The 55,824-nt window shown below is 60.5% G+C and carries 59 protein-coding genes and 1 riboswitch (2 of these 60 only partly in view); of the genes, 26 read left to right on the forward strand and 33 right to left on the reverse strand.

The genetic code is table 11. From position 1 onward, the window contains the following. From DBQ51_RS04130 to DBQ51_RS04150, 5 genes are all read right to left on the reverse strand, one after another. A protein-coding gene (locus DBQ51_RS04130; RefSeq protein ID WP_054326855.1) for a bifunctional 3,4-dihydroxy-2-butanone-4-phosphate synthase/GTP cyclohydrolase II crosses the window boundary here: on the reverse strand, window positions 1–1,177 show its 5' portion. It extends 32 nt beyond the left edge of the window; 1,177 of the gene's 1,209 nt are visible here — the first part of the coding sequence; it begins with the start codon at window positions 1,175–1,177; the stop codon falls past the left edge of the window. 21 nt (window positions 1,178–1,198) lie between these two features. Continuing rightward, the gene (locus DBQ51_RS04135) at window positions 1,199–1,840 is read right to left on the reverse strand and encodes a riboflavin synthase (RefSeq protein ID WP_107630851.1); all 642 of its coding nucleotides are present in this window, start codon (window positions 1,838–1,840) and stop codon (window positions 1,199–1,201) included. Continuing rightward, on the reverse strand, window positions 1,822–2,919 hold the full coding sequence (gene ribD, locus DBQ51_RS04140) for a bifunctional diaminohydroxyphosphoribosylaminopyrimidine deaminase/5-amino-6-(5-phosphoribosylamino)uracil reductase RibD (RefSeq protein WP_407923219.1): 1,098 nt from the start codon (window positions 2,917–2,919) through the stop codon (window positions 1,822–1,824). Before ribD ends, DBQ51_RS04135 begins: the two co-directional genes overlap by 19 nt. A gap of 154 nt (window positions 2,920–3,073) precedes the next feature. Next, a riboswitch (FMN riboswitch) is annotated at window positions 3,074–3,201 on the reverse strand. A 154-nt stretch (window positions 3,202–3,355) separates the two neighbouring features. Then, entirely contained in the window at window positions 3,356–5,095 is a 1,740-nt protein-coding gene (locus DBQ51_RS04145; RefSeq protein ID WP_107630853.1) for an ammonium transporter, read from the reverse strand. A gap of 211 nt (window positions 5,096–5,306) precedes the next feature. Further along, complete coding sequence (locus DBQ51_RS04150) at window positions 5,307–7,394, reverse strand: glutamine synthetase III family protein (protein ID WP_107630854.1); 2,088 nt, start codon at window positions 7,392–7,394, stop codon at window positions 5,307–5,309. 391 nt (window positions 7,395–7,785) lie between these two features. Between DBQ51_RS04150 and DBQ51_RS04155 the strand changes: the two genes are divergently transcribed. From DBQ51_RS04155 to purF, 8 genes are read left to right on the forward strand one after another with little or no spacing between them, the layout of a single operon-like run. Then, window positions 7,786–8,883, forward strand: coding sequence for a class II glutamine amidotransferase (locus DBQ51_RS04155; RefSeq protein WP_107630855.1), 1,098 nt, complete (start codon window positions 7,786–7,788; stop codon window positions 8,881–8,883). Next, window positions 8,883–10,388 (forward strand): glutamate synthase-related protein, encoded by a 1,506-nt coding sequence (locus DBQ51_RS04160; RefSeq protein WP_107630856.1) that lies wholly within the window; start codon window positions 8,883–8,885, stop codon window positions 10,386–10,388. The genes DBQ51_RS04155 and DBQ51_RS04160 overlap by 1 nt, the downstream gene beginning before the upstream one ends. A gap of 13 nt (window positions 10,389–10,401) precedes the next feature. Beyond that, complete coding sequence (locus tag DBQ51_RS04165; RefSeq protein ID WP_107630857.1) at window positions 10,402–10,830, forward strand: 4Fe-4S dicluster domain-containing protein; 429 nt, start codon at window positions 10,402–10,404, stop codon at window positions 10,828–10,830. 5 nt (window positions 10,831–10,835) lie between these two features. Continuing rightward, the gene (locus tag DBQ51_RS04170; RefSeq protein ID WP_107630858.1) at window positions 10,836–12,077 is read left to right on the forward strand and encodes an NAD(P)/FAD-dependent oxidoreductase; all 1,242 of its coding nucleotides are present in this window, start codon (window positions 10,836–10,838) and stop codon (window positions 12,075–12,077) included. Further along, window positions 12,074–12,802: a GltB/FmdC/FwdC-like GXGXG domain-containing protein gene (locus DBQ51_RS04175; RefSeq protein WP_054326849.1), complete on the forward strand. Its 729-nt coding sequence runs from the start codon at window positions 12,074–12,076 to the stop codon at window positions 12,800–12,802. The genes DBQ51_RS04170 and DBQ51_RS04175 overlap by 4 nt, the downstream gene beginning before the upstream one ends. A 46-nt stretch (window positions 12,803–12,848) precedes the next feature. Further along, the gene (locus tag DBQ51_RS04180; RefSeq protein WP_107632126.1) at window positions 12,849–14,168 is read left to right on the forward strand and encodes a glutamine synthetase family protein; all 1,320 of its coding nucleotides are present in this window, start codon (window positions 12,849–12,851) and stop codon (window positions 14,166–14,168) included. Window positions 14,169–14,219: 51 nt separating this feature from the next. Beyond that, a complete protein-coding gene (locus tag DBQ51_RS04185) occupies window positions 14,220–14,792 on the forward strand; it encodes an ANTAR domain-containing response regulator (RefSeq protein WP_054326848.1) in 573 nt (190 codons plus the stop codon). 53 nt (window positions 14,793–14,845) lie between these two features. Beyond that, window positions 14,846–16,210 carry an amidophosphoribosyltransferase gene (gene purF / locus DBQ51_RS04190; protein WP_107630859.1) on the forward strand — a complete coding sequence of 455 codons (1,365 nt, stop codon included), beginning with the start codon at window positions 14,846–14,848 and terminating at the stop codon, window positions 16,208–16,210. A 38-nt stretch (window positions 16,211–16,248) separates the two neighbouring features. Here purF and DBQ51_RS04195 read toward each other — a convergent pair whose 3' ends face one another. The 14 genes from DBQ51_RS04195 to DBQ51_RS04255 form a co-directional block, all read right to left on the reverse strand. Then, on the reverse strand, window positions 16,249–16,641 hold the full coding sequence (locus DBQ51_RS04195) for a VOC family protein (RefSeq protein ID WP_107630860.1): 393 nt from the start codon (window positions 16,639–16,641) through the stop codon (window positions 16,249–16,251). 159 nt (window positions 16,642–16,800) lie between these two features. Next, complete coding sequence (locus DBQ51_RS04200) at window positions 16,801–18,753, reverse strand: LTA synthase family protein (protein WP_159068065.1); 1,953 nt, start codon at window positions 18,751–18,753, stop codon at window positions 16,801–16,803. Between the two features lie 78 nt (window positions 18,754–18,831). Then, a complete protein-coding gene (gene aspS / locus DBQ51_RS04205; protein ID WP_107630862.1) occupies window positions 18,832–20,643 on the reverse strand; it encodes an aspartate--tRNA ligase in 1,812 nt (603 codons plus the stop codon). 23 nt (window positions 20,644–20,666) lie between these two features. Next, window positions 20,667–20,894: a hypothetical protein gene (locus tag DBQ51_RS04210; protein ID WP_107630863.1), complete on the reverse strand. Its 228-nt coding sequence runs from the start codon at window positions 20,892–20,894 to the stop codon at window positions 20,667–20,669. Beyond that, window positions 20,891–21,064 carry a hypothetical protein gene (locus DBQ51_RS16470; RefSeq protein ID WP_153802379.1) on the reverse strand — a complete coding sequence of 58 codons (174 nt, stop codon included), beginning with the start codon at window positions 21,062–21,064 and terminating at the stop codon, window positions 20,891–20,893. The genes DBQ51_RS04210 and DBQ51_RS16470 overlap by 4 nt, the downstream gene beginning before the upstream one ends. 3 nt (window positions 21,065–21,067) lie before the next feature. After that, complete coding sequence (hisS, locus tag DBQ51_RS04215) at window positions 21,068–22,429, reverse strand: histidine--tRNA ligase (RefSeq protein ID WP_107630864.1); 1,362 nt, start codon at window positions 22,427–22,429, stop codon at window positions 21,068–21,070. A gap of 76 nt (window positions 22,430–22,505) precedes the next feature. After that, entirely contained in the window at window positions 22,506–22,922 is a 417-nt protein-coding gene (locus DBQ51_RS04220) for a methylglyoxal synthase (protein ID WP_054326841.1), read from the reverse strand. A 45-nt stretch (window positions 22,923–22,967) separates the two neighbouring features. Continuing rightward, window positions 22,968–23,708, reverse strand: a complete 741-nt coding sequence (locus tag DBQ51_RS04225) for a nucleotide-binding protein (protein ID WP_107630865.1) — start codon at window positions 23,706–23,708, stop codon at window positions 22,968–22,970. A gap of 114 nt (window positions 23,709–23,822) precedes the next feature. Then, window positions 23,823–26,105 carry a penicillin-binding transpeptidase domain-containing protein gene (locus DBQ51_RS04230; protein WP_107630866.1) on the reverse strand — a complete coding sequence of 761 codons (2,283 nt, stop codon included), beginning with the start codon at window positions 26,103–26,105 and terminating at the stop codon, window positions 23,823–23,825. 24 nt (window positions 26,106–26,129) lie between these two features. Beyond that, a complete protein-coding gene (gene mreD / locus DBQ51_RS04235; protein WP_107630867.1) occupies window positions 26,130–26,639 on the reverse strand; it encodes a rod shape-determining protein MreD in 510 nt (169 codons plus the stop codon). Between the two features lie 4 nt (window positions 26,640–26,643). Next, complete coding sequence (mreC, locus tag DBQ51_RS04240; RefSeq protein WP_107630868.1) at window positions 26,644–27,489, reverse strand: rod shape-determining protein MreC; 846 nt, start codon at window positions 27,487–27,489, stop codon at window positions 26,644–26,646. Window positions 27,490–27,624: 135 nt separating this feature from the next. Further along, a complete protein-coding gene (locus DBQ51_RS04245) occupies window positions 27,625–28,197 on the reverse strand; it encodes a Maf family protein (protein WP_107630869.1) in 573 nt (190 codons plus the stop codon). After that, on the reverse strand, window positions 28,197–30,227 hold the full coding sequence (locus tag DBQ51_RS04250) for a U32 family peptidase (RefSeq protein ID WP_107630870.1): 2,031 nt from the start codon (window positions 30,225–30,227) through the stop codon (window positions 28,197–28,199). The genes DBQ51_RS04245 and DBQ51_RS04250 overlap by 1 nt, the downstream gene beginning before the upstream one ends. After that, entirely contained in the window at window positions 30,224–30,535 is a 312-nt protein-coding gene (locus DBQ51_RS04255; RefSeq protein WP_054326835.1) for a cell division protein ZapA, read from the reverse strand. The genes DBQ51_RS04250 and DBQ51_RS04255 overlap by 4 nt, the downstream gene beginning before the upstream one ends. A 268-nt stretch (window positions 30,536–30,803) precedes the next feature. Here DBQ51_RS04255 and proB point away from each other — a divergent pair, with 268 nt between their 5' ends. From proB to DBQ51_RS04295, 8 genes are all read left to right on the forward strand, one after another. After that, on the forward strand, window positions 30,804–31,613 hold the full coding sequence (gene proB, locus DBQ51_RS04260) for a glutamate 5-kinase (RefSeq protein WP_054326834.1): 810 nt from the start codon (window positions 30,804–30,806) through the stop codon (window positions 31,611–31,613). A gap of 169 nt (window positions 31,614–31,782) precedes the next feature. Then, window positions 31,783–31,968, forward strand: a complete 186-nt coding sequence (locus tag DBQ51_RS04265; protein ID WP_054326833.1) for a hypothetical protein — start codon at window positions 31,783–31,785, stop codon at window positions 31,966–31,968. 23 nt (window positions 31,969–31,991) lie between these two features. Further along, entirely contained in the window at window positions 31,992–33,239 is a 1,248-nt protein-coding gene (locus DBQ51_RS04270; protein WP_054326832.1) for a glutamate-5-semialdehyde dehydrogenase, read from the forward strand. After that, on the forward strand, window positions 33,239–33,832 hold the full coding sequence (locus tag DBQ51_RS04275) for a CYTH domain-containing protein (RefSeq protein WP_054326831.1): 594 nt from the start codon (window positions 33,239–33,241) through the stop codon (window positions 33,830–33,832). Before DBQ51_RS04270 ends, DBQ51_RS04275 begins: the two co-directional genes overlap by 1 nt. Window positions 33,833–33,995: 163 nt before the next feature. After that, on the forward strand, window positions 33,996–35,492 hold the full coding sequence (gene putP, locus DBQ51_RS04280; RefSeq protein WP_107630872.1) for a sodium/proline symporter PutP: 1,497 nt from the start codon (window positions 33,996–33,998) through the stop codon (window positions 35,490–35,492). Continuing rightward, window positions 35,492–36,364, forward strand: a complete 873-nt coding sequence (locus DBQ51_RS04285) for a ComEC/Rec2 family competence protein (protein WP_107630873.1) — start codon at window positions 35,492–35,494, stop codon at window positions 36,362–36,364. Before putP ends, DBQ51_RS04285 begins: the two co-directional genes overlap by 1 nt. Beyond that, window positions 36,361–36,594: a DUF3006 domain-containing protein gene (locus tag DBQ51_RS04290; RefSeq protein WP_054326829.1), complete on the forward strand. Its 234-nt coding sequence runs from the start codon at window positions 36,361–36,363 to the stop codon at window positions 36,592–36,594. The genes DBQ51_RS04285 and DBQ51_RS04290 overlap by 4 nt, the downstream gene beginning before the upstream one ends. Window positions 36,595–36,623: 29 nt before the next feature. Beyond that, window positions 36,624–37,889 (forward strand): diaminopimelate decarboxylase, encoded by a 1,266-nt coding sequence (locus DBQ51_RS04295; RefSeq protein ID WP_107630874.1) that lies wholly within the window; start codon window positions 36,624–36,626, stop codon window positions 37,887–37,889. A gap of 42 nt (window positions 37,890–37,931) precedes the next feature. Here DBQ51_RS04295 and DBQ51_RS04300 read toward each other — a convergent pair whose 3' ends face one another. The 4 genes from DBQ51_RS04300 to DBQ51_RS04315 form a co-directional block, all read right to left on the reverse strand. Next, window positions 37,932–38,177 carry a hypothetical protein gene (locus tag DBQ51_RS04300; protein ID WP_054326827.1) on the reverse strand — a complete coding sequence of 82 codons (246 nt, stop codon included), beginning with the start codon at window positions 38,175–38,177 and terminating at the stop codon, window positions 37,932–37,934. A 14-nt stretch (window positions 38,178–38,191) separates the two neighbouring features. Next, window positions 38,192–38,728, reverse strand: coding sequence for a putative signal transducing protein (locus DBQ51_RS04305; RefSeq protein ID WP_054326826.1), 537 nt, complete (start codon window positions 38,726–38,728; stop codon window positions 38,192–38,194). Window positions 38,729–38,767: 39 nt separating this feature from the next. After that, window positions 38,768–39,316, reverse strand: coding sequence for a class I SAM-dependent methyltransferase (locus DBQ51_RS04310; protein ID WP_107630875.1), 549 nt, complete (start codon window positions 39,314–39,316; stop codon window positions 38,768–38,770). Between the two features lie 75 nt (window positions 39,317–39,391). Next, window positions 39,392–40,099, reverse strand: a complete 708-nt coding sequence (locus DBQ51_RS04315) for a 4Fe-4S binding protein (RefSeq protein ID WP_107630876.1) — start codon at window positions 40,097–40,099, stop codon at window positions 39,392–39,394. Between the two features lie 128 nt (window positions 40,100–40,227). Here DBQ51_RS04315 and DBQ51_RS04320 point away from each other — a divergent pair, with 128 nt between their 5' ends. Beyond that, window positions 40,228–40,887, forward strand: a complete 660-nt coding sequence (locus DBQ51_RS04320) for a Crp/Fnr family transcriptional regulator (RefSeq protein WP_107630877.1) — start codon at window positions 40,228–40,230, stop codon at window positions 40,885–40,887. 50 nt (window positions 40,888–40,937) lie between these two features. On the opposite strand, the gene DBQ51_RS04325 is transcribed toward DBQ51_RS04320, so the two are convergent. Further along, complete coding sequence (locus DBQ51_RS04325; protein ID WP_054326822.1) at window positions 40,938–42,101, reverse strand: DUF819 family protein; 1,164 nt, start codon at window positions 42,099–42,101, stop codon at window positions 40,938–40,940. Window positions 42,102–42,318: 217 nt separating this feature from the next. Between DBQ51_RS04325 and pepV the strand changes: the two genes are divergently transcribed. Together pepV and DBQ51_RS04335 are read left to right on the forward strand one after the other, a co-directional pair. Further along, window positions 42,319–43,683 carry a dipeptidase PepV gene (gene pepV, locus DBQ51_RS04330; RefSeq protein ID WP_107630878.1) on the forward strand — a complete coding sequence of 455 codons (1,365 nt, stop codon included), beginning with the start codon at window positions 42,319–42,321 and terminating at the stop codon, window positions 43,681–43,683. A gap of 40 nt (window positions 43,684–43,723) precedes the next feature. Next, on the forward strand, window positions 43,724–44,815 hold the full coding sequence (locus tag DBQ51_RS04335; protein ID WP_107630879.1) for a dipeptide epimerase: 1,092 nt from the start codon (window positions 43,724–43,726) through the stop codon (window positions 44,813–44,815). 42 nt (window positions 44,816–44,857) lie between these two features. On the opposite strand, the gene DBQ51_RS04340 is transcribed toward DBQ51_RS04335, so the two are convergent. Next, window positions 44,858–45,124 carry a helix-turn-helix domain-containing protein gene (locus DBQ51_RS04340; protein ID WP_307718887.1) on the reverse strand — a complete coding sequence of 89 codons (267 nt, stop codon included), beginning with the start codon at window positions 45,122–45,124 and terminating at the stop codon, window positions 44,858–44,860. An 83-nt stretch (window positions 45,125–45,207) separates the two neighbouring features. Here DBQ51_RS04340 and DBQ51_RS04345 point away from each other — a divergent pair, with 83 nt between their 5' ends. Beyond that, complete coding sequence (locus DBQ51_RS04345; RefSeq protein ID WP_107630880.1) at window positions 45,208–45,462, forward strand: hypothetical protein; 255 nt, start codon at window positions 45,208–45,210, stop codon at window positions 45,460–45,462. 43 nt (window positions 45,463–45,505) lie between these two features. On the opposite strand, the gene DBQ51_RS04350 is transcribed toward DBQ51_RS04345, so the two are convergent. Beyond that, a complete protein-coding gene (locus DBQ51_RS04350; protein WP_107630881.1) occupies window positions 45,506–46,225 on the reverse strand; it encodes a peptidoglycan recognition protein family protein in 720 nt (239 codons plus the stop codon). Between the two features lie 135 nt (window positions 46,226–46,360). Between DBQ51_RS04350 and cysK the strand changes: the two genes are divergently transcribed. Further along, on the forward strand, window positions 46,361–47,293 hold the full coding sequence (gene cysK, locus DBQ51_RS04355) for a cysteine synthase A (RefSeq protein ID WP_107630882.1): 933 nt from the start codon (window positions 46,361–46,363) through the stop codon (window positions 47,291–47,293). 81 nt (window positions 47,294–47,374) lie between these two features. Here cysK and rbr read toward each other — a convergent pair whose 3' ends face one another. The 5 genes from rbr to DBQ51_RS04380 form a co-directional block, all read right to left on the reverse strand. Beyond that, window positions 47,375–47,914, reverse strand: coding sequence for a rubrerythrin (gene rbr / locus DBQ51_RS04360; RefSeq protein ID WP_107630883.1), 540 nt, complete (start codon window positions 47,912–47,914; stop codon window positions 47,375–47,377). Window positions 47,915–47,988: 74 nt separating this feature from the next. Further along, on the reverse strand, window positions 47,989–48,375 hold the full coding sequence (locus DBQ51_RS04365; RefSeq protein WP_054326816.1) for a Fur family transcriptional regulator: 387 nt from the start codon (window positions 48,373–48,375) through the stop codon (window positions 47,989–47,991). A gap of 135 nt (window positions 48,376–48,510) precedes the next feature. Then, entirely contained in the window at window positions 48,511–49,092 is a 582-nt protein-coding gene (locus tag DBQ51_RS04370) for a hypothetical protein (protein WP_054326815.1), read from the reverse strand. Between the two features lie 254 nt (window positions 49,093–49,346). Next, window positions 49,347–50,000 carry a PAQR family membrane homeostasis protein TrhA gene (gene trhA / locus DBQ51_RS04375; protein ID WP_054326814.1) on the reverse strand — a complete coding sequence of 218 codons (654 nt, stop codon included), beginning with the start codon at window positions 49,998–50,000 and terminating at the stop codon, window positions 49,347–49,349. Between the two features lie 153 nt (window positions 50,001–50,153). Further along, window positions 50,154–51,386, reverse strand: a complete 1,233-nt coding sequence (locus DBQ51_RS04380) for a polysaccharide deacetylase family protein (protein WP_159068066.1) — start codon at window positions 51,384–51,386, stop codon at window positions 50,154–50,156. 187 nt (window positions 51,387–51,573) lie between these two features. Between DBQ51_RS04380 and DBQ51_RS04385 the strand changes: the two genes are divergently transcribed. The 5 genes from DBQ51_RS04385 (at window position 51,574) to thiE (ending at window position 54,814) form a co-directional block, all read left to right on the forward strand. After that, entirely contained in the window at window positions 51,574–52,362 is a 789-nt protein-coding gene (locus tag DBQ51_RS04385) for a class I SAM-dependent methyltransferase (RefSeq protein WP_054326812.1), read from the forward strand. Window positions 52,363–52,441: 79 nt separating this feature from the next. Further along, a complete protein-coding gene (locus tag DBQ51_RS04390; protein ID WP_107630885.1) occupies window positions 52,442–52,975 on the forward strand; it encodes a DUF1836 domain-containing protein in 534 nt (177 codons plus the stop codon). Next, window positions 52,975–53,451, forward strand: coding sequence for a YbaK/EbsC family protein (locus DBQ51_RS04395; protein ID WP_054326810.1), 477 nt, complete (start codon window positions 52,975–52,977; stop codon window positions 53,449–53,451). Before DBQ51_RS04390 ends, DBQ51_RS04395 begins: the two co-directional genes overlap by 1 nt. Continuing rightward, on the forward strand, window positions 53,415–54,164 hold the full coding sequence (locus DBQ51_RS04400; protein ID WP_107630886.1) for a nitrilase-related carbon-nitrogen hydrolase: 750 nt from the start codon (window positions 53,415–53,417) through the stop codon (window positions 54,162–54,164). The genes DBQ51_RS04395 and DBQ51_RS04400 overlap by 37 nt, the downstream gene beginning before the upstream one ends. 14 nt (window positions 54,165–54,178) lie before the next feature. Further along, on the forward strand, window positions 54,179–54,814 hold the full coding sequence (gene thiE, locus DBQ51_RS04405; protein WP_107630887.1) for a thiamine phosphate synthase: 636 nt from the start codon (window positions 54,179–54,181) through the stop codon (window positions 54,812–54,814). A 77-nt stretch (window positions 54,815–54,891) separates the two neighbouring features. Here thiE and DBQ51_RS04410 read toward each other — a convergent pair whose 3' ends face one another. Both DBQ51_RS04410 and DBQ51_RS04415 read right to left on the reverse strand, forming a co-directional pair. Further along, on the reverse strand, window positions 54,892–55,779 hold the full coding sequence (locus DBQ51_RS04410; RefSeq protein WP_107630888.1) for an AraC family transcriptional regulator: 888 nt from the start codon (window positions 55,777–55,779) through the stop codon (window positions 54,892–54,894). Between the two features lie 2 nt (window positions 55,780–55,781). After that, a protein-coding gene (locus DBQ51_RS04415) for a glycerol dehydrogenase (protein ID WP_054326805.1) crosses the window boundary here: on the reverse strand, window positions 55,782–55,824 show its 3' portion. It continues 1,070 nt past the right edge of the window; only the last 43 of its 1,113 coding nucleotides appear in the window; the start codon falls outside the window, past its right edge; it ends in the stop codon at window positions 55,782–55,784.

Raw genomic sequence — 55,824 nt, forward strand, 5'->3', positions numbered from 1 at the left:
TGATCTTTTTGGTGTGCAGGTAAAACGCGTCGTCCTCCTGCGGCGCGATCTCAATCGGCACGCGCTCAACGATCTCCACGCCGAACCCGTCCAGTCCGTAGATCTTTTCCGGATTGTTGGTCAGCAGGCGCAGCTCCCGCGCGCCGAGATCTTGCAGGATCTGTGCGCCGATCCAGTATTCGCGGAGGTCGGGCGCAAAGCCGAGCTTAACGTTGGCCTCTACCGTATCCCAGCCCACCTCCTGCAGCTCATAGGCCTTGAGCTTGTTAATCAGGCCGATGCCGCGGCCCTCCTGCCGCATATAGAGCAGCACGCCACGGCCCTCCTTTTCGATCTGCTGCATGGCGGCCGCGAGCTGCTGCCCGCAGTCGCACCGCCGCGAACCGAACACGTCGCCGGTCAGGCATTCCGAATGGACACGGCAGAGCAGGTTCTTCCCGTCCCCGATCTTCCCTTTGACGAGCGCGACATGGTGCTCGCCGGTCAGGTCGTTGACATAGCCGTAGATCTGGAATTCCCCAAAGCGTGTCGGCAGCTTGGCGCTGGCCTCGCGAACCACATGCTTGTCATGCCTGCGGCAGTAATCCTGCAGGTCGCGGATGGCAATGACCGCAACACCCCACTCGCGCGCCTTTTCGAGCAGTTCGGTCGTGCGCATCATGGTGCCGTCGTCGCGCATGATTTCACAGCACAGGCCGCACTCCTGCAGCCCCGCTATGCGGCACAGGTCGACCGTTGCCTCGGTGTGTCCGTTGCGGGTCAGCACGCCGCCCCGGCGCGCGGTCAGCGGGAACACATGGCCCGGCCTCCGGAAGTCCGCCGGCCCTGCGGCCGTATCCGCACACGCGCGGCAGGTCAGTCCGCGCTCCTCGGCGGAGATGCCGGTTGACGTATCCACATGATCGACCGAAACGGTAAACGCGGTATGGTGATTGTCTGTATTGACCTTGACCATCTGCTCAAAGCCGAGCCGAGCCGCGATTTCCGCGCTCATCGGCGTGCAGATCAGCCCTTTGGCATGGGTCGCCATAAAGTTAACGTTCTCCGTGGTCGCAAATTCCGCCGCGCAGATCAGGTCGCCCTCGTTCTCGCGGTCCGGATCGTCGATCGCCATGATCAGCCGGCCGGCGCGCAGCTCGTCAAGCGCCTGTTCGATGGTTGCAAAGTTTTGCTGCATGATTCCGCCTCCCTCTTTCTGTTAAAAGCCGTGTTGGCTGAGAAATTCTATAGTGACGTCCGTCTGCCGGGCGGTATGCGGGGCAAGCAGCTTTTCCACATACTTGCCGATCACATCGCATTCCAGATTCACCCGTTCGCCCTGCCGCTTGCCGAGCAGGGTGGTCTGTGCGCCGGTATGCGGTATGATGGACACGGCAAAGCCCTGTCCGTCCACCTGCGCGACCGTCAGGCTGACGCCGTCGATCGCAATCGAGCCCTTTTCCACAATGTACCGCAGCAGAGCCGTGGGCGTCTTGACCGACAGCCAGACCGCGTTATCCTCGCGGAGGAGCGACGCGACCGTCCCCGTGCCGTCGATATGTCCGGACACGATGTGTCCGCCTAACCGCCCGTCCGCGGGCATCGCGCGCTCCAGGTTGACCGGCGCGCCCGCGCGCAGCTCCCCCAAGTCAGAGCGGCGCAGGGTTTCTGCCATCACGTCCGCGGTAAACGTCCGCCCATCCAGCTCCGCAGCCGTCAGGCATACGCCGTTTACCGCTATACTGTCGCCGCACCGTGTCCCCGCGAGCACGGCATCGGCCGCAATCGTCAGCCGCGCGCCCCGCGCGCCGTGCGCGATGCGTTCGACGCGCCCGACCTCCTCTACAAGTCCTGTGAACATGGCAGGTATCCCTCCAACAAAAAGTCCTCTCCAACCGGCTCGGCGGTCAGACCGGTCAGACGCCACGCATCTGCCATCCGAGCAAGCCCCTGCCCGCCGGCCGGCGTCCTAGCCGTGCTGCCGCCGAGCAGCTTGGGCGCGATATACGCCTGCACCTTGCGGACGATGCCGGCTTCCAGCGCGGCGAACGCCAGCGTCGTGCCGCCCTCCAGCAGGATACTGTCCACGCCGCGCGCGCCGAGCTGCCGCATCAGCTCGCGCAGATCGACCCGTCCATCCCGCTCCCCGCAGAGCAGGATCTGCGCGCCCGCCTTTTTGAGCGCGGCAGCCCGCTCATTCCAGCCGGCTGCCGCGATTATGGTCGGTATCTCGCCCGCGCTTTGGATCAGGCGGCTGTCCAGCGGTGTGCGCGCCCGACTGTCGCATACAATGCGCAGCGGATCACGCCCGCCAGGTATGCGGCAGGTGAGCAGCGGATCGTCCGCCAGCACCGTGTCCACGCCCACCATGATTGCGGAAAGCTGCCCGCGCACCTCATGCACTCTGCACCGTGCGGCCTCCCCGCTCACCCAACGGCTGTCGCCCGAAGCGGACGCAGTCTTGCCGTCCAGCGTCATCGCGTATTTATACACGACAAACGGCGTCCGGTGCTGGATAAAGTGGAAAAACACTTCATTCAGCCGCCAGCACTCCTGTTCCAGCACGCCGGTCTCGACCTCCACGCCCGCCTCGCGCAGCAGGCGCACCCCTTTCCCGTCGACGAGCGGATTAGGGTCCGTGCATCCGACCACCACGCGGGCGATACCCCGCTCCAAAATCGCGTCCGTGCAGGGCGGCGTGCGGCCCCAGTGGCAGCAAGGCTCCAGCGTGACATACAGCGTCGCACCCGCGGGGTCCTCCGTGCAGGCAGCCAGCGCATTTCGCTCCGCATGCGGCCCGCCGCACGTCTCATGCCATCCCTCGCCGATCACGCGCCCGCCGCGGGCGATCACACAGCCCACCATCGGATTCGGGCTGACCCGTCCCGCGCCGCGCCGCGCCAGTTCGAGCGCCCTGCGCATCAGAAGCTCCTCTTGCAAACGGCATCATCTCCCAATAAAAAATGTCCCGAAAGCCGCAGACTTCCGGGACATATATGGCGCGCCGCCAAACAAAAAATCCTGAAACGCTGCGCGGCGTTTCAGGACGGTAAACAAGCGAATCAAACAAAGGGGCATCCCCCTTTTGCTTTCACACTTTCTTCTTTCATCCAGACTATACTGTCGGCCTCGGAGTTCCACCAAGTCATGCTTCCGCCGGAAAGGCGTCCGCTCGCGGGCTGTACCGCCGGTAGGGAATTGCACCCTGCCCTGAAGAAATCTGTTTATTCGGTTTTCCTGCAGAAAGCTTTCTGCTCTTTCAGTATACACCCTTCCCCACAAAATGCAAGCATAAATTTTCATCTGGCCTCCGGTTTCTGCAGAAAGTGAGACAGAGCAGCCGCCCTGTCCCACTGTTCCGGCTTGTTCCCCTCGATCAGTCGTCGTACTGCAGCGCGTCGTAGCCCTCCGCGCCCGTGCGCACCTTGACCGCGTTTTCCACATCGTACACAAATATCTTTCCGTCGCCGATGTGGCCGGTGTACAGCACCTTTTTGGCCGTTTCGATCACAGTCTCGACCGGCACCTTGGACACCACGATCTCCATCTTGATCTTGGGTAGCAGCGTCACGTCCACCTCCGCGCCGCGGTAGTACTCGGGCGCGCCTTTCTGCGTGCCGCAACCGACCACATTGGTCACGGTCATGCCCGCAATGCCGATCTCGTTCATCGCGTTTTTCAGCACCTCGAATTTGGACTGCTTGGCAAGGATGACCACCTTGCTCAGCTTGTGTCCGCCGCTGGACGCTTCGGATGTAATCTTAGTGACCGGCACCGCCTGAGCGGGCGCGGGCGCGGCCGCAGCCGCTTCCCCTGTGTCGTCCTGCGCCGCCTTGGTACCCAGCACGGACGGAACCACCGGCATAAAGTCCGCATAGGCGGAGGGCAGGCCGTGCTCGGGCTTGTCAAGGCCCATGATCTCTTCGGCCTCGCTGACGCGCAGGCCGACCGTATGCCTGATGATCTGGAACACCACGGTCATCGTGACCGCGACCCACGCGATCACCACGGCCATGCCGAGCGCCTGGATGGCCAGCGCGTGCCAGCCGCCGCCGTAGAACAGGCCGACCGGCGCCACGTCGTTCGTGCCGTAGGCGTAGTAGCCGAACAGGCCGACCATCAGCGTGCCGGTCGCGCCGCACAGGCCGTGTACACCGACCGCGCCAACCGGATCGTCCACCTTGAGCTTCTGGTCGATGAATTCAATGCCGAACACCACCACAAAGCCCGCAATGATGCCGATGATGGCTGCGCCGAAGGGTGTTACCGTGTCGCAGCCCGCCGTGATGGCTACCAGGCCGGCCAGCGAGCCGTTGAGCGTCATGGAAACGTCCGGCTTCTTGTAGCGCACCCAGGTCACGCACATAACCGTGACCGTCGCGACCGCCGCCGCCATGTTGGTGGTGACGAACACGCGCGCCGCGGTTTCGGCCGCGCCGTTCGACAGCGCGACTGTCGAGCCGCCGTTGAAGCCGAACCAGCAGAACCACAGAATAAACACGCCCAGCGCGCCCAGAGTCAGCGAGTGGCCGGGGATCGCGCGCGCCTTGCCGTCCTTGGTGTACTTGCCGATACGCGGGCCGAGGATGGCCGCGCCCACGAACGCCGCTACGCCGCCGACCATGTGTACCGCAGTCGAACCGGCGAAGTCATGGAAGCCAAGCTCGGCGAGCCAGCCACCGCCCCAGATCCAGTGGCCGGAGATCGGGTAGATCACCGCCGATATGACCATGGAATAGATGCAGTAGGCCGAGAACTTGGTGCGTTCGGCCATGGAGCCGGACACGATGGTCGCGGCGGTGGCACAGAATACGGTCTGGAAGATCAGCGTCGTCCAGTCGTAGCCTTCGCCGACCACACCGTCCGCCAGAAGGTCAAAGCCGCCGAACACGCCGTTCATCGAACCGAACATGATGCCAAATCCGACCAGCCAGAAGATCGGCGTGCCGAGTGAAAAGTCCATCAGGTTTTTCATGATGATGTTGCCCGCGTTCTTAGCCCGGGTAAAGCCGGTTTCCACCATCGCGAAGCCCGCCTGCATGAAGAACACCAGTGCGGCTCCGACCAGCGTCCACCCAGTATCCATCGAGGCGGCAAGGTTTACAAGGTCTTGCATGAGAAAATCCCTCCTAAAAAAATTTGGCGTGTATCTCCGGTCCCAAGGCCGGAAATACACGCCGTTGTGTATGATAATTTTTTACACACGAAAATTGCTTTGCCGCGCCCTTTGCCCCAAGGCTGTCGGGCCGCGTCATTCGAGTATCGAAACCAGACTTCTCCGGAACCTGGTTTCGTATACAGGGAGACTTTTCAGGTCCCCTGTCCGTTCAGGTATAAAACAGGATATCCGCGTAGGTCGGGAACGGCCAGTACTCCTTGCCCACCATCCGTTCCAGCGCGTCGGACGGCTTGCGTACGGCGTCCATGCACGGGAGTACCTCATCGTGGTAATAATGCGCGAGCGTTTCCGCGTCCGCTTTCGGCACAGCCTCCACGGCTTCCTCCAGCGTGGATACCGCGCACTCCAGCGCATCGTTCAGGGCGGATACCTGCGTCAGCAGGCGGGTTTCCGCGCCGCCCGCAAGGCCGAGCTGCTTCTTGGCCAGCGCGCCGTCCGCCACCGCGCGCTCGAACGACAGGCAGGCGGGCAGGATCTCGCGGCGCGCCATGTCGCGCATGGTGAGCGCCTCGATGTGCAGGGTCTTGTAATACTCCTCAATCACGGCCTCCTCGCGGGACTCCATTTCCAGCTTGGTATACACGCCGTGCGTCTCAAACAGACGGATGTTCTTTTCATCCGTGTAGTGCGGCAGCGCCGCGTCCGTGGACTTGAGGTTGAGCAGGCCGCGCTTTTCCGCTTCCGCGACCCAGCTTTCGTCGTAGCCGTTGCCGTTGAAAATGATGCGCTTGTGCGCCTTGATCTCGCGCCGCAGCAGCGCGGTGAGCGCCGCCTGGAAGTCCGTCGCGCCGTCCAGCTCATCCGCGAACTGGCGCAACTCCTCCGCGACCGCAGTGTTGAGCATGATGTTCGGGCAGGCGATGTTGAGCGAGGAGCCCAGCATGCGGAACTCGAACTTGTTTCCGGTAAAAGCAAAAGGCGAGGTGCGGTTGCGATCGGTGGTGTCTTTCTGGATGTCCGGCAGCGCGGACACGCCGAGATCCATCTTGGTCTTGGCCACATCCGTGTAATCCCGCCCTGCCTCGACTGCATCCAGGATTGCCTGCAGTTCGTCGCCGATAAACATGGAGATGATCGCCGGCGGGGCCTCGTTCGCACCCAGGCGGTGATCGTTGCCCGCGGAGGCGACCGAGATGCGCAGCAGGTCCTGATATTCGTCCACGGCCTTGATAACCGCAGTCAGGAAGAGCAAAAACTGCAGGTTGCCGCTCGGCGCCTTGCCAGGCTCGAGCAGATTCTCGCCCGTGTCGGTCGAGATCGACCAGTTATTGTGCTTGCCCGACCCGTTGACGCCCTCGAACGGCTTTTCATTGAGCAGGCAGACGAAGCCGTGCCTTTCCGCCACACGCCGCATGACCTCCATGGTGAGCTGGTTGTGGTCGGTGGCGATGTTGGTCGTGGTGAACACCGGCGCCATCTCATGCTGGCAGGGGGCGACCTCGTTGTGCTTAGTCTTGGCAAAAATACCGAGCTTCCACAGCTCCTCGTCCAGCTCCTGCATAAACGCCGCCACACGCGGACGGATGGAACCGAAGTAGTGATCCTCCATCTCCTGCCCCTTGGGCGGCATGGCGCCGAACAGCGTGCGGCCGGTGAAGATCAGGTCCTTGCGCTTGGCATAGTCCGCCTTGTCGATCAGGAAGTATTCCTGTTCCGGCCCGACCGTGGTCGTCACGCGCTTGACGTCCTTGCCGAACAGCTTGAGCACGCGGCACGCCTGCGTGCTGAGCGCGTCCATCGAGCGCAGCAGCGGGGTCTTTTTGTCCAGAATTTCGCCCGTATAGGAGCAGAACGCGGTGGGGATGTACAGGGTGCCGTCCTTAACGAAAGCGTAGCTGGTCGGGTCCCAGGCCGTGTAGCCACGCGCCTCGAAGGTCGCGCGCAAGCCGCCGGAGGGGAACGAAGACGCGTCCGGCTCGCCGCGGATCAGCTCCTTGCCGGAAAACTCCATCACGACCCCACCGTCGTCCGTCGGGGAAATGAACGAGTCGTGCTTCTCAGCCGTGATGCCGGTCAACGGCTGGAACCAGTGCGTATAATGCGTTGCGCCCTTTGAGAGTGCCCAGTCCTTCATCGCGGTCGCCACGACCGGCGCGACCTCGGCGTCGATCGCCGTACCCTCGCGCATGGTCTGCTTCAGCTTTTTGTATACGTCCTTGGGAAGACGCTCCCGCATCACAGTCTCGTTAAAGACCATGCTGCCGAACAGCTCCGGTACATTTTTCGCCGTATTCATATCGATTCGCTCCTTACCGTCTGTCAAATGGCAACAAAAAAGCGCCGTGGGTGTCATTCCCACAGCGCCTTTGCTGCTTACAAGCGCAGTATACGCGCCCCGCCGCAGTTTGTCAACCCCCTTTGGCCGGATTTTTTACTCGCTCACCTTTTTTGTTGCAATCTGCCGGTTTAATCCCGTCCCATCCCCTCCCGTTCTGGGCAAAGCGCAAAAAATCCGCATTTTCTTTTAAACCCGCTTGACGTTTGTGCGCGCCTGTTCTACAATAAAAGAACGGACAACGGCGTCCGCTGCAAAGGAGCATTCTGCTCGTTTGCGGCGGGCGCTTTTCTTTTTATCCTTTTCTGGAAAGCGAACCCGGCACGCCGGGCAACATAAGGAGGAAACACCAATGCTGCAAAAAGAAGGTCAGGTCCGCATCCCGGCCGGCTGCGCGATCTCCGGTATCTTCCACAAGGACGGGACACGGGAAACCGGGGAGCGCATCATCGCCTCCATCCGCCCCATGCATGACCGCTCGAACGGGCTGGGCGGCGGCTTCGCGGGCTACGGCATTTACCCGGAGTACGCCGACTACTATGCGTTCCATGTATTTTATGACACGCCGGAGGCCAAGGCCGCCTGCGAAAAGGAAATCGAACACCATTTCGACATCGTCGACCTGTCCAAAATCCCCACGCGCCGCCACCCGCGCATCACGGACGAACCCATGATCTGGCGCTACTTCGTCACCCCGCTGCACACCAAGCTCACCTCCAGCCAGCTTGATGAACGCGAATTCACCTCCCGCTTCGTCATCCGCATCAATCACACACTGGACGGCGCGTATATTTTCTCCTCGGGCAAAAACATGGGCGTGTTCAAGGCCAGCGGTTTTCCGGAGGACGTCGGCGAATACTATATGCTGGAGAATTACGAGGCTTACTCCTGGACCTGCCACGGTCGCTATCCGACCAACACCCCCGGCTGGTGGGGCGGCGCGCATCCCTTTGCCCTGCTGTCCACGACCGTCGTCCACAACGGCGAAATCTCCTCGTACGACGCCAACCGCCGCTTTATCGAGATGTTCGGCTACTCATGCGACCTGCTGACCGACACCGAGGTCATCACCTATATCGTCGACTACCTGGGTCGCAAGCTCGGCCTGACCTACCGCGAGATTGCCAACGTCATCGCCGCGCCTTTCTGGTCCACCATTGAAAAGCAGGCGCCGACCGAGTGCGAGCGCCTGACCTACCTGCGCAACGCCTTCGCCTCCCTGCTGGTGACAGGTCCGTTTTCCATCCTGGTCGGCTACACGGGCGGCCTGATGGCTCTCAACGACCGGCTCAAGCTGCGTTCGATGGTCGTGGGCGAAAAGGGCGACACGGTGTACATCGCGTCCGAGGAATGCGCCATCCGCGCCATCGAGCCCACGCTCGACCGCATCTGGGCGCCGCGTGGCGGCGAGCCAGTGATCGTCAATCTGCATGATGGAGGAAAGCAATAATGGCTATCGACTTTTTGTATCCGCAGTATGAGGTCGTGCGCAATTACGACCGCTGCATCGCCTGTCGCGCGTGCGAGCGACAGTGCGCCAACGAGGTACATTTTTACGACCCCGAGTTTCAAAAGATGCAGGCCGACGAGTCCAAGTGCGTCGCCTGCCACCGCTGCGTTTCCCTCTGCCCGACGCGCGCGCTGAAGATTGTCAAGACCGACCATACCTTTAAAGAAAATGCGAACTGGACGGGCAAGGCCATCTCCGAGGTCTACCGTCAAGCTGGCACGGGCGGCGTGCTGCTCTCCTCCATGGGCAATCCGGAACCGTACCCTATCTACTGGGATAAGATCCTCATCAACGCCTCCCAGGTCACCAATCCCTCCATCGATCCGCTGCGCGAGCCCATGGAAACGCGAACCTTTCTCGGCAAAAAGCCGGGCAAAATCGAGCGCGACGCGGACGGCAACCTAGTACCCAACCTGTCTCCCCAGCTCGAGCTGCGCGTGCCGGTCATGTTCTCGGCCATGAGCTACGGCTCGATTTCCTACAACGCGCACGAGTCGCTCGCCCGCGCGGCCTGCGCGCTCGGCACCTACTATAACACCGGCGAGGGCGGCCTGCATCAGGACTTCTATCAATACGGCCCGCACACCATCGTGCAGGTTGCGTCCGGCCGCTTCGGCGTACATAAAGACTATCTGGAGGCGGGCGCGGCCATTGAAATCAAAATGGGCCAAGGCGCAAAGCCCGGTATCGGCGGCCACCTGCCCGGCCACAAGGTCGGTCCGGATATCTCGCGCACCCGCATGATCCCAGAGGGTACGGACGCCATTTCGCCTGCCCCGCACCACGACATCTACTCCATCGAGGACCTGCGCCAGCTCGTCTTTTCGCTCAAGGAAGCAACCGCGTACAAAAAGCCGGTGCTGGTCAAGATTGCGGCCGTGCATAACGTGGCGGCCATCGCCTCGGGCGTGGCGCGCTCGGGCGCGGACATCATTTGCATCGACGGCTACCGTGGCGGCACGGGCGCGGCCCCGACTCGCATCCGCGACAACGTCGGCATCCCGATTGAGCTCGCGCTTGCGGCGGTCGACCAGCGCCTGCGCGACGAGGGCATCCGCGACCAGATTTCGGTCGTGGTCGGCGGCTCCATCCGCAACGCGGCCGACCTTTTGAAAGCCATCGCGCTCGGCGCGGACGCGTGCTACATCGCGACCAGCGCGCTGCTTGCGCTCGGTTGCCATCTGTGCCGCACCTGCCAGACCGGCAAGTGCAACTGGGGCATCGCGACCCAGCGCCCCGAGCTGGTCAAGCGCCTGAATCCGGACATAGGCTCACAGCGGCTGGTCAACCTAGTTACTGCCTGGGATCATGAACTCAAGGAAATGATGGGCGGCATGGGCATCAACTCGATCGAGGCCCTGCGCGGCAACCGCCTGATGCTGCGCGGCATCGGCCTGAGCGACCGCGAGCTGAGCATCCTCGGCATCAAGCACGCGGGCGAATGAGGAGGGAAACTGCATGAAACGAGTCTATGTCAATGAAAAATGGTGCCTGGGGTGCCATTTATGCGAATATTACTGCGCGTTCGCCAACTCGGGCAAGTCCTCGATGGTCAAGGCGCTCAAGGACCACAAGATCGCGCCCCGAATCCGCATCGAGGAGCGCGATAACATCTCCTTTGCGGTCAGCTGCCGCCACTGCACCGACCCGCTATGCGTCAAGGGCTGCATTTCGGGCGCGCTGTCCATCGTGGATGGGGCCGTGCAGATCGACTCGGACAAGTGCGTTGGTTGCTACACCTGCATCCTGTCCTGCCCCTATGGCGCGCTGTCCACTTCGAATGAGGGCGCGGTGCAGAAATGCGAGCTGTGCGCCAAAAACGCGTTCGGCCAGCCGATGTGCGTGCAGGGCTGCCCGAACAAGGCCATCGTATACGAGGAGAGGTGAACGCTATGAACTATGTCATCATCGGAGGCGGCACCGCCGCAGTCGGCACGATCGAGGGCATCCGCGCGTTCGATCAAACCGGCCCCATCACGGTCATTTCGGACGAGCCGTATCCGGTATACGGCCGGCCGCTCATCTCCTACCTGCTGCTCGGCAAGACCACGGAGGAGAAAATGCTGCGGTACCGTCCCGCGGATTTTTACGAGAAAAACGGTGTGACCACCCTACTCGGCCGCCGCGCGGCCAAGGTGGACGCGGCCGCGAAAACCGTCGTGCTCGAGGACGGCGCGGCCGTTCCCTATGACAAGCTGTGCCTGTGTACCGGCTCGCGGCCGTTCGTACCGCCCATGGAGGGGCTGGATGCGGTGGAAAACAAGACCAGCTTTATGACACTGGACGACGCCAAGCGATTGGACGCTCTGCTGGGCGCGGGGAACGATAGGCGCGTACTCATCGTGGGCGCGGGCCTTATCGGTCTGAAATGCGCCGAGGGCATCCAGCAGCGCGTATCCGAGCTGACCGTCATCGACCTGGCCCCGCGCATCCTGCCCAACGTACTCACCGAAGCGCCGGCCGCCATCATCCAGAAGTACCTGGAGGGCAAAGGCGTGCGCTTCCTGCTGGGCGATTCGGTCGCGCGGTTCGAGCCGCACACCGCCTATCTCAAGAGCGGCGGGACGGTTGACTTTGACGTCCTGGTGGTCGCGGTCGGCGTACGGCCGAACATCGAGCTGGCCGCCGATACGGGCTGCGCGGTCGAACGAGGGATCTTAATCGACGAGCATTCGGCCACGACCGTGTCCGACATCTACGCTGCGGGCGACTGCACGGTCTCGCACGACATCGCGGCCGAAACCGACCGCATCCTCGCCATCCTGCCCAACGCCTACATGCAGGGCGAGACCGCGGGCAAGGCCATGGCGGGCGGCAGCGCCTGCTTTGACAAGGCCATCCCGATGAATGCATCGGGTTTCCTCGGGCTACATATGATAACCGCAGGCTCGTACGACGGCGAAACCTACCTGGAGCAGGACGGGGAGCACTACAAGCTGCTCGTCACACGCGACAACCGTCTGGTCGGATTTATCCTCATCGGGGATGTGGACCGCGCGGGCATCTACACCTCGCTCATCCGCGAGCAGACCCCGCTTGACAGCATTGACTTTGATTTAATCCGCGAGAAGCCGCAGCTGATGGCATTCTCCCGCGCTGAGCGCGCGAAACAGTTAGGAGGCGCACACGGATGACCACAGCACATGCAAACCTTACCTATTATAAAGAACTCAATGAGCAGCTCCGTCAGATTGACGATACCGAAATCACCATCGAGAACGCGGTCGGGCAGCGCTATCTGGGCTGCGGCTCGTCCGGCAAGACCCTGACCATCCACGGCACGCCGGGCAACGGTCTCGGCCAGTACCTCAACGGCTCGACCATCGAGGTGTTTGGCAACGCACAGGAGGCGGTCGGCGACACCATGAACGACGGCGACATCATTATCCACGGCAGCGCGGGCGATGTCTGCGGCTACGGCATGCGCGGCGGGCGCATCTTTATCCAGGGCGACTGCGGTTACCGCGGCGGCATCCATATGAAGGCCTACCAGGACCACTTCCCAGTGGTCGTCATCGGCGGCCGGGCCGGCTCGTTTCTGGGCGAATACCAGGCGGGCGGCCTCATCCTGGTACTCGGCATCGGGCAGGACGGCGCGTTCCCTGCCGGCAATTTCTGCGGCACCGGTATGCACGGCGGCAAAATTGTGCTAAGATGTGATCAGGCGCCCGCAGGCCTGCCCCGGCAGGTGCTGGTCAACGAGGCTTCTCCGGAGGAGGCTGCGTCCTTCGCCCCTTATATCGATGATTTCTGCCGGCTGTTCGGCGGCGACGCCGCCGCGCTCAAGGCGCAGAAATATTATGTACTTTCGCCCAATCCGGAAGCGGGCTACCATCAGCTTTACACATATGAAAGCTGAACGACCGAAGCGGGATATTGTGATTTTCAGAGAGGAGCGCGGCTTTATGGATACCACCGTCAGCGAAGTCGTACAATTTATTGCAGAAAATGATGTCAAATTCATCCGGCTCGCCTTTTGCGATATTTTCGGAAACCAGAAAAATATCGCTATCATGCCGTCCGAGCTGCCGCGCGCCTTTGCGCACGGCATCCACTTCAACGCCTCCGCGCTGCGAGGCTTCCTCAACGTGGAGGACAGCGACCTGTTGCTCTTCCCCGACCCATCCACGCTGTCCATCCTGCCGTGGCGCCCGTCGCAGGGCCGCGTCGTGCGTTTCTACTGCGATATTAAGTATCCGGACGGCCGTCCGTTCGAGGGGGACGGGCGGAACATCCTGCGCACTGCCTGCCAGCGCGCGCGGCGCGCTGGTTATTCGGTCACCATGGGTACCGCGAGCGAGTTTTACCTGTTCGAGCTGGACGAGACCGGCGCCCCGACCTCGCTCCCGCATGACCACGGGGAGTATTTTGATGTCGCGCCGCTCGACAAAGGCGAAAACGTGCGCCGCCAGATCTGCCTGACGCTCGAGGAAATGGGCATTCAGCCCGAGTCCTCGCACCATGAGCAGGGGCCGGGCCAGCACGAAATCGACTTCCGCTACGCGGACGCGCTCGAGGCGGCGGACAATTTTGTCACCTTCAAATGGGTGGTCAAATCCATGGCCGCGTCCAGCGGCCTGTTCGCCTCCTTCCTGCCCAAGCCGCTGCCCGACGCGCCGGGCAACGGCCTGCACCTGAGCATAACGGTCTGCAAGGATGGTCACAACCTGTTCCATCCGCGGTTCGATCAGGCGGACGAGGGGCGCAGCTTTGTGGCCGGCATCCTGCGCCACAGCGCGGAGTTGACTGTTTTCGGCAACCCACTGACCAATTCCTACGCCCGTCTGGGCGAGTTTGAAGCGCCCAAGTATATCACCTGGTCGCACCAGAACCGCTGTCCGCTCATCAGCATCCCACTGGCGCACAGCGACGCCCCCAACCGGATGAAGATCCGCGCGCTCGACGGCTGCATCAACCCGTATATCGTGTTTGCGCTGCTCATCCACGCCGGTCTGGACGGGGTCGAGCAGAAGCTACCGCTGGGTCCCGCCTGCGACGTCAACCTGTTCACCGCGCCGGCCGAGGTCGTGTCCCGCTATGATGCGGTACCCGCTTCGCTGTGCGAGGCGATCCGGCTGGCACAGCAGAGCCGCTTTATCGACGCGCATCTGACGGCGCGCACGCTGGAAGGCTTTTTCAGCGCAAAGCAGGCTGAGCACGACCGCATCGCCGCCGCCCGCAACCGCCCCGCCGCCGAGCATGAGATGTATTTCGCGCGCTATTGACCGCAGGGCGCTTGCCGCCCGTACAATTTGACGGAAAGGGGGAGGCCCGCCTTGGAGCGCATTCTTCTCATATCCTCCACGCAGAAGTCCCAGGCCACGCTCGCGCAGTTCCTGGCCTCCTGCGGCATGCAGGCGCAGACCATTCCCACCGCTTCAGGCGCGGAGGCAAGGCGCGCCCTGCTGGACGGGATATTCGACATTGTTCTCATCAACACGCCCCTGCCCGACGAGTTCGGCCATGAGTTGGCGCAGGCCGCCGCGCACGAAACAGCCGCCGGTGTGCTTCTGCTCGTCAAATCCGAGCAGGCGGACGCCGTTTCCGAGTTGGTGGAGGCGGACGGCGTGTTCGTCCTGCCCAAGCCGCTCAGCCGGCCTCTGTTTTTCCAGGCGCTGCGCATGGTCCGCGCCGTGCATGCGCGTCTGGACGGGCTGCAGAAAGAAAACCAGCGCCTGCAGAGCCGCATCCAGGATATCCGCCTGGTAGACCGCGCAAAATGTATTCTGATCGAGCTGCGCGGCATGACCGAGCCAGAGGCGCATGCCTATATCGAACAGCAGGCCATGAACGGTCGCAAAAGCAAGCGGCAAGTCGCGGAGGAGATCCTCGGTCTGAGCCAGTTCTAAGCGGCTTTTTGCGCCCGTGCTGGCTATCTCAAGCGAATCGGAGGAGTTTTTTCGTGTCAATCCATGAAGAATGCGGCGTGTTCGGCGTCTACGACCCGCACGGCGACTGCGCCCGCACGACATACTACGGCCTGTACGCCTTGCAGCACCGCGGCCAGGAGGCCTGCGGCATCGCGACGATAAACGACCGCGAACTTTCATTCCACAAGGACGTCGGCCTGGTCGGCGAGGTATTCAGCGCGGATGCGCTCGACCGGCTCGGCGGCACCATGGCGGTCGGCCATGTCCGCTATTCCACCACTGGCGGTACGCGCCGCGAAAACGCGCAGCCGCTGACCATCAAATATGTGAAAGGAACGCTTGCGGTGGCGCATAACGGCAACCTCGCGGGTACGGCCGAGCTGCGCACTGCCTTTGAATACCGCGGCGCCATCTTCCAGACCACCACGGATTCCGAGCTGATCGCCTACGCCATCGCGCAGGAGCGGCTGCGCTGCCGCTCGGTCGAGGAAGCGGTCTGCCAGGCGCTCCGCGACCTGCGCGGCGCGTATTCCCTGATTGTCATGTCGCCGCAGAAGCTGATCGCCGCGCGCGATCCCTGGGGCTTCCGCCCGCTCTGCATGGGACGGCGCGGGGACGCTGTGGTTTTTGCCTCGGAAACCTGCGCGCTGAGCGCGGTGGGCGCAGCGTTTGAGCGTGAGCTCGACCCGGGCGAGATCGTGGTTGTGGAAAACGGCGGGGTGCGCTCCATCCGTGAAAACTGTGAAAACGCTTCCAGCCACATGTGCATTTTTGAATATATCTATTTTGCCCGTCCGGACTCGGTGATCTGCGGTCAGTCCGTCCACGAGGCGCGCCGCAACGCCGGCAGGTTCCTCGCGCGGGAATATCCGGTCGCGGCCGACGTTGTGATCGGCGTACCGGATTCCGGTCTGGACGCCGCGATGGGCTACGCTGAGGAGTCCGGCATCCCTTACGGCACGGGCCTGGTCAAAAACCGCTATGTGGGCCGCACGTTTATCACCCCCGGCCAGCAGAGCCGCGAGCAGGCGGTACGCATCAAGCTCGGCGCGCTGCGGAGCTGCGTGCAGGGCAGGCGCGTAGTCATGATCGACGACTCGATCGTGCGCGGCACGACCTCGCGGCAGATTGTATCCCTGCTGCGGGAGGCGGGCGCGGCTGAAGTGCATATGCGCTCCTCCGCTCCGCCGTTTGTTTCCCCCTGCTATTTCGGCACGGACATTCCAGACAAGGACAACCTGATCGCCTGCCGGTACTCGGTGGAGGAGATCCGCGCGCTGATCGGTGCAGACAGCTTGGGCTTTCTCAGCCTGGACGCGCTGCACCAGATCGCGCCGGAAGCCGCCTGCGGCTTCTGCGACGGCTGCTTCACCGGCAAATACCCTATCAGTGTATAAAAAAGTCATGGCGAAAAACCGCCATGACTTTTTTCTCTTTACAGCATTTGCAGCAATTCTATCTGTTCGCCGGACGGTCCGGTGAAAAACCAGTTCTGCAGGCCGCCGAAGGTGTCGGGCAGCACGCGCTTTTCCGGCGTGGTGAATGAAAACACACCCGCGGCCTTGACCGCCGCCACCACCTTGTCCAGATCATCCACATACACGGCAAAATGCGGGATGCTGCCGACACCCGAAGGTACCAGCTCGCCTGCCGGTGGCTGGATCAGCTCCAGCACCAGACCGCCGAACTCGACCAGCGCCAACAGCTTTTCACCCACGCTCGAACGCGCGGTGACCGTGCCGCCGATCTTTTCGTAAAACGCGATGCTTTCCTCCATGTCCGCCGTATTGACCGCCACATGGGCAAGCCCTTTATAGAGTTCTTTCATGGTCAATCCCCTCCTGTCATGATCCCATTATGCCACAGCGGCCTCTAAGGGCCGCTGTGGCATAATCATGTGAAATAAATATATAGTAGTCACTTTGCGGCTATTATACCATAAAGCTGTGGGGGCGGGAACCCCCTTAGCGGCTTGTCGCCCAAAAATCTACGCCAGCGGCTCGTACCAGGCGTCAATCCGTCTTTTCGGGTCAAACAGCTGCGCGTATTGCACGTGCTGATAGAGCGACAGGGCCGGCTCCGCCGCCGCGCCCGAGGAATCGCGCCACGCGCCGCCCGACAGGTAATAGCCGTAGTTGTTGATGCACGGCACCTGCTCCCGCGCCGCGAGACGCAGCTGGTCATAGCCCGACACCGCGCAGCCCAGCGCGTCCAGCGCATAGGCGGACAGGTAGTTCGCGCTGATCTGCACCCCTGCCCGTTCCTCGATATCATAGTTCGCCCAGATGAAGAACGGCGTGGTCAGCTTGGCCTGCTTTTCCTCTCGTGTGCGAGCAGCCTCCGTATTGCCGAACAGATCGTCGTAGAAGGCGCTGGTCACATTCGGCTGGTGGTCCCCAAAAAAGACGATGGCCGTCGGCTCGTCCACCTGTGAAAAATATGCGACCAACTGCTCGACCGCTTCATCGCTGTACCGCACCAGCGACAGGTATTGATCCACCTGCGGGTACTTCCCCTCATATGCGCCGGTGAGACGGATACGTTCCTCAAATGCCGGATCGTCAGACGGCCCATATCCCCCATGGTTTTGCATCGTGACGTTGAACACAAACAGCGGCTCGCCCGCCGGCTTTGCCTCGTACAACTCGATGATCTTCCGGTAATCTGCACTGTCGCTGATATAACCGCGCAGCCGCGCGGCATCGTCCGAAAAATCCGTTTCGTACAACTGGCGGTCAAAACCCAAGCGCTCATAGACCTGCTGGCGATTCCAGGAGGTCGCCAGATAGGGGTGGAGGGAAACCGTCTGGTAGCCCTGCGCCTCCAGGCCGGATACCAGCCCCGGCGTTTCACTCTTGACATACATTTGATAGGGCGAGCAGCCGAACGGCAGGAAGGCCATGGTATCCCCTGTCAGCACCTCGAACTCGGTCGTCGCCGTGCCGCCGCCGAACGTGGATACCAGCAGGTCGCCGCTGATCGTATTCTCCGCTTCCGCCAGAGAGTGAATAAAGGGCATATAATCCTCATTCGTCTCAAAATCGCCGATGCTTTTGAGGTCGGCAAAGGATTCGTTCATAATCATGATAATATTGGGCTGCACTGCTCCGGACCGGCCGGCATACGCCTGCGCCGCCTGTTCCAGCACCGTCTCCGAATAGCCCGCGGGCTTTTTCACAACCGCATTCTCCGCCGTGCGGCAGAAGTAATACCACTCGCTGTATTCCAGATTGCCCTGCCAGAAGCCGAAGCTGTTTCCGGCAAGCCCCAGCCCATAGAGCCAGCATCCCATCAGCAGGGAGCAGGCCGCGAACTGCCAGCGCCGTGGCGCGGACGCCGGACGCCGCACCCGCCAGACCGCAGCACAGAACAACGCCGCGATCGCCACGGTCTGCAGGACCGAAAGCTCGACCGGCACCGAGTAGCTCGCCGCTACATTTTTGGCCGTGCCGACGGCGAACAAATCGCTCAGCAGGACCGGCGTGCCGCGGAACACGGTCACATAATGGTCGATCAGCGCATATACCATCGTGATGCCCATGCCGATGCACACCGTGAGCCGTATATTGCAGACGATCCAATAGACGATGCCGAAAATCGCCGCATGGTAGACATAGCCCTGCCAGATCTGTACGTTGCCGATCAGGATACCGCCCTTGACCACATACTCGGTCAGCAGCAGGGCGAACGACGATGCGGAGAGCAGCACCAGTACATCGTGTATCAGCAGCTCGGGCGCGGTCGCTCTTTTTCGGGGCCGCAGCACAAGCGGCAGGCCGGTCAGGATGCCGAGCGGCCACTGGCTCTCCGGCCGGTAATGGATCGAGCCCTTGCGCAGCAGGTACACTGCGGCATAAAATACCGCCGCCGCCAAGGCGATATCCACGACATAACCAATTATTTTCCCAATCTTTTCTCGTTTTTTACATTCGGGACACACGTTTGCTTTCTCCTTTTTCCGCGATACAGGAAAGCCGCTGCAGCATCCGCCGCAACGGCTTTTACGGGCCAAGGCCCGTTACGCTTCCGCGTCCTTCTCCTCGCGGGTGACCGCGATGGAAAGATCGTCAAGCTGCTTTGCGTCCACCACGTCCGGACAGGACATCATCAGGTCGGACGCGTTCTGCACCTTGGGGAAAGCGATCACGTCGCGGATGGAGTCCAGCCCCGCGAGCAGCATACACAGACGGTCCAGGCCGTAGGCCAAGCCGCCGTGCGGGGGCGCGCCGTAGGAGAACGCTGTGATCAGATGGCCGAATTGCTCTTTCGCGCGCTCCTCGGTGAAGCCGAGCGCCTCGAACATCCTGGTCTGCAGCGCGGGATCGTGGATACGGATCGAGCCTCCGCCCAGCTCACAGCCGTTGAGGATGATATCGTACGCCTTGGCGCGCACCTTAGCCGGATCGGTGTCCAGCAGCGGGATATCCTCGTCCATCGGCGCAGTGAACGGGTGGTGCTTGGCGACCAGGCGGTCCTCCTCCTCGCTGTACTCGAACTGCGGGAACTCAGTGACCCACAGCAGCTTGTAATCGTCCTTTTTGGCAAGGCCGAGACGCTTGGCCAGCTCGCAGCGCAACGCGCCGAGCGAAACCAGCGCGGTCTCCTCGGAAGCGTCTGCGACAACGAACAGCACGTCGTTTTTGTGCATATCCGCACGCTCCTTGATGGCCGCGATCTCGTCCTCGGTCAGGAACTTGGCAAAGGAAGAGGTCATGGTGCCGTCCGCCGCGACCTTCATCCACGCCAAGCCCTTGGCTCGGTAGGTCTTGACGAAGTCGGCCAGCTTGTCGATCTCCTTGCGCGGGAACTTGTCCGCGTAGCCGCCCAAGTTGATCAGCCGCACGGTGCCGCCGGACTCGACCGCGCCCTTGAACACACCGAAGCCGCAGTTCGCCGCGATGTCGGAAATATCGCGGATCTCAAAGCCGAAACGGGTGTCCGGCTTGTCTGAGCCGAAGCGGTCCATGGCCTCGCGCCAAGTCAGGCGCGGCAGCGGGAGCTGGATGTCCACGTCCAGCACTTCCTTGAACACGCGCTGGAGAAAGCCCTCATTGACCGCGATCACGTCGTCCTGCTCGACAAAGCTCATCTCGAGGTCGATCTGGGTGAACTCGGGCTGGCGGTCGGCGCGCAGGTCCTCGTCGCGGAAGCAGCGGGTGATCTGGATATAGCGGTCCATGCCCGCGAGCATCAAAAGCTGCTTGTACTGCTGCGGGGACTGCGGCAGGGCGTAGAACTTGCCCGGATGCACGCGGGAGGGTACGAGATAGTCGCGCGCACCCTCGGGCGTGGACTTGGTGAGCATCGGGGTTTCGATCTCGAGGAAACCCTGCTCGTCAAAGTAGTTGCGAGCCACCTGGGTGACGCGGTGGCGCAGCATCATATTGCGCTGCATGGAGGGGCGGCGCAGATCGAGATAGCGGTACTTGAGCCGCACCTGATCGCCGACCTCCTTGCTGTCGTCGATCTCGAACGGGGTGGTTTCCGCGCGGGACAGGATGCGGAGCTCCTCCGCGACGATCTCGACCTCGCCGGTCGGCATCTTCCTGTTGATTGCCGCTTCGTCGCGCGCAACCAGCTTGCCGCGCACAGCTACCACAAACTCGGTGCGGCAGGTAAAAGCGACATCGAACAGGCCGGCGTTGACCGACTTGTCGAACGTACACTGCACGATACCCGCACGGTCGCGCACGAGCAGAAACAGCACGCCGCCGTTGTCGCGCACACGGTCGACCCAGCCGTTGACCGTCACTTCCCGCCCCACGTCGGACAGACGCAGTTCACCGCACATGTGCGTGCGTTTCATCCCTGAAATAGAGGTTTCGTTCATGTTCTATCAATCCTTATCAAATGTTATTTGTTATCGTCTTTCGTATGCAGCGAGGGACACACATGATTCCAGTAGCCTGCAATCATAGTGACAATCCCGCAAATCAGAAGGAAAATGCTGATGAGCACCAAAGCAAGCGACAGGCTCTCGCCCATGTCCGCTGTGTGCGGCATCCAGTAAAGCAGTACGCCGAGCAACACGGTCTGCACGCCCAGCAGCATCTGCGCACAGCCCCAAACCAGTTGTTTCACCGTTCGTCCTCCCCGTCATCCTGCCTGTCCTGCGCACGGACCTGTCGCACCAGCGAAACCGCCTGTCCCAAGCCGACCAGCAGCAACGGCACGAACACGACCCATTGACCTTCCACAAAGGCAAGCGCCATCCCCGTGATGCAGGCGATCAGCGTATAGGCCGGCCGCATGATTTATACCCTGTCACAAATGACTTTGCCCTGGTTTTTCGCGGCCAGTCCCGCTTGGATGCGGACGACCGCCTCCTTCAGCGATACCTTGACCTGCTCGCCGGTCTCCATATCCTTGACCGCGACAACACCCTCCCTGATCTCGTCCTCCCCGTGGAATATCACATAGGGGATGCCGAGCTTGTCCGCGTAGCCGATCTTGTGCTTGAACTTCTTCTGCTCGCTGTACAGCTGGGTGCGGATGCCAGCGTCACGCAGGCTGGTCGCCAGCGCGATCGCCGCGCCCATGTCGTCAGTCATGGGCAGGATGAGCACGTCCGCGGGCGCGCGGTTCATCTTGTCGTTCAGGTAGCCCTGCTCGCCCAGCACATAGAACAGGCGCGTCAGGCCAATCGAGATGCCCACGCCCGGCAGCTGCTTGTCCGTATAGTATTCCGCGAGGTTGTCGTACCGGCCGCCCGAGCAGATCGAGCCGATCTCCGGATGGTCGAGCATCGCAGTCTCGTACACCGTGCCGGTGTAGTAATCCAGCCCGCGCGCGATGGTCAGGTCGATCTCAAAGTGGTCGTCCGGCACGCCGAAAGCCTGCATGTACCGCGCGACGGTTTTCAGCTCGTCCGCGCCCTGGTCGAACACCTCGTTTTTGCCCTTGTAGCCCTCGAGCGCGGCGAGGATGCCCGCCGTGCCGCCCGGGGTGGCGATGAACGCCAGCAGTTCGTCTGCGGTTTCGGCGGCCACGCCGAAGTCGTCCACCAGGATGGCCTTCACCCTTTCCGCGCCGATCTTTTCCAGCTTGTCAATTGTGCGCATCACGTCACCCGCCTTGTCGGTCAGGCCAAGGATGGCGAAAAAGCCGTTCAATACCTTGCGGTTGTTGATGCGGATTTTGAAGCGCTCGAGTCCCAGCGCGGTAAAGGTCTTGTAGATAATGCTCGGCACCTCGGCCTCGTTGATGATATCCAGCTTGCCGTCGCCGATCACGTCGATATCCGCCTGATAGAACTCGCGGAAGCGGCCGCGCTGCGCGCGCTCGCCGCGGTAAACCTTACCGATCTGGAAGCGGCGGAACGGGAACGTCAGTTCGCCGTAATGCTGGGCGACGTATTTCGCCAGCGGCACGGTCAGGTCGAAGCGTAGGGACAGGTCGCTGTCGCCCTTGGTGAAGCGGTAGATCTGCTTCTCGGTTTCGCCGCCTCCCTTGGCCAGCAGCACCTCGGAGGACTCGATCAGCGGGGTGTCCAGCGGATAAAAGCCGTACAGTGCATAGGTTTCGCGCAGCACCTGCATGATGCGCTCCATCTGCACCTGCGGCGCGGGCAGCAGTTCCATAAAGCCGGACAGGGTTCTCGGTTTCACTTTTTCCATAGCGTTTTGATTCTCCTCAAGACAGACGGATGCACCGAACGGGCGCAGGCCCATCCGGTGCAGTTGTGTCCTATTGTTATTTTCTCGAACTGTTTTTCGGATTTACGATATTTCGCCAGTCCAGATCGCCGCGGTCCAAGCCGAGGATGAGCATTTCAGCCGTTGCCGAATTGGTCGCGATCGGGATATTATGCATATCGCACAGCCGCGCGATCGCATGGAGGTCCGGCTCGTACTGCGAATTGGACATCGGATCGCGGAAGAACAGGACAAGGTCGATCTCATTGTAAGCAACGCGCGCGGAGATCTGCTCCTCGCCACCCTGCATGCCCGCAAGGCACTTGTCTATTTTCAGTCCGGTCGCTTCTTCGACGAATTTTCCCGTCGTGCCGGTTGCGCAGATATTATGTTTTGCCAGGACGCCGCAATACGCCATGCAGAACTGTACCATCAATTCCTTTTTGCGGTCGTGCGCGATTAATGCAATATTCATTTCAAGGACATCCCCTTTCCTTCCTAAGCTACTCTTCCACTCGGTTCAGATTTTTATCAGTGGAACGCGTTCTCCGTCCAGCCGCCGCGCGATGTTTTGGAAAGCGCGCGCCGCGCCGGTGTGCTTGACCGCAAAAATGCTTTTTCCACTATTGCCGCAGGAGATCAGGTCCTCGTCCTCCGGAACGACCCCCAGCAGCGGTAAGCCTGCTTCGTCCATCGCGTCGTCGATATTGCCCGCCTTGCCGCGGCAGATCAACTGCGGCCGGATGCGGTTAAGGACCATCCGGATCCGCGCGATGCAGTATTCTTCCTCCAGCTTGCGCGCGCACCGTTCCGCGCCGCGAATGCAGGCGCGGTCGGTCGAGGTTACGACGACTGCCTGCGTAGAGATGTGCGCCAGCCACGACAACTCGGCGGGCAGCCCCGCAGGCCCGTCGATGAGGAGGTACTCGATTCCCGCCTCCTCCGCCTGCACGGCGAGCTGCTCCATGCCGCGCTCGCTGAGCGCGGGCAAAGCCACGGGCGCGGTCAGTAAGTATAGCGCTTCATAGTCCGGATGCCGCGCCATCGCGGTTTCCAGCGGCACCGCGCCGCCCGCCACATCGGCAAAAGAATACACCACCCTGTCCGACATGCCGAGCACGATATCCAGATTGCGGAGGCCGCAGTCGCCGTCGATCAGGAGCACGCGGTGGCCGCGCTGCGACAGCGCCGCGCCCACACCTGCCGTAAAGGAGGTTTTTCCCGTGCCGCCCTTGCCGGACGCAACCAGAATGACCTTCAATCTACCGCCTCCGAAATGATAAAACTATATTGACATTATAAACCACACATGTCGAATTTACAAGCGTTTATGCAAATTTTTTGTCACGCTTCCGCTTTTTTATACAGGATTTTATCAAGGTACGATCACATTTTCCTGCTGCACGGATTTCACCGTGTCCACGTCGCCTGTCTGGAAGTAGGTATCCAGCATATCGCGCACGATCGGCGTTACCGATGAGCCGTGCTCCGCGCCCTCACCCACGACGCAGATCACGATTTCGGGATCGTCGAACGGGGCGAAGGCGATAAACAGGCCGTTGTCGAATTTTATCCCGTTTTCAATAGCCTCAGCCGTACCGGTCTTGCCGCCAACCTTGATCGGGTAGTCCGCGAACACGCTGCCCGCAGTGCCGCCCTCGTCGGTTACCTCGCTCATGCCGGTCATGACCAAATCAACCGTCGTATCAGACATCTCGATTGTATTTTTGACTTCCGCAGTTTCGCTCTTGACCACCTCGGAGTAGTCATAGCTCTTGACACTTTTGACCAAAGTGGGCCGATACAGCGTGCCGCCGTTGACCACGGCCGCGATATAATTGGCAAGCTGCAGCGGCGTGAAGCCGTTGTCCGACTGGCCGATCGCGGCCTGCACGTCGTCGCCGCCGAGCCAGTCCTGCAGCGTCGGGTCGGCCGCGACCATCTGCTCGCGATAGGTCGGTCCGGCCGCGCGGCCCGCCGCCTCGTCCACCTCTATTCCGGTCAGCATGCCCAAGCCAAACTTGGCGTCCCATTGTTCGAGCCGCTTGCCGGTCAGCTCCCGTCCCACAGTATAGAAGAATGTGTTGCAGGAATATTTAATCGCCTGCGTCACGTCGAGCGTCATGGGCTGGGAATGGTTGTTGCAGTGGAACGTCTGCCCGCCGTATTCGAACTCGCCCGTGCAGGTGATCGTGGTGTTCGCGTCAATGATACCCTCTTCCAGCGCCGCGATCGCGCTGAGTACCTTAAAGGTGGAGCCGGGTTCGTATACGCCCAAAGTCGCGCGGTTGAATTCCGGCGAGCGGGCGTCCTCGTTCCGCGCCTCCGCCTCCTCCACATAGTTTTCCAGGCTGTAGGTCGGATAGGAGGCCATCGCAAGCACCTCGCCCGAATTGGGGTCGATCGCGACCGCCGCCCCGCCCCGCCCATACTGCGCAAGGTTTTCCGCAAGAGACTCCTCGGCCGCGGCCTGCAGGTCGAGGTCGATCGTCGTGACCACGTTATCGCCCGGCTGGGGCGCGGCATAGGAGCTTGCCTGCTCGTTAACCGCTTGACCACCCAGATCGGTCTGCACCGTGCTGGAGCCTGCCGTGCCGTGCAGGTACGGCTCAAGCGCCAGCTCCAGGCCGGTCTTTCCGGTGATATCGTTCATCTTATAGCCGGCCTTGCCCTGATACGGACCGCCGTATGCATCGCCGCTCCATTCCTCGGCCCACATCGTAGCCGCGCGGCCGAGCAGGTGCGCGGCGTATTCCGTATCATACTGCCGCACGGCCTGGCTTTCCACCTCAACTCCGGCGTAATCCTGATGGTGCTCCTTGATATATGCGATCAGGTCGATCGATATGCCGGTTGCAAATGTGAAATTCGTGCGGTTGTCAAAGCCGTTCTGCCGCATGGTATAATACAAGCCGACCAGCGTGCGGGTATCCGCGTCCGTCATCGTTTCCGGAAGCCCCCAGTTGCGGTCCAGATAGTCCCTCATCGCGCTAAGGAAGTCCGCGGCGGAAACCAGCGTGGTCGCATCCAGCGCGTTCACCTCGTCGATCACCTCGCCGGTTTCCTCATCCGTGCGCGGGTTCTGCTCCTGACGCGCTTTCGCGTCCGCGATCGCCTGCTGGACCGCGGTCAGGCTAAGCGTGTCCGCACTGTCCTTGATATATTTGGAAAGTCTGGCGCCATCGCTGGTCGCCGCATCCGTGGTATAGGCGTATGGGGCGGTATCGCTGATGGGCAGAATATCGTTCAGCTCGGCCGTACTCTCTGCCGCAGCGGCGGCGCCGTTCTCCGTGTCCGTATCGTCCCCGTCCCCGTTCTGCGCCGTGTTTGCCGCGGCGGCCGCCGCGTCCGCCTTGACCCGCGCCGCCAGATCGAGCAGGCGCGCCGCCTGCCCCTCCTGCTCCCAGGCCGAATAGACCAGCACCAGCGAAAACTCGGTTTTGTTCGTCACCATCGGCCGGCCGTACCGGTCGAGTATCTCGCCGCGCGCGGCGGAAACCGTCGAGGTGGTCGTCAGCCAGTACGCCGACTGGCGGACGTAATCCTCGCCGTTCACAAGCTGCAGCTGCACGAGCTGCCCGCCGGCCAACCCTGCACAGAGCAGCAGCAGGCAGGCCAGCGCCGCCAGCCGGCGCAGCAGTTGATTTTTGTTCACCATGGGATTCCTCTTTTCTGGCAGGGGTCAGCGCGCGGAAAATTTCCGGCTTATCTTGGCCATCGGGACGTATACCGCAAAGCACAGCAGGCTGGCGAGCAACGTGCCGCCGACCGTCTGCTGCAGCACAAGCCCGAACGGCGCGCCTTTCTGCGGCAGCAGGTAGCAGAAATACCGCAGCAGGTCGATCACGACCATCTCGACCGCGTTGAGCATCAGCATGGACACATAGTTCCGGCTGAGCGTCAGCCGGCTCATCGCGCCCGCAGCCATGCCGAACAGCATGAAAAAGATGGGGTACAGCCCGTCGATGCCGGTAAAGCCCAGGTCGTACAGCAGCCCGACCACAACGCCCATAATAACGCCCTCCACCGGCCCGTCCAGCAGCGCGGCGGCCGCGACGAACGCGGGCAGCAGATCGAGGTGGTAACCTCGGATCGACCACGCCCCGAACAGGCTGGACTGCAGCGCATAAAACACCAGCGCGAACAAAATGTACAGGATCATCTTCGGGATGGATAACTGTTCTCTCTGCATAAGCTCACTCCGTAGTATCCGTAAAGGCGGTCACGACGGACACGTTCGTCACCGTTTCCACATCGACGAACGGCTTGAGGACCGCGTAATACGAGATGCCGTTTTCCTCCGGCAGGACGCTCTCGACCGTGCCGATCATCACGCCCTTGGGGAACACGCCGCCCGCACCCGAGGTCTCCACCGTATCGCCGATCACGATGCTGGCGTCCTCTGTCAGGTAGGACAGGCGCAGGCTGCCTTCCGCCATCAGGTCGTAGCTTCCTTCCGCAATCGCGCTGTCGCGCGTGCGGGTGATCAGCGCGCCGCACTGCATCTCGATATCGACGACGGTCGTGATCGTGCTGTAGTTGGGTGCGACCGCGCTGACATAGCCGACCAGCCCATCCTCGGTGATGACCGCGTCATTGACCTCTACCCCGTGCGACGAACCCTTGTCGAGCGTCAGCACGGTCGCCCAGTCGCCCGGGTTGCGGGCGATGACCTCCGCGTTGAGCGTGGTCAGTTCGCGCGCGCGTTCGGGCTGGCCCGCCTGCGCGCGCAGGCGGTTGTTCTCCTCTATTGCAAGCTGCGCGTCGCGCACGGTCTGCTCCATCTCACGGATCTGTCGGTGCAGCTCCTCATTCTCCGCCTTGAGCGCGTCGAATTCGGTAAAATAGCTCAGCCCTTTACCGAAAAAGCCGCTCACACCGGTCGCAAGCTTCTGGATCGGTGTGGCGACGATCCCCACTGCGGTCGTCACGGGCGACGGATTTCCGGTCACGCCGCTGTACAGTGCGGAAAGGATGCACAGCACGATCACCACGGCGACGCCGATGAAAAAACGCGAGCCCAGTCTGTTTCTTCTTCGCAAAAATCAAACTTCCTTTCTGATATCTCCCGTCCGGAACCCCTGTTCCAAACGAAAGGGCCGTGCCGCGTACCGCGCGGACAAAGCCCCCAACTGCGCAACCCCTGTTTGCGCGCCCACTTTTCCGGACGCGCGTCTCTATCCGGCGCGGAGCGCGCCCAGCCCGCGCAGCACCTCGTAAAGCGGCGCGACCGGCAGCCCCATGACGCTGTAATAATCGCCCTCGATCCCCGCCACCAGCAGCGCGCCGCGGCCCTGGATGCCGTAGGCGCCCGCCTTGTCCAGCGGCTCGCCCGTGGCGAGATAAGCAGCCAGCTCGTCCTCCGCAAAATCGCGGAAAGTAACGCGCGTGCGAGTGCAAAGCGTGCGCGCCGCGCCGTCCGGTGGCAGCACCGCAAGGCCGGTCAGCACCTCGTGCGTACGCCCGCGCAGATGGCGCAGCATATCGGCCGCCTGCCGCACGTCCGCCGGCTTGCCGAGTGGCAGGCCGTCAATGGTCACCATCGTGTCCGACCCGATGCACACCGCGTCCGGATGCATACGCCGCGCCGCCTCCGCCTTGAGGCGGGACAGGCGCACGACCTCCGCGTCAAGCGGCGCGCCCGGGCGCAGCGTCTCGTCCGCATCCACCGGACAGACGGTAAATTCCTTCGTAATCAGCGCCAGCAGCTCCCGCCTGCGCGGCGAGGCGGACGCCAGTATAATCCGCATTATTCGACTCCTCTTTTGTACAGGCCGTTGGTGAAATCCCCGTCCAGCGGCGTCCCGTCCAGGAACGCCCGCGCGATGCGCGCGCATTCCTCCGGCGGCTCCGTCGTGAACAGCAGCCGCGCGGTCTGCACGCCCAAGCGCTCATACGCCGCGCGCAGGTACAGCGGGCGACTGTTGAGCAGCGTGTTGCGGCAGCCGTATTCGGGCAGCAGCGCAAAGCGCGCCTTTCTCCGGTCTGTCAAACAGGTCGTACCCTCCCGACAGGCGCAGCGGCCGCCGTGCTGCCGGCGGATCGCACAGTTTTCGAAGATCATCAGCGGCAGATATCCATAAACTATCAGCTCGGTTTCGAGCGGCCCTTCCATATCGCGCGCCTGCGCCAGACGCACCTCAAACGAAAGCGTCTGCCGCGTCACGCCCATTTCCGCGAGCGCGTGCAGCGTTTTGCTGTTATAGGCGTTCAGGCCGAAATCGCCGTGTATCGTGAACCCCATGCGCCGCGCAAGCGCGACCTGCCCGATGTTGCCCACCAGCACCGTGCGGGTGCCGCGGCTCATCGCCTCGCCGAGCAGCATCTCCAGTTCGGGCTGCTCCGCGTCCGAAAACACGCGAGGCAGCACGGCGGGCAGGCCAGTCTCGGCCGCCACGCCGACCGGCGCGTAAACGGTTTCCAGTCCAAGGCCGCGGAGCGCCGCCGCCTGCGCCTTGGTGCGCACGGACGCGGTAAAGCCGCGGAAGCCTTCGCGCGACGCGCATTCCTCGTCCCGCCGCAGCAGAGGCCCTTCCAGCCAGTCGCGGGCGGGCGGCGTACCGCGCTTGGCAAGCAGCAGCGCAAGCGCGTCGCGCCGCATCCCGTTCATCACGGACGCCGGCACGGCCAGCCCGTCCTCCAGCTCGATGCGCAGGTTTTTGACATAAAACGGCGTCCCGCCGGTTTTCCGCAAGGACTTTTCCACCATCTCCGGCGTGGTCGGACGGTTGACCGCCCGCTCGGCCGGCGCCGCGGCGGAAACCCCGTCCGCGCTCAGCACCGCGCCGGTATCCACCCGCGCGGTAAAGCAAAGCGACACCGGAACGAGCGGCGCCTCCTTCCCCCCTGCAAAGCGGCGCGCCGCCTCGTCGTACAGGGACTGAACCTCCTGCAGCGGCACGTCGGTCTTGGTGCCGAACATCCCGTCGTCCTTTTTGCCGGTATAGTACCCGTCTGTAAAGCCATCGCGCGAAAACACCCGCCGCAGGATATCCCGCTCCCCGGGCGTGGGCCCGCGCCGCTCACGCAGCAGGCCGGCATAGATTCCGGTGACGATCGCCGTGTACTCCGGCCGCTTCATGCGCCCCTCGATCTTGAGCGAGGACACGCCCATCTCCGCCAGCTCGGCCACATGGCCAGCCAGCGCCAGATCCTTGAGCGACAGCGGGTAGCCGCCGCCATACGGCAGGCGGCAGGGCTGGGCGCACAGGCCGCGGTTGCCCGACCGCTGACCGATCACCGCAGACAGGTAGCACTGTCCGGAATAGCACATGCACAGCGCACCGTGGACGAACACCTCGGTTTCCACCCCCGCCTGTTCGGTGATCAGGCGCACCTCGTCCCGCGTGCATTCGCGGCTGAGCACCACGCGCGAAAAGCCGATATCGCGCGCCTCCCGCGCGCCGTCCAGCGTGTGAACGGTCATCTGCGTGGAGGCGTGCAGCGCGAAATCCGGCGCGTGCGCATGAATCAGGCGCGCAAGGCCAAGGTCCTGCACGATCAGCGCGTCCGCGCCCGCTTCGTAGAGGAACCTTGCGTCCTGCAGCGCCGCGTCCAGCTCGCGGTCACCGGCAAGGATATTCAGGGTGATATTGGTCTTGACGCCCCGCGCGCGGCAATAGGCGATCGCCTGCGCCATTTCATCCTGCGAAAAGCCCTTCGCGCCCCGGCGCGCGTTGAACGTGCCGAAGCCCATGTATACCGCGCCCGCGCCCGACTGGACTGCGGCGCGCACCCCCTCCGGCGAGCCTGCGGGGGCCAGAAGCTCTATCCGGTTCATTTGCGTCGGTTTCCGGGATGGTTCGCGCTGTTGCGGCTCACCTGCTGCCGCAGCGCGGTGTTTTCTGCTTCCAGCGCGCGGCACTTGGCCTCGGCCGCTTCCGCCGCGGTCTTGGCCTTGATATATTCATCCGCGAGGTTGACGGTCGCCAGCGCAAGCGCGCGTGTGGACGCGAACGACGCCGAGCCGCCGCACTCCGCGATGGTCTGCTGCGCCAGTTCCGCGACCTCGTTCATATATTCCACGGTTTCGTTGGCCAGCATGGTATAATGCTGCCCCGCGATCTGGATGGTCACGCGGTTTGCCATGACTGATCCCTTCCTTTCGCAAAATCGTTCAAAAGGCATAATTTGATAAAATATAGTATACCACAACAATTGACCTTTTGGAACAAAAAATATGCGCAAAGATAGCCGTCCGGCGGGTATATTTTTCTACGAACCGGTTTTTCCGGCAATTTGTAAAAGATTTTTGTTTGCCTTGTGTGAAGCCGCCCGCTGTGCTACAATAAACATGTATATAATAGGAAGCCAGCGGCGCGGCCCTGTCCGCCCTGCCGGAAACCGGAGGTCTTTTATGCTTAATATCAACGAGGTCCGGCGCATCGTCGTCAAGGTCGGCACCTCGACGCTGACATATGAAAACGGTAAGCTCAACATCCGCCGCATCGAGCGGCTCGTCCGCACCATCAGCGACCTGCAGAACCAGGGGTTTGAAATGGTGCTTGTGTCGTCCGGCGCGGTCGGCGTCGGCGCCGCCAAGCTCGGCTTGAGCGAGCGCCCCACCGAGCTGGCCATGAAGCAGGCCGCCGCTGCGGTCGGCCAGTGCGAGCTGATGCACATTTACGACAAAATGTTCCTGGAATACGGCATCAACGTGGCTCAGATCCTGCTCACGCGCGAAAACATTGTGGACGACGACCAGCGTGAAAACATCCACAACACCTTTACCGCCCTCATGCGCACCGGCGTGGTGCCGATCGTCAACGAGAACGACACGGTCGCCACAGCCGAGCTGAAGCATATTGAAAACTTTGGCGACAACGACACGCTTTCCGCGGTCGTCGCGCGCATGTGCGAGGCCGACCTGCTCGTTATTTTTTCGGATATCGACGGGCTGTATGATTCCGACCCGCGCAAAAACCCGCAGGCCAAGCTGATCCGTCACGTTTCCAGGATCGACGCGAAAATACGCCGCATGGCGGGCGGCGCCGGCTCGGCGCACGGCACGGGCGGCATGGCCACCAAGATCACCGCCGCCGAACTGTGCATGGACGCGGGCATCCCCATGCTGGTCGCCAACGGGGATAAGCAGGGTATATTATACGATATCGTCGACGGTAAGCCGGTCGGCACGCTTTTCGCACGGGAGGTTGCAGGACTATGACCAAGACACGCATCCGGTATCTGATCGCTTCTCTGATCGGCATCGCGGTCGGTTCGTTTTTCGGCCTGCAGGCCTATCTGCACGGCTGGCCGTGCTGACGCGGGGCCGCCGGCGCCCCCCTCTTTCCCCTGAGCACCCCCAGCGGATATAACGAGGGAGGAAGCCCGTTATGACAAAGAAAAAATCACGCCTCATCGCGCTGGTTATGCTGATAGCTGCCGCCGCGTTTTTCATCTATGCGCTGCACCATCCCGAAGCCTCTTTCCCTTGGAGCAACGCCGTTACCTACATCCTGTACGGCCTATACTTGATCGTGATGCTTGTTATGGCGGCCGCCCCTTTCAAAAAGAAATAAAACGATAAAACGAGGTGTAACCCATGCGACAACTGATGGACATTGCCGCGGACGCGCGCCGCGCCAAATACGCGGTCGCCAGACTCGGCACAAACGATAAAAACCGCGGCCTGCTCGCCATAGCGGACGCGCTGCTTGCGAATACCCGCGAAATCATCGACGCCAACCGCATCGATATCGAAAACGGCCGCGCAAACGGCCTCGTGGAAGGGCTGATCGACCGCCTGATGCTGGACGAAAAACGCATCGCCGGCATCGCGGAGGGCTGCCGCCAGGTCGCAGCCCTGCCCGACCCCATCGGCGAGGTGCTGTGGATGCGCAAAACGCCGAACGGCCTAAACATCGGGCAGAAGCGCGTACCTATGGGCGTGATCGGCATTATTTACGAGGCGCGCCCCAATGTCACGGTGGACGCGGCCGCGCTGTGCTTCAAGGCCGGCTCGGCGTGCATCCTACGCGGCGGCAAGGAAGCATTCCACTCCTCCATGTGCCTGACCCGTCTCATGCGTGCGGCGCTTGCCGGCGAGGGCCTGCCGGAGGGCGCCATCAACCTGGTCGAGGACACCTCGCGCGACAGCGCCACGCAGATGATGAAGCTGAACGGCTGGCTCGACGTGCTTATCCCGCGCGGCGGGGCGGGCCTGATCCAGTCGGTCGTCCGGAACGCGACCGTTCCAGTCATTGAGACCGGAACCGGCAACTGCCACGTGTATGTGGATGCGTCCGCCGACCTGGAGATGGCGCAGCGCATCCTGGTCAACGCCAAATGCCAGCGCCCGAGCGTATGCAATGCGGCCGAAAGCCTGCTCGTCCACAAGGACGCGGCGGCGCGGTTCCTGCCCATGGCGGCGGCCGGCCTCGCGCCGAGCGGCGTCTCCATCCATGGCTGCCCCCGCACCAGGGAGCTTCTGGGCGACGCCGTCTTCCCCGCCACAGAGGAGGACTACGGGCGCGAATATCTGGGATATGAGATCTCCTGCAAGGTCGTTGATTCGCTCGACGAGGCGATCGCACATATCAACCGCTACAACACCGGTCACTCGGAGTGCATCGTCACCCGCGACTACGAGGCTTCCCAGCGTTTTCTGGATGAGGTCGACGCGGCGGCGGTCTATGTCAACGCCTCCACCCGTTTTACCGATGGGTTTGAGTTCGGCTTCGGTGCAGAGATCGGCATTTCCACGCAAAAGCTGCACGCGCGCGGCCCCATGGGGCTGACCGCGCTGACCACCACCAAATTTATCATTTATGGAAACGGACAGATACGGTAATGGAAAAGGAATACAAATGGCGGGCGGACGAATGGGTATTGGGACAGGCGCTGCTCTGGGCCTCCTCCCGTATCGGCAGCCAAAGCCGCACCATCCATATGAAATCGCAGTATTTCGATACGGCGGACGGTCTGCTGCGCCGCAACGACGCTGCACTCCGTCTGCGCCGCGAAAACGACCGCAGCGTATGCTGCATGAAGCGGCGCAACACCAGCACTCCCGCCGGCATGCGCGCGCATGAGGAATACGAGTGCGACGCGCAGACGGTCGCGGAGGGACTCTCCGCGCTGCCCGACAAAGGCGCGCCGCGCGCGCTGTGCGAGCAGGCACTCGCCGCGCGCCTGGAAACGATCTGCACGGTCGACTTCCGGCGCTGCGCCATCCTGCTCCAGCAGGAGGACACGGTCTGCGAGCTTGCGCTGGACGAGGGCATGCTGCACCATAACGGGCGCTCCGCCCCCCTGTGCGAGATCGAGCTGGAATGGATCGCGGGCAGCGAGGAGGTTTTCCATGCGCTTGCCGCCGACCTTGCCGATTACCTCTCCCTGACGCCGGAGCCAGAAAGCAAGCTCGCGCGGGCCATGAAGCTGTGAACCGGCCTATCCGTCATTCATAACAATCCTTCCCCTGTTTTTGCGGCCCACTTTTATCTATATTGTCTATTTTTTGTGAAAACCGCAATTTCCCACCCTCATTCTTGCAAAAAAAAGCGAATCCATGTATAATAAAACATGAATTTTGGGAGGGTAATTATACATGAATATTGACAGCATCATCACACTCGTCGCGTTTGGCGTGTATCTGATCTTTATGATCTGCATCGGCATGTACTTTATGGGGAAAAACCGCACGACCAGCGAATATTTCCTCGGTGGCCGAAAGCTTGGCTCCTGGGTCACCTCGATGAGCGCGCAGGCCTCCGACATGTCGGGCTGGCTGCTGATGGGCCTGCCAGGGGCGGCCTATCTGTCCGGCATTTCGGCCGGCTGGATCGCCATCGGCCTTGCTATCGGCACCTATCTCAACTGGCTGCTTGTCGCCAAGCCGCTGCGCCAGTACACCAAGGTGGCGGACGACGCGATCACGCTGCCGCAGTTCTTCAAGAACCGTTTTAAGGATGAAAGCGGCATGATCTCGGTGATCGCCGCAATATTCATCCTGGTGTTTTTCCTGTTTTATACCGCTTCAGGCTTTGTCTCCTGCGCCAAGCTTTTTTCATCTGTATTCGGTATGCCCTATCTGGTGTCACTGCTGATCGGCGCGGTCGTCGTTATTTCGTACACCTTTGCCGGCGGCTTTTTCGCCGTGTGCTGGACCGACTTTTTCCAAGGCCTGCTGATGTTCTTCTGCGTCATCGCGGTACCCTCGATTGCCATCGGCTCGCTGGGCGGGCCGGCCGACTTTTTTGCGCAGGTCGATTCGTTTAACCCGAATTTCCTGAACCTGTTCGTGGATGGCGCGACCAATACGCCTTACACGGCCATCGGCATCATTTCGTTGATCGCGTGGGGGCTGGGCTACTTCGGCCAGCCGCATATTCTGATCCGCTTCATGGGTATCGAGTCCCCGAAAGCGATCAAAAAGTCCCGCCGCATCGCGACCGTCTGGGTTCTGATCTCGCTGACCGCCGCCGTACTGATCGGCGTTTCCGGCCGCATGTTCCTGGGCGACGGCCTGCTCGTCACCGCGGGCAATGAGGAGACCATCTACATCAACATGGTCACCCGCATCTTCCCCGTGTTCATCGCGGGCATCTTCCTGTCCGCCATTCTTGCGGCGATCATGTCCACCGCGGATAGCCAGCTCCTTGTTACCGCGTCTGCCATCACCGAGGACTTTTACCACAACAAAATACGCCCCAACGCCTCTGCCAAGGAGCTGATGTGGGTCTCCCGCGGCTGCGTTATGGTAGTCGCATTGATTGCCGTGCTGATCGCGACCAACCAGAACAGCACGGTACTCGGTCTGGTCGAATACGCGTGGGCCGGCTTTGGCTCGGCGTTCGGCCCGCTCGTGCTCTGCTCCCTGTTCTGGCGGCGCGCCAACAAATACGGCGCGTATGCGGGTATCATCGTCGGCGGCCTGGTCGACCTGTTCTGGGCGCAGATGTCCGGTGGCATTTTCGAACTGTACGAGATCGTACCCGGCTTTGTCTGCGGCCTGCTCGCCATCATCATCGTCAGCCTGGCGACGCCCGCCCCGTCCAAAGAGATCACGGACAAATTCGATTCCTACCGCACCTGTGAAGAATAATGAAGCGAATCCTCCGGCGCATTCTGTTTATTGGCGCGGCACTTGTGCTGGCGCTTGACGCCTGGCTTTACCTGCCCGGTTTTTTATCCGGCCCGCAGGAACTCACCGGCGAGACCGAAGTCCATTTTATCGACGTTGGCCAGGGAGATTCCATCCTGCTCCTGTCGGGTGGCCAGGCCGTGCTGGTGGACGCTGGCACAGCGGAAAGCGGCGATACCATCGTCCGCTATTTAGAGGAGCTTGGCGTGCAGGAGCTGTACGCCGTGGTCGCCACCCATCCGCACGCCGACCATATCGGCGGCATGGCGCGGGTGATCGAGGCATTCCCAATCGGACATTTCTTTATGGGACGGGAGACTGCCAACACCGCCACCTACGGCAGCATGCTCGACGCGCTGGAGGCGCGCGGCCTCCGTCCGACCGTCCCGCAACAGGGCGACGTCCTGCCGTTTGATTCCGGTGCGTCGCTCACGTTCCTCGGGCCGGACGACGATGTATCGGACAGCGACCTGAACAACCGCTCCCTGGTCACGCTGTTCCAGGCGGGTGGCCGCAGCGTTCTCCTGATGGGAGACGCCGAGGCCGCGGCGGAACGCTCCCTGTTGAACCATTATCCACTTTTGTCGTGCGAGATCCTCAAGGTTGGGCATCACGGTGCAAACACTTCCTCCTCCGAGGAATTCCTGTGCGCGGTGCGGCCCTCGACCGCGGTGATTTCGTGCGGCGTGAACAACGATTACGGCCATCCCAGCCCGCAAACGCTGGAAAACCTGTCCCTCGCGGGTGTTGGCGACGTCCGCATCACAGCGGAAAGCGGCACGGTCGTCCTCCCGCTCGACCCACTACCATCAAGCAAGGAGAATGCTGCATGAAACAGACCGGTATCGTCGACCGCTTTGAAGGCGATTTCGTTGTCGTGGAAATCAACGACAAAATGGTCAATTTCCCCCGCGCAGAAACGCCTGCCATGCTCGCAGAAGGCATGGTCGTTATCGTGCAGGACGGCCGCATCATCGGCGTCGACCAGATCGAAACCCAGCGCATCGAGGACGATATGCGCCGCCGCTTCGAGCGCATCCTCGGCAAACAGACCGACGAATAACCCCAGAAACAAAGGAAAGGCGAAAACCAATGGAAAAGAAACCCTTTTTGACCCTTGAGCAGGTGCAGGAGATCGTAAGGACCCATCCCACCCCGTTCCACATCTACGATGAAAAGGCCATCCGCGAGAATGCCCGCAAGGTCAAGGCCGCGTTCGCATGGAACCCTGGCTTCAAGGAATATTTTGCCGTTAAGGCGACCCCGAACCCCCGTCTGGTCCAGCTCCTTCATGAAGAAGGCTTCGGCTGCGACTGCTCCAGCTATACCGAGCTGCAGCTGAGCCGCGCCTGCGGCATCACCGGCCACGATATCATGTTTTCCTCCAATGTGACGCCGGACGAGGATTTCAAGCTCGCCAGCGACTTGGACGCGATCATCAACTTTGACGATATCACCCACTTGGACTATTACGATAAGGTCGGCCAGTGGAAGGAAACCATGTCCTGCCGCTTCAATCCGGGCGGCGATTTTGTACTTGAAAACGAGATCATGGATACGCCGCAGGAGGCCAAGTACGGAATGACCCGCGAACAGCTGATCGAGGCGTTCAAGTATATGAAGGCCAAGGGCGTCAAGCATTTCGGCATCCATGCGTTCCTGGCCTCCAACACGGTGGCAAACGAATACTATCCCGCGCTGGCCCGCATCCTGTTCAAGCTGGCGGTCGAGGTCCGCAAGGAAACCGGCGTGCATATCGCGTTCATCAACCTGTCCGGCGGCGTGGGTATCCCCTACAAGCCGTGGCAGGAGCCGAACGATATCATGGCCATCGGCGAGGGCGTGCGCCGCGCTTATGAAGAGGTGCTCGCACCGGCGGGTATGGACGACATCGCGATCTATACCGAGATGGGCCGCTTTATTCTCGGACCTTACGGCGCGCTGGTCGCCCGCTGCATCCACCACAAGCACACCTACAAGGAATATGCCGGTCTTGACGCCTGCGCGGCCAATCTGATGCGTCCGGCGATGTACGGCGCCTACCATCACATCACCATCCTTGGCAAGGAGGACGCGCTGCACGACCGCACCTATGATGTGACCGGCGGCCTGTGCGAGAACAATGACAAGTTCGCCATCGACCGCAACCTGCCCCGTATCGATATCGGCGATTATGTGTATATCCACGATACGGGCGCCCACGGCTTCTCGATGGGCTATAACTACAACGGCAAGCTGCGCTCCGCCGAGCTGCTGTTGCGCGAGGATGGCTCGGTTGAGCTGATCCGCCGTGCGGAAACGCCAAGGGATTATTTCGCAACACTGGACTTCACCGGCCTGTTCGACGATATTCGGTAACAACAGCATATAAAAAGGGAGTGCGTGATACGCACTCCCTTTTTATATCCCCTTATCCGCGAGCAGCAGTACGACCGCCAGCGCCAGAAACAGGATAATCAGCGTCCGCAGCAGCCGAAGCAGCTTTGTCCGTTTCCCATCCTCGCGCAACCAGGCCTCGTCGGGCTGAGCAGGCTCCGCGATCGTTTCCGTCCCATCCGGTATATGGTCGATCAGCGGCACATGACAGGTATTGCACACGCTGAAGCCCTCGCGGAACTCCGCTTTACACTTCGGACACCACGGCATAGGCACTCTCCCCTTTACATACGGTTGGAAACCAAATACAGCAGCAGCAGCGCCACCGCGATCACGCCTGCCACCACGGGCAGCAGCTTGAACGAAGCGTTATCCTCCATAGGCTGCTCCGGCACCTGCATCGCCTGCTCCTCGGCCAGACGGGCCAGCTCTTCCTCATCAACCGGTGCCTCCGCAAAGCTGTGGTTCATTTCGTCGATCAACGCACGCGCGCGGGCGGTCTGGCTCGCATCGACTACAATCTCTACCCCGAAGCGCGCGTCCGCGCCGCTGTAAGCCTGTATCTGACGGAACGCCGCCGGCCGGTGGAGTACAACAATATCATTTTCGCGCAGCATGTCGCAGACCATTTCCGCTTCCAACCGGTTTTTGGCGGTGTAAACCGCGATTGGTTTCTCCATGCCGTCCGGCAGGACGAATTCCTCCGGCTTCTTATTTTCCTCATTTTCCTCGGGCAGCGTATCCACCAGCGGCACCCGGCAGGTACTGCACTCCGTAAACCCCTCTCTGTATTCCGCTTTACATTTGGGACACCAAGGCATATCATATCCCTCCTTTTCCTTTATTGTAACACAGACCGCTCACTCTTTCCATATGAAAATCGGCAGCGGCGGGTCGTTCCGTCGGTTGAGCCAATCGCATGCCAGAACAGTGAACAATCGGTCATTTATCGACTTTAAGTGCGATAAAATCGCATTTTTCTCCTCATATCCGTTTTCTTTCCCATAATACAGCGCAAGCGCCATCACGCCGCCCTGCCGCAGCAGCGTCAGCCCCGCGTCGATCGCCGGAAGCGAGGAAGCGGCTGTGGTGAATATTTTGGCATCTCCGCCCGGCAGCCGGCCAAAGTTGAACACAATGCAGTCCACCGTCCCCGGCGCCGCATAGCGCGCCATATGCGCGTGACTGTCCTGCACGACCTCAGCGGTCAAGCCTTGCTCCGCCAGCAGCGCGCGCGTCTGCTCGACCGCAGCCTCCTGGATATCAAACGCGATCACCTGCCCGTTTTTTCCCGCAAGACGGCAAAGGAGCGCGGTGTCGCGCCCCTTGCCCGCCGTGGCATCGATACAGACCGCGCCCGGCTTCACCTGCCGCCGCAGAAAATCATGCACCACGTCCAATGTATTCATACTCTTATCCCTCCGCGATCCAACGCCCCGTTCTCATGAGCTATTGTACCACAGCGGAGTGAATTTGCAAACGCCTTACCGGTCCAGTATCTCGCCCGTGGTCGATACCACGGCCACCTGCCACGGCATAAACTTGCCGCTGTTTTGCAGGGCTGTGCGCACCGCATGCTCGATACCGCCACAGCACGGCACCTCCATGCGCACCACCGTAACACTTTTGATATCGTTCTGCCGGATGATCTCGGTCAGCTTTTCACTGTAATCGCCCTCGTCCAGTTTGGGGCAGCCAATCAGCGTGATTTTGTTCCGGATAAAGTCCTGATGGAAATTTGCATATGCGTAGGCGGTGCAGTCCGCCGCTACCAGCAGGTGCGCATCCTGGAAATACGGCGCGTTGACGGGCGCCAGCTTGATCTGCACCGGCCACTGGCGGAGCTGGGAAATCTTCGGAACCGCGCCGTCTGCCTGCGGTGCGGCGGGACGGTCGATTGCGCGCGCATGGCTACCCGGGCAGCCGCAGGCAAGCGGCTGTTGCGCCTCAGCTTTCGCGCGCAGGTTCTCCTGCACCGCCGCTTCGTCATAGGCAGCGGCCTCTCGCTCGACAAATGTGATCGCTCCTGTCGGACAGACTGGTAGGCAGTTGCCCAGGCCGTCGCAATAATCGTCCCGCAGCAGCTTCGCCTTTCCGTTTACCATGCCGATCGCCCCCTCGTGGCAGGCATTGGCGCACAAGCCGCAGCCGTTACATTTTTTTTCATTGATTTCAATAATTTTCCGTATCATATCCGTTTCCTCCTGATAGGTAACCTGTTCCGCGTCCGGACAAACCGGCGCATACTTGACTTTATGCTCCTATCTTACTATACTGGTAGCACACCGTATGTTGTTGTAACAACAAAACAGGAGGAAATATGGAAGCATCCGTATTAATGCACTGCCGCCTGTTCCAGGGTCTGCCGGAAGCAAAGCTTCCGCCGCTGCTGGAACAGCTGCACAGCTACCGCCGCTCCTACGAAAAAGGTCATCCGGTCTATCGGGTCGGGGATACGGCCCACGCGCTCTGCGTCCTGCTGTCCGGCGGCGTGACTATTGAGCGCGACGACGCCTGGGGCAACAAAACAATTCTGGACCATATCGGTCCGGGCGCCGTGTTTGCGGAAACCTACGCCTGCGTCCCCGGCACGCCTATGATGGTCAGCGCGGTCGCCGCCGAACCGTCCGAAGTTTTGTTCCTGCCCATGGATCACCTGCTCGCGCCCGCCGGTCGGGAGGACAGCGGGCGCGACGTCCTGCTCCGCAACCTGCTCGATGTGACAGCGCGGAAAAACCTGACCCTGACGCGCAAAATCTTCCACACAACGCCGAAATCCCTGCGCGGCAGGCTGTTGTCCTATCTGTCCGCGCAGGCCGTGCAGAACGGCTGCGATACGTTCGATATCCCGTTCGACCGCCAGCAGCTTGCCGATTATCTCGGCGCGGACCGCAGCGCCCTGTCGAACGAGCTGAGCAAAATGCAGCGGGACGGGCTGCTCTCCTTCCGTAAAAACCATTTTGTCCTACACCGAAAATAAAAAGCGGCTGTCCGGTTCGGACAGCCGCTTTCCATTTGGAAAAGAGATCGTTATGCAAAAAATTTCATGATATTCGCGGTCAGAATACCGCCGCCCGTTCCGATGACATAGCCCATCAGCGCCATCAGAACGCCGACCGGCACCAGCGCGCCGGAATACGAGCCGGCCAGGATGGGCGCGGAGGCCGTGCCGCCGATATTGGCCAGCGAAGCAACGCCGCAGGTGAACATATCCAGCTTGAAGATTTTTGCCAAGGCAACCAGAATAATCCCATGTATTCCGAGAATCATAAAGCCGGAAATGATCCATACCGGCGCTTCCGTCAGCTCCAGCAGGCTTGCGCGGGACGCCAGCAGCGCGATGACCATGTACAGCAGTACATTGGACAACTCGGCCGCACCCGCGATCTTGCCGATCGGTGTAACCGCCGCAACCAGCGCAACCACCGTGACCACCAGCACCGTCCAGGTCGCCTTATCCAGCCAAGGTGCGACGCCGTTGATTGCTGCGCCAATGTTCTGCCCAATTGCGGAAACCAGCAGCGCGCCGCCGATCAGGAACAGCAGGCCGGCAAAGGTAATATGCTTATCCGCCTCTTTTTCTTCCGCTTCCAGGCGGGCGCAAACCTCGTCCAACGTTGCGGTGGAGGCTTTGGTCCATTTGTTGAACTGCGGTGCGAACGAGATCGCCCAAAGCAGGAACATGACCCAGATGGAATAATCGATCGAGTCGATCACCAGTGCATACGCAAGATCCGCTTCTCCGATATGCAGGGCCTCAGATACGGCGACAAGGTTGCCCGATCCGCCCATCCAGCTGCCGCACAGCGCGCCCAAGGGCTTCCACGCTTCCGAACCGAGCTGTCCATGCATGATCGCGTAGGTTAGAATAAAGCCGATCGAAATCGAGATACTCGCCGCGAAAAAGCCGCCCAGCATGCGGGGGCCGAGCTTGAGTATCTTGCGGATATCGCAGCGCAGCAGCATCAGCACCAGCATGGCGTACAGGATATTATTTTTCAGCGCGCCATATGCCGCCGAGGTCGCCTCCATATCCCACGCCCCTGCGGTACACAGCAGCATCGTCAGCAAATACAGCAGCACGACCGGCGGGATAAACTTGAAAAACTTCCATTTGGTCAGCTTTTCCGCACCCACCAGCACTGCAGCCAGAAATGCCAGCACCGCAAAGTAAGTAAAACCGTTTGTTATCATAGGTTTCCTCCCTCATTTCTTTTTCATTCTCTTTTCCCACCTGCGCCGGCTCCGCACGCCTTGACAGATGACAGTAATAGTATACCGTATCCCGCGGCTTTTTGCAAGATAATTACAAGCAAACTGCACAGATGGGTTTGCAAATTCCCGTTTTATCCTGTACAATATGATATAGAACCGTTAATAAGCCGTTAATAACCAAAGGAGGAATATAAATATGGACTTTAAGCCCTATATCCGCGCGCATGCGGACGAGCTGCTGCAAAGCCTGGCCGCCCTCATCCGCATCCCCAGCGTCGAGGGAACGCCCGAGGCGGGCGCACCCTACGGCCGAGAGGTCGCGCGCTGCCTGCACGAAACGCTCGCGCTGTGCGAGCGCCTGGGCTTCCCCACCGTGAATATGGACGACCGCGTCGGCTGGTGCGAATACGGCAAGGGCGAGGAAATGATCGCCGTGCTCGGCCATTTGGACGTTGTGCCTGCCGGCGACGGATGGAACGCCGCCGCGCCGTTCTCCGGCGAGGTCAAAGACGGGCGCATCTACGGCCGCGGCACGATGGACGACAAGGGGCCGACCGTGGCCGCGCTGTACGCACTGGCAGCGCTCAAGGACGCGGGCTTCATCCCCTCCCGCCGCATCCGCATTCTGTTCGGCACGAACGAGGAGACCGGCTGCGACGATATGGCGTGGTATCTGGCACATGGCGGCGAAACGCCGGTCATGGGCTTCACACCGGACGGCGAGTACCCGATCATCAACGGGGAAAAGGGAATCATGAACTGCGTCTACTCCCGCAGGCTGGAGCAGACCGGCCCCTGCCGCCTGCTCCGGTTCGAGGGCGGCACAGCCGCCAACGTCTCCCCTGCCTATGCGATGGCCGAGCTGGCCTGTCCGGCCGACGCGGCAGCGCGCATCCAGGCCAGCAAGGTCACGGTGACGCCGATCGAGGGCGGCATCCGCGTAGAGGCGCAGGGCGTATCCGTACACGGCTCCACGCCCGAGCAGGGCGAGAACGCCATCGGCCGCCTTGCGCTAGCGCTTACCCAGCTCCCACTCGAGGGCGAGCTGGCCGACTGCATGGCGTTCCTGGCCGGACGTATCGGCATGGAAACGCACGGCGAATCCCTCGGCCTTGCCATGCGCGACGACCTTTCGGGCGACTTGACAGTCAACCTCGGCGTGGCGGCCTTTGCGGAGGAAACGCTGTCGCTCACGCTTTCCGTGCGTTATCCGGTCACCAAAACCTATGACGGCGCGCATCCCCGCATGGAGCGCGCCTTCGCGCTCGGCGGCTTCCACGAGACAAAAATGAAGCACAAGGCCGCGATCTATATGCCGCCGGAAAGCGAGCTGATCCGCAAGCTGTCCCAGGTGTACGAGGAGCAGACCGGTGAAAAGGCGGTCCTGAAATCCATCGGCGGCGGCACCTACGCCAAATCCATCCCCAATCTGGTCGCGTTCGGCCCGATCTTCCCCGGCGACGAGATACGCGAGCACAAGCCGGATGAATATATGGAGGTCGAGCGCCTCATCCAGAACGCGGAGATCATCGCGGCGGCAATGTACGAGCTAGCCCGCTGACCCGCCCACACACGACTATGTCAAAAGGAGCTGAACCAGTATGAAGATTACCAATATCCGCCTGGGGCGCATTTCCGTCCCGCTGCGCGTGCCGTTCAAGACTGCGGTGCGCTCGGTCTCCTCCGTCGAGGACGTGATCGTTGAGATACACACGGACACCGGTGCGGTCGGTTACGGTGAGGCGCCCCCGACCGGCGCGGTCACGGGCGATACCGCGGGCGCGATCATCGGCGCGGTCCGCGACCATATCGCCCCCACCCTGCTCGGCCGCGAGGTGGACGATTTTGAAAACCTGATGCTCGCCCTGCAGGGCTGCATCCTGAAAAACACAAGCGCCAAGGCCGCGGTCGATATGGCGCTCTGGGACCTGTACGGCCAGCTTTACCACATACCAGTATACAAGATGCTCGGCGGCAGCCGCAGCCAAATCGTGACCGATATCACCATCAGCGTCAACGATCCGGAGGAAATGGCGCGCGACGCGCGCAACGCCGTTGACCGCGGGTACGACTGCCTCAAGTGCAAGGTCGGCAAGGACGCGCCGCTCGACCTGCGCCGCTTGCAGGCCATCCGCGCCGAGGTCGGCCAAGGTGTCAAGCTCCGCATCGACGCCAACCAGGGCTGGAAGCCCAAGGAGGCCGTGCGCATCCTCGGCCAGATGGAGGACGCCGGTCTGGATATTGAATTTGTCGAACAGCCGGTCGCGCAGCACGACCTGACCGGCCTGAAGTATGTGACCGACAACGTTTCCATTCCGGTCATGGCGGACGAAAGCGTGCAGGGGCCGGCCGACGCGCTGACCATCATGCAGATGCGCGCGGCCGACCTGGTCAACATCAAACTGATGAAAGCCGGCGGCCTGTACAACGCGCTCAAGATCGCGTCCGCGGCCGAGGTATACGGCATGGAGTGCATGCTCGGCTGTATGCTGGAGGCCAAGGTCAGCGTCAACGCGGCCATCCATCTGGCCTGTGCCAGGCAGGTGATCACCAAAATCGACCTGGACGGTCCGGTGCTTTGCACCGAGGACCCCATCCTTGGCGGCGCGGTGTTCCACGAAAAGGACATCACGGTTTCCGACGAGCCGGGGCTGGGCATCAAGGGGATTGAAAAAATCACCTATCTGGACTGATTACATAAGCCCGCGGCACCGGAAGCCGCTGACAAAAAGCCCTCAGTCGGATGACTGAGGGCTTTCTTTATATTCCATCAAATCTCCTGGTTGACAATCCAGCAACTTACAGAGCTTTTCTATTGTTCGCGCATCGATACCGCCTGTCCCATTCTTCAATTTGCTCAAGATAGACGGACTAATACCATTTTTTCGGAGGTAATATTCTGTTTTTCCCCGCTGCTTGATCGTAGCGAACAGCTTATTATAACAAATTGGCAAACACTCACCACCTTTTTTATCATTATAGCACCACACATAAAATTGCACAATATATGTTCATTTTTTAGTACATATTTGCCATTGCCATATTGTACTATTTTTAGTACAATACAAGGTGAGGTGAATAACAAATGTACAATTATCTACATGGGCAGTATGAACTTTGGCTGGAATCTCCGCTTTACAAACGCCTCCAAAATGAAATCGAAGCCGAGTCCAGCGCGTTCTACAAACTGCTCGACCAGCAGCCGGACGCTTTCGAGCTGGAAACGCTCGCCAACGACTATGTCGGCGAGGCAATGCGCGCCGCGTTCCTCTGCGGGCTGTGCTGGTGGAGCGTGCATCAGCAGGCGGTGCGGCAACAGACTATGCACACCCCAACCTGAAAAAAAACGGCGGAAATCCTGCATTTCCGCCGTTTTTTCTACTTCATTCCCCATAAATGCCCGCTCGGTCATTTATAACCAGCGTGCGCAGCAGGTCCTCGGACAGGTTCAGGCCCTTGCCGTCCCCCTCGCCCTTGAGCCAGCCGTTGCGCACCAGCTTTTCCACCGTCGCGCGCCCCCAGTCAGGCACCGCGTCCATTGTCCCGTAAACCGTTCTGCTCTGCTCGATCAGCCGCTTTACCTCGTCTGCCGTCATATCATCCACCTCCCCTGTCAATCCGGTTTTGAATGCGTTCCATGCCGCCGCGCTCTCTACATACGGCGCGGGGCAGGTCTTGTGCGTCACATCGTAATGGCGCACCACATGATCGGCCCCGATGCCGTATTTCTCCATCAGCATGCGCGCCAGCGCCTCCGCGTTTTCGATTGTGCCTTGCCGGAAGTAGTACTTCCCATCCTGCAGCCGGCTGCACATCTCAATGCCGATGCTGTTGGCATTGCGGCAGTAGGGATGGTAATAGGTCCCTTTCGTGCCACAGTGCCAGGCAATATCATGGTCGGCAACGCTCTGCCAGACCTCGTTTTCGTCCACAAAATAGTGGGCCGAGGTCGAGATATCCTCCCGCGCGAAATAATCGGCGTTGTTTTGCGCGGTATCCCCGTCGTTGGCCGTAAAATGGATCACCAGATATTGAATATCCCCCTTGCCGCGCGACGCGGGCAGATAGTTGCCGCCGTTCGCCTGCTTAAAATGTATCTCCATCACATTTCACCTCCTCCCTGCATAAACTCTAAAAAAAGCCGTACAGATTGACACAATTTGGTCAATCTGTTCTATGCTTATGCAAAAGGTTGTGCTATAATGTGGGGTAGACACGTTTGAGAGGAAGATTTTTCAATGGTATACAGTAACATCCTCGAGGCAGTCGGCCATACGCCCATGGTTCGCCTGAACCGTATGGTTCCGGCGGGCTGCGCGGAGGTGTTCGTCAAATTCGAGGGGCTTAATGTCGGCGGTTCGATCAAAACGCGGACCGCGCTCAATATGGTGGAGGATGCCGAGCGCCGCGGGCTGCTCCAGCCGGATACGGTCATCGTCGAGCCGACCAGCGGCAACCAGGGCATCGGCCTGGCGCTGTGCGGCGCGGTCAAGGGCTACGCGGTCAAAATCATCATGCCGGACTCCGTTTCAGAGGAGCGCCGCAAGCTGGTGCAACACTATGGCGCTGAAGTCATTCTGGTACATGACGCGGGCAATATCGGCGACTGTATTGCGGAATGCCAGCGAATTGCGAACGAAATGGCAAAAAATGACCCAAAGGTCTTTGTTCCTGGCCAATTTGACAACCCCGCTAATCCTGCGGTCCACCGGCATCATACCGCAACCGAGATCCTGGAACAGGTCAGCGCCCCGATCGATGGGTTCTGCTCCGGCTTCGGCACAGGCGGCACGATCAGCGGCATCGGCGAGGTGCTCAAGGCGCAGAACCCTCAGTTGGAAATCTGGGCGGTCGAGCCGGAGAACGCCGCCATCCTGTCGGGCGGTTCGATCGGCACCCACCTGCAAATGGGTATTGGCGACGGCATCATCCCCAGAAACCTGAACACCAAAATCTACGACCACCTCTACATCGTTACGGACGAGGAGGCGCTCCGCACCGCCAAGGACCTTGCGCGGCTCGAGGGGCTGATGTGCGGCATTTCGAGCGGTACAAACGTCGCGGCCGCCATCCAGCTTGCCAAAAAGCTCGGTACTGGCAAAACGGTCGTTACCGTCCTGCCGGATACCGCGGAGCGGTATTTCTCCACCCCGTTGTTCGCGGAAAACTGAAAAAACACCGCGGAATCAAAATTCCGCGGTGTTTCTTATTTCAGCCTGCGCTTTCGGAACGGATGCGCAGCATCTTATATCTTAATAGTTGTCCGCCTTGATCTCAAAGTAAGCCTGCGGATGTGCGCAAACCGGACATACCTCAGGCGCCTGCTTGCCAACAACGATGTGTCCGCAGTTCGAACACTGCCAGATGCAGTCGCCGTCGCGGGAGAATACCACCTTGTTCTCCACGTTGGAGAGCAGCTTGAGATAACGGGCCTCATGCTCCTTCTCGATCTCACCGACCTTTTCAAACAGGAACGCAATATCGTCGAAGCCTTCCTCGCGCGCTTCCTTGGCAAAGGTCGCGTACATGTCGGTCCACTCGTAGTTCTCACCCTCGGCCGCCGCTTTCAGGTTGGCCGCGGTATCGTCGATGCCGCCGTTGAGCAGCTTAAACCAGATCTTCGCATGCTCCTTCTCGTTATTCGCGGTTTCCTCAAAAATCTTCGCAATCTGGACGTAGCCGTCCTTCCGTGCCTTGGATGCAAAATAGGTGTATTTATTGCGCGCCATGGACTCGCCCGCAAAAGCGGTCTGGAGGTTTGCTTCCGTCTTGCTGCCCTTCAAGTTTGCCATAATAACATTTCTCCTCTCGTTTTTTACAGGATTTTTATTTGTGAACGGCGCTTCCGCCGCCAAAATAACACCGGTTACGCCTTGCCGCCGCATTTCGGGCAAAGACCCTCGAACAAAATATCGTACCGCTGCACCGAAACGCCAGACGCATCGTCGATGCGCTCGATCAGGTTATCGATATGTGGCATATACACATCGAACACCGCGCCGCAGCCGCTGCAGCGGACATGGTAATGCTCCTCGGTATTGAAATCAAAGCGGTCCGCCCCGTTTGGAACAGGAACACGGCGGATCTCTCCCTGATTGGCCAGCTGGTTCAAATTGCGGTATACTGTGGCCTTGCTGATCGACGGGTGCTCCGCCGCAACCGCCGCATATACAGTATCCGCCGTTGGATGGTCGTGCATGCGCAATACCGCCTGCAGGACAATCTGACGCTGTACAGTATTTCTGGTCTGCATAATGTCACCCTCTTTCTAATTAATATCTTATATTAATTGATATTTTACTCCTCTTTTCAACTCATGTCAAGTATTCCCGAAAATAAAATAAAAAAACCGTTTTCCCATGTCGTACATGGAAAAACGGTTTCTCTTTTATGCCGCTGCCTGCCAGCAGGGGTACAGGCGCATCCATACCGCATCCGCCGTCATATGCTCCCGCCGCGTTCGGAACCGCAGCTCCGGACAAGCTCCGCCTGTGTAAAGCAGCTCCACGTCCGCGCCGCCCTTGAGCAGGCCCGCGAAACGGACTTCCGGCAGGCACGCGCCCATATAGCCGGCAATCCGAATCCGGACATCTTCACGGCCATGCGACAATTCCGCCAGCTTCTCCACCACAGTCCGGCAGGCATCCGGCTCCGGCAGCGCGACAAACGCGGTCCCACCGGCACGCGCCAGCAGCCGGCAATCCGGCGCCTGCCCCTTTACCGCCTGCATGGCCATATGCGCAATCCGGCCGGTGTTGTCTTCCACCAGCACCGCGACAGACAGGCCTTCCAGCATGGCATACAGGGTCTGCTCGAGTATTCGCAGGGTCCGGTCGGTTTTCCGATGCGCCCGCAGCGCATATTCGCGCCCCTCCGCACAGTCGGACGTGCGCAGGAGGCTCCAGCCGCCCTTTATTTCGGTGCATACCGACTGACGGGCATCCTGCCCGTTTATCTGCATCTGCTTCATTGATTTCATCCTTTTGCCAAGTAAAATTACCAGATTTCTCATTTCTTGACAAATATTTTACCATGTTTTTTTGCTCGCCTGCAACAGTAATTAGATCTTTTTGTATAAACTGACATTCTGTTTTTATACAAAATTCATAATCTTTTTCTTTTTGTGTGTATATATGACAGGGAATAGCGGTCGCTCTTCCCCCTGCGCTGTGCAGTTTTCACGTTTTCCACTGGCAGCTTTGTATATTCCGCTCAAAGGCGGTATCACAGCACATACCAAAAAACCATCGCGTAGTGACACAGACTTCCCACGATCACGAACAGGTGGAACAGCTCATGGAAGCCGATCAGCGGTCCGAGATTTGGTTTCTTCGCCATATAAATAATACCGCCCACGGTATAGGATAGGCCGCCTGCTGCCAGCAAGGCGATCGCCGGCACGGGCATGGACAGCACCGCGCCAAAATCAAAGGCAATCGCCCAGCCAAGCACCAGATACAGCGCCGTACCGATCAATCGCGGCGCATCGATCCAGAGCAGCTTGACCGCGATACCGGCCAGTGCGACCAGCCAGACCGCACCGAGGAACACATAGCAGCGCGGCGACGGCATATAGCGTAAGAGAATCGGGGTATAGCTTCCCGCGATCAGCACATAGATCATGCTGTGATCCAGCTTTTTCAGGCGCCGCACCACTGCTTCGCCTTTCTCGGAAAAGTGGTACACGCTGCTTGCGGAATACAGAGCGATCAAGGAAAGGCAGAAGATAACGGCCGCAGCAGCCAGCGAACCTGATACCGCACTGCCGAACAGCAACCGCACCAGTACGATCAGCAAACCAAGCCCGCTGAGCACCGCGCCCACAAAATGTGAATAACTGGAAAACGGCTCCCTGGCTTTCTGGAATACGCGGGGCATATTGTTTCCTCCTCGATTTAATATAGTTTATAAAACTATTTTATATCTTTTATGATACTACATTTTTGAAAAAATGCAAGCACTGTTTTGTAAACATTTTTCCCTTGCAAGCAAAAAAATACACCTGCCTTTTCGCGCAGGTGTATTTCCCTTTTAAGCGGTTACAATGACCGTCTGCGATTCCTCGTCCCAATCGACTGCAAAACCGCACAGGTCGCCCAGACTACGCAGCTTATAATAGGTATACCCGTCAACATTATAAGCCGCGACCATGCTGGGTACGCTGTCCGCCACGGTCGGCTCTGTGATGGACTGAACCGTGCGGGTCTCGCCGGACAGGGGCGCGTTTTCCGTCCCCAGCGGCGTGTATGGCGTAAACGACTGCAGCTCCACGCGATTTTTCCCGCTGTTCCACTCTACGTTAAACGCGCTGCCCGTTCCCCCCAGCAGGACCGCAACGTCCCGCACGCGCACATAATTGTTGCCATTGATGTAGTAGGCCGGCAGCTTGGCCAGCTCCCCGTTGACCGATACCGCGGCCAGCGCCGGAACCGCCTGGTCGGTCTGCCGCAGCAGCGCGGACACCGGCCGGTCCATCGTGATCCCGTAACGCGAAAGACCCTGTAGGGTAACGGAAATCTCGGACAGACCAGGATTGGTCAGCGCGCTGACCTGTATCCCCGCCTGTGCCAGCAAGTCCGGCATCCAACTGTCATACGCGCCGAACGGGTAGGAAAAATAATTGACCTTTTCCTGGCCGGTATGCGTCAGGATCAACTGTACGCTGCTCGACAGGTCACCGCCCACCCGCGCGTTATACGCGCTGCGCGATTCTCCCTTAAGGCGCATCACCCCGTTGATGCCATCGGGCGCGTTGTTTCCGCCATACTGCGGGTTATGCAGGTTATAGGTATGCGAGCCGACCTCGACAGCGCCGCTGTCCACCATCTCCCGCAGCTCATCCCAGGTCATATTGTGCCGTGCGGAATCGGCGTCCCCTTCCTGCCGGATATTATGCGCAACAACCGCAATCGCGGCTTTCATACCGGTGTTCTGCAGCACCGGATAAGCATAATCATAGTTGGAGCGGTAGCCATCGTCGAAGGTTACCATCACCGCCTTGTCCGGCAGCTGCATTTTCCCTTCCCGAATATTGATCAGGTCCGCCGGCAGCAGCGGCGTATAGCCGAACTGCTGTAAAAATTCCATATCCAGCCGGAACCGTTCGTCCGTGACCGTCATGCTGTTGGTTTTGGACGGGTCGGTCGTCAAATCGTGATACATCAGCACCGGCAGTTTCGTGCCGGCCGCACCGCAGGTTCCGAAAGCGGAAAGCATCACCGCAAGGCAGGCCGCCAAAAGCCCATCCCTCAAAAACCGTTTCATCGCACTGGTTTGCCCCCTTTTATCGCAATCCCCCATGGTTTATTGTTTAAGTATAGCATATTTTTGTGCCGCTGTCCACCTGCCGGCCGTCTTGCGGCCGGTTCCGGTCTGTGGTATAATCACAGCAATACGCCGCAGGCCGTCCGGCGGCAGGCACATCGATTTCCCCAAAAGGAGGCTTCCGATCATGGACAACCGTTATCTGATCGATTTCTACAACCACTATGACGAGGACAGCCGGCTGCGGCTCCCGCACGGAACGGTTGAGTTTCTGACCACCATGCATTACATCGGGAAATACCTGTCCCCCGGCAGCCGCGTACTTGAAATCGGCGCGGGAACCGGCCGCTACTCCCACGCGCTCGCGCAGCAGGGCTACACCGTGGACGCGGTGGAGCTGGTCGAACACAACATCGAGGTGTTCCGCGCGCACACCCAGCCCCAGGAAAAGGTGCGCGTCGTTCAGGGCAACGCACTGGATCTGTCCGCCTTTCCGAACGGCACATACGATATCACGCTGCTGCTCGGGCCGCTGTACCACCTCTACACCAAGCGGGACAAGCAGCAGGCACTGCGGGAGGCGCTCCGCGTAACAAAGCCGGGCGGTATTGTTTTCGCCGCTTATGTCATCTCTGACGGCTGCCTGCTGGACGAAGGCTTCCACCGGGGCAATATCGATGTGCGCGCGTATATCCGCGACGGACTGCTCGATGCGGAAACCTTTGCCGCTACCTCGCAGCCAAAGGACCTGTTCGAGCTTGTTCGCAAGGAGGATATCGACAAACTGATGGCGGATTTCCCCGTGACCCGCCTGCATTATGTGGCGTCGGATGGCTGTGCCCTGTTCATGCGCGAGGCGGTCGACCAAATGGACGAAGCGGCCTTCGCACTGTATCTGAAATACCACTTCGCCACCTGCGAGCGGCCGGATCTGGCGGGCGTCACCAGCCATGCGCTCGATATTTTCCAAAAGTGAGCCGCCGGACAGATAGCCCGCACCCTTGCACCGGCCGAGGGAAAGGACTATAATATAAGGAAAGGAATGAGGTGAACGCATGTCCGAGCTTGATGCGCTGATCGACGAGGTTTTTTCCGATCAGGATATCCAGCCTGCCGATGTGCCGCGGCTTGATCTGTATATGGACCAGGTGTTGTCGCTGTTCGACGAGACGCTTTCGGCGGAAAAACGCGACCCAACTGACAAGTTGCTGACAAAAACCATGGTCCACAACTATGTCAAGGAGGGCTTGCTGGCGCCCGTGCGCGGCAAAAAATACACCCGCCAGCAAATCATGCAGCTGCTCTGCGTCTACCATCTCAAGCAGACGCTCAAGCTCAGCGACGTGAAGGCCCTGACCGGACGGGACGGCGTGGATTTTGAGGCCGGCTATACGCGGCTGCTCCAGAACAAGGAGCGCATCCGCGCGCTTATCCCGCCCCTGCTGCGCGAGTATCTGCCCGCCGACCCGCATGATCCGGACGAGCGTCTCGTGCTTTGCCTGACGCTGAGCGAAACCGCGATCTATCTGCGCCGCCTATGCGAGCGCCTGATCGATACCATACCGGAACAGAGTGGAGGAACTACCTGATGTCTATTGAAAAAGCAAAAAACCATTTGTCCCGCTTCGGTGCGGCGCAACGCGTGTTGGAATTCGACACCTCCTCCGCCACCGTCGAGCTGGCGGCACAAGCTGTCGGTTGCGAGCCGGCCCGCATTGCCAAAACGCTGTCGTTCCGCACGAACGGCGGCGTAATCCTGATTGTCACCGCAGGCGACGCTAAGGTGGATAATCCCAAATACAAGGCCCGCTTCGGCTGCAAGGCAAAAATGCTCGCCTTTGATGAGGTCGAGCCGGAAATCGGCCACGCGGTCGGCGGGGTCTGCCCGTTCGGCATCAACTCCGGCGTGACCGTTTTCCTGGATGAATCACTCCACCGGTTCGAAACGGTATTCCCCGCCTGCGGCTCCGCGAACTCTGCCATCGAGCTGACCATTCCGGAGCTGGAGCAGTTCTCCGGCTACAAGGCATGGGTGGACGTATGCAAGGGCTGGCGCGAGGCATAACCGTTTCCCTTGCGCAGTTCGGCGCCGGAACGGACAAGCGGCACAACCTGCACGCCATTCAATCGTTTGCGCAGGAAAGCTCGGATGCCGGCGCATCCATGCTGTTTTTGCCGGAATACAGCATGTTTTATGCAAAAACGAACAGGCGGTCGCTGAACATACAGGCCGCAGAGCCGCTGGACGGTCCGTTCGTGACCGCCTTGGCCGAGCTGGCGCGGCGGCATGGCCTGTGGCTTGCCGCCGGTGTATATGAGCGCACGGATGGCCTGCCGTACAACACCGTCGTTGTGCTGGATGCCCGCGGCACGTTGCGCGGCTGCCACCGCAAGCAAATGCTGTATGATGCGTTCGACTACCGCGAATCCGATGAATGTCGGGCGGGCGACTGTGCTTTTCCGACAGTAGATACCCCCGCCGGACGCCTTGGCATTATCACCTGCTTCGAGCTTCGTTTTCCCGCGCTGGCTGCCGCGCAACGGGCCGCAGGTGCGGAAGTTCTGTTCGTCCCCGCCGGCTGGGTCGCGGGGTCGAACAAGCTGCTGCACTGGCGCACCCTCCTGTGCGCCCGCGCGATTGAAAACCATATGACCGTACTCGGCGCCGATCAATACGCGCCGAACCGCTTCATTGGCCACAGCGCCGCGTTCGCGCCGGACGGCGCCGGACTCGGCGCGCTCGAATCGGGCTGTGGCCTGCTCAATATATCAATATGAATCGAGGAATCAACATGCAATTCGATCCCACGCTCTACGTTATTACGGACAGCAGCTACCACACGGAGGACAGCCTGTTGAGCGCGGTCAGTGAGGCCTGCGCCGGCGGCGCGACGCTCATTCAGCTTCGCGAAAAGGATACCGGCGGCCGCGATTACCTTGCGCTCGCGCGGCGGGTCAAGGAGGTCGCCGACCGCTTCCGGGTGCCGCTCATTATTGACGATCGGGTGGACGTCGCCCTCGCCTGCGGCGCGGCGGGCGTGCATGTCGGGGCGAGCGACCTGCCGGTTGCGGTCTGCCGCAGTCTGCTGGGGCCGGACCGGATCGTCGGCGCGACCGCGAAATCCGTCGAAGCCGCCAAGGCCGCTTATGCGGACGGCGCGGACTACCTCGGCACAGGCGCGATCTATCCCACCACGACCCACGTTGCCACCAGGCTGACGCCGGTTTCCACACTGAACGAGATCTGCCGCGCCGTTCCCATTCCGGTGGTCGCCATCGGCGGCCTGCAGGCAGATAATCTGGACGTTCTCGCGGACAGCCCGATCGCGGGTGTGGCGGTCGTGTCCGCCGTTATGAAAGCGGACGACCCGCGCGCCGCAGCGGCCGCAATCCGTCAAAGGGTGCTGTCCATGCGCGAAAAGCGCTGACGCCGCGCTCCCCCATGCAGCAGAATACGAAAGCCGCAGGTCCTCTCACGGAGCCTGCGGCTTTCTATATGGTGTATTCAGTTGTCTTTTTTATGCCGCTCCCGATACTGCGACAGGGAAAGCCCCTCATATTGCTGAAACAGCTTGTACAGCGCCCGCGATGAGGTGAAGCCGATCTTTTCCGCGATCTCCTCGATGGACAAATCGGTCGTACACAGGTAATTTTTTGCGTATGCAATGCGGAGCAGGTTGGTGTTTTTCATAAATGTTGTAGAGAACATCGCTTTATAGGCCCGATTGATGTGGCGCGGCGATACGTTAAGGGCTTCAGCCACGCTTTCCACCGAAATATTTTCCGGATAATGCGCATGGATATACATGGACACCTGCATCGCCAGGTTTTCATGACCGGAGAAATGCACGTCCCTGACCGGCGCTCTCATGATCTGCCGCAGCGTCAAAACGAAAAACTGATAGCACAGCATGACTGCCTGCGTATTCCAGCCGAGCCGGCGCTCCCTGATTTCCGCAAGGATGCGTTCGACGTTCTGCCGTGCGTCTGCATGTGCGTTGAGTATCTGAAAGCCTGTTCTATCGACCGGAAGCAGCGCCTGCCGGATATCCGCAAGCTCGGCTGTCCCATCCGGCCCGTTCATGGCAAGCCGCTCGCAGGGGACAATGTCAAAGATCAGCGCAAAGTACCGTTTGGGTACGTCAGGGTCGTAATACAGATGGTGCTTGATATCCTTGGAAAGGACGCACGCCTGCCCCTCCCTCAATTCCTGCACCGTACCGGCAATATTGATCCTTACATTCCCCTCCAGTACATAATAGATTTCATACATGGGATGGTTATGCGGGAATTCGGCGATCCAGCGGTCGAGCATTTCCGCATAATATACAACAAATTTATATCCGGAAAACGCAAGCTCCGCTATATTCTTCATATACTGCCGGTCATTCATATTTACAGCAGCGATCCTCCCTCATGGTACAGATGGCCTATCGCA

Source organism: Agathobaculum massiliense, from assembly GCF_900291975.1.
Lineage (GTDB): Bacteria > Bacillota > Clostridia > Oscillospirales > Butyricicoccaceae > Agathobaculum > Agathobaculum ammoniilyticum.

Excerpts from the sequence above, each read along its gene's own strand:
- DBQ51_RS04135 (WP_107630851.1), bottom strand. The coding sequence starts at position 1,840 with ATGTTCACAGGACTTGTAGAGGAGGTCGGGCGCGTCGAACGCATCGCG.
- DBQ51_RS04145 (WP_107630853.1), bottom strand. The coding sequence starts at position 5,095 with ATGCAAGACCTTGTAAACCTTGCCGCCTCGATGGATACTGGGTGGACG.
- DBQ51_RS04150 (WP_107630854.1), bottom strand. The coding sequence starts at position 7,394 with ATGAATACGGCGAAAAATGTACCGGAGCTGTTCGGCAGCATGGTCTTT.
- DBQ51_RS04155 (WP_107630855.1), top strand. The coding sequence starts at position 7,786 with ATGCTGCAAAAAGAAGGTCAGGTCCGCATCCCGGCCGGCTGCGCGATC.
- DBQ51_RS04160 (WP_107630856.1), top strand. The coding sequence starts at position 8,883 with ATGGCTATCGACTTTTTGTATCCGCAGTATGAGGTCGTGCGCAATTAC.
- DBQ51_RS04165 (WP_107630857.1), top strand. The coding sequence starts at position 10,402 with ATGAAACGAGTCTATGTCAATGAAAAATGGTGCCTGGGGTGCCATTTA.
- DBQ51_RS04170 (WP_107630858.1), top strand. The coding sequence starts at position 10,836 with ATGAACTATGTCATCATCGGAGGCGGCACCGCCGCAGTCGGCACGATC.
- DBQ51_RS04175 (WP_054326849.1), top strand. The coding sequence starts at position 12,074 with ATGACCACAGCACATGCAAACCTTACCTATTATAAAGAACTCAATGAG.
- DBQ51_RS04180 (WP_107632126.1), top strand. The coding sequence starts at position 12,849 with ATGGATACCACCGTCAGCGAAGTCGTACAATTTATTGCAGAAAATGAT.
- DBQ51_RS04195 (WP_107630860.1), bottom strand. The coding sequence starts at position 16,641 with ATGAAAGAACTCTATAAAGGGCTTGCCCATGTGGCGGTCAATACGGCG.
- aspS (WP_107630862.1), bottom strand. The coding sequence starts at position 20,643 with ATGAACGAAACCTCTATTTCAGGGATGAAACGCACGCACATGTGCGGT.
- DBQ51_RS16470 (WP_153802379.1), bottom strand. The coding sequence starts at position 21,064 with ATGCGGCCGGCCTATACGCTGATCGCCTGCATCACGGGGATGGCGCTT.
- hisS (WP_107630864.1), bottom strand. The coding sequence starts at position 22,429 with ATGGAAAAAGTGAAACCGAGAACCCTGTCCGGCTTTATGGAACTGCTG.
- DBQ51_RS04220 (WP_054326841.1), bottom strand. The coding sequence starts at position 22,922 with ATGAATATTGCATTAATCGCGCACGACCGCAAAAAGGAATTGATGGTA.
- DBQ51_RS04230 (WP_107630866.1), bottom strand. The coding sequence starts at position 26,105 with ATGGTGAACAAAAATCAACTGCTGCGCCGGCTGGCGGCGCTGGCCTGC.
- mreD (WP_107630867.1), bottom strand. The coding sequence starts at position 26,639 with ATGCAGAGAGAACAGTTATCCATCCCGAAGATGATCCTGTACATTTTG.
- DBQ51_RS04245 (WP_107630869.1), bottom strand. The coding sequence starts at position 28,197 with ATGCGGATTATACTGGCGTCCGCCTCGCCGCGCAGGCGGGAGCTGCTG.
- DBQ51_RS04250 (WP_107630870.1), bottom strand. The coding sequence starts at position 30,227 with ATGAACCGGATAGAGCTTCTGGCCCCCGCAGGCTCGCCGGAGGGGGTG.
- DBQ51_RS04255 (WP_054326835.1), bottom strand. The coding sequence starts at position 30,535 with ATGGCAAACCGCGTGACCATCCAGATCGCGGGGCAGCATTATACCATG.
- proB (WP_054326834.1), top strand. The coding sequence starts at position 30,804 with ATGCTTAATATCAACGAGGTCCGGCGCATCGTCGTCAAGGTCGGCACC.
- DBQ51_RS04265 (WP_054326833.1), top strand. The coding sequence starts at position 31,783 with ATGACAAAGAAAAAATCACGCCTCATCGCGCTGGTTATGCTGATAGCT.
- DBQ51_RS04270 (WP_054326832.1), top strand. The coding sequence starts at position 31,992 with ATGCGACAACTGATGGACATTGCCGCGGACGCGCGCCGCGCCAAATAC.
- DBQ51_RS04275 (WP_054326831.1), top strand. The coding sequence starts at position 33,239 with ATGGAAAAGGAATACAAATGGCGGGCGGACGAATGGGTATTGGGACAG.
- putP (WP_107630872.1), top strand. The coding sequence starts at position 33,996 with ATGAATATTGACAGCATCATCACACTCGTCGCGTTTGGCGTGTATCTG.
- DBQ51_RS04285 (WP_107630873.1), top strand. The coding sequence starts at position 35,492 with ATGAAGCGAATCCTCCGGCGCATTCTGTTTATTGGCGCGGCACTTGTG.
- DBQ51_RS04290 (WP_054326829.1), top strand. The coding sequence starts at position 36,361 with ATGAAACAGACCGGTATCGTCGACCGCTTTGAAGGCGATTTCGTTGTC.
- DBQ51_RS04295 (WP_107630874.1), top strand. The coding sequence starts at position 36,624 with ATGGAAAAGAAACCCTTTTTGACCCTTGAGCAGGTGCAGGAGATCGTA.
- DBQ51_RS04300 (WP_054326827.1), bottom strand. The coding sequence starts at position 38,177 with ATGCCGTGGTGTCCGAAGTGTAAAGCGGAGTTCCGCGAGGGCTTCAGC.
- DBQ51_RS04305 (WP_054326826.1), bottom strand. The coding sequence starts at position 38,728 with ATGCCTTGGTGTCCCAAATGTAAAGCGGAATACAGAGAGGGGTTTACG.
- DBQ51_RS04310 (WP_107630875.1), bottom strand. The coding sequence starts at position 39,316 with ATGAATACATTGGACGTGGTGCATGATTTTCTGCGGCGGCAGGTGAAG.
- DBQ51_RS04315 (WP_107630876.1), bottom strand. The coding sequence starts at position 40,099 with ATGATACGGAAAATTATTGAAATCAATGAAAAAAAATGTAACGGCTGC.
- DBQ51_RS04320 (WP_107630877.1), top strand. The coding sequence starts at position 40,228 with ATGGAAGCATCCGTATTAATGCACTGCCGCCTGTTCCAGGGTCTGCCG.
- DBQ51_RS04325 (WP_054326822.1), bottom strand. The coding sequence starts at position 42,101 with ATGATAACAAACGGTTTTACTTACTTTGCGGTGCTGGCATTTCTGGCT.
- pepV (WP_107630878.1), top strand. The coding sequence starts at position 42,319 with ATGGACTTTAAGCCCTATATCCGCGCGCATGCGGACGAGCTGCTGCAA.
- DBQ51_RS04335 (WP_107630879.1), top strand. The coding sequence starts at position 43,724 with ATGAAGATTACCAATATCCGCCTGGGGCGCATTTCCGTCCCGCTGCGC.
- DBQ51_RS04345 (WP_107630880.1), top strand. The coding sequence starts at position 45,208 with ATGTACAATTATCTACATGGGCAGTATGAACTTTGGCTGGAATCTCCG.
- DBQ51_RS04350 (WP_107630881.1), bottom strand. The coding sequence starts at position 46,225 with ATGGAGATACATTTTAAGCAGGCGAACGGCGGCAACTATCTGCCCGCG.
- cysK (WP_107630882.1), top strand. The coding sequence starts at position 46,361 with ATGGTATACAGTAACATCCTCGAGGCAGTCGGCCATACGCCCATGGTT.
- rbr (WP_107630883.1), bottom strand. The coding sequence starts at position 47,914 with ATGGCAAACTTGAAGGGCAGCAAGACGGAAGCAAACCTCCAGACCGCT.
- DBQ51_RS04365 (WP_054326816.1), bottom strand. The coding sequence starts at position 48,375 with ATGCAGACCAGAAATACTGTACAGCGTCAGATTGTCCTGCAGGCGGTA.
- DBQ51_RS04370 (WP_054326815.1), bottom strand. The coding sequence starts at position 49,092 with ATGAAGCAGATGCAGATAAACGGGCAGGATGCCCGTCAGTCGGTATGC.
- trhA (WP_054326814.1), bottom strand. The coding sequence starts at position 50,000 with ATGCCCCGCGTATTCCAGAAAGCCAGGGAGCCGTTTTCCAGTTATTCA.
- DBQ51_RS04380 (WP_159068066.1), bottom strand. The coding sequence starts at position 51,386 with ATGAAACGGTTTTTGAGGGATGGGCTTTTGGCGGCCTGCCTTGCGGTG.
- DBQ51_RS04385 (WP_054326812.1), top strand. The coding sequence starts at position 51,574 with ATGGACAACCGTTATCTGATCGATTTCTACAACCACTATGACGAGGAC.
- DBQ51_RS04390 (WP_107630885.1), top strand. The coding sequence starts at position 52,442 with ATGTCCGAGCTTGATGCGCTGATCGACGAGGTTTTTTCCGATCAGGAT.
- DBQ51_RS04395 (WP_054326810.1), top strand. The coding sequence starts at position 52,975 with ATGTCTATTGAAAAAGCAAAAAACCATTTGTCCCGCTTCGGTGCGGCG.
- DBQ51_RS04400 (WP_107630886.1), top strand. The coding sequence starts at position 53,415 with ATGGGTGGACGTATGCAAGGGCTGGCGCGAGGCATAACCGTTTCCCTT.
- thiE (WP_107630887.1), top strand. The coding sequence starts at position 54,179 with ATGCAATTCGATCCCACGCTCTACGTTATTACGGACAGCAGCTACCAC.
- DBQ51_RS04410 (WP_107630888.1), bottom strand. The coding sequence starts at position 55,779 with ATGAATGACCGGCAGTATATGAAGAATATAGCGGAGCTTGCGTTTTCC.